Raw genomic sequence first — 57,671 nt, 5'->3', positions numbered from 1 at the left:
ACGCCCCGGTGGTGGGTGCAGTTCAGGTCGACGCCGACGGCGAGCTTGGAGGTGCCGCCGTGGAGCATGGAGCCGATGGAGCCGAGGGTCTCGGCGAGGACGGCCGAGGCGCCGCCGTGGAGGAGTCCGTAGGGCTGGGTATTGCCCTCGACGGGCATCGTGCCCACGACGCGGTCAGGGGACGCCTCGACGATGGTGACGCCCATGCGCTCTCCGAGGTGTCCGGCGGAGAAGAGGGCGGGGAGGTCGGCGCCGAGTGCCGCGTACTCGTCGATGATCTCCTGGGGGAACGTGGGTGTGGTGTGCTCGCCCATGGGTCCGGCTCCGATCGTCTGCGCGGGTTCACTGCTGTGTGCACTGTTCTTATCAGACAGCTGAGCGGACGCTTAGTGGATGGCGGGGGCGAGCCCGGTCACCGAATGCGTCTCACCGGGTGTTCTCGAAGCGCACGACGACCGACTTGCTGGCGGGGGTGTTGCTGGTGTCGGCGGTGGCGTCGAGGGGGACCAGCACGTTCGTCTCGGGGTAGTAGGCGGCGGCGCAGCCCAGGGCGGTCGGGTAGTGCACGACGCGGAAGCCGGGTGCGCGCCGTTCGACGCCGTCCTTCCACTCGCTGACGAGGTCGGTGTAGCCGCCGTCGGTGAGGCCGAGGGCTTCGGCGTCCGCGGGGTTGACCATGACGATGCGGCGGCCGCCCTTGATGCCGCGGTAGCGGTCGTCGAGGCCGTAGATCGTGGTGTTGTACTGGTCGTGCGAGCGAAGGGTCTGCAGCAGCAGCCTGCCTTCGGGCAGTGCGGGGTGTTCGACGGGGGCGGCGGTGAAGTTGGCCTTGCCCGTGGCGGTGGGGAAGCGGCGCTCGTCGCGGGGGGCGTGCGGGAGCGTGAAGCCGCCGGGTACGGCGACCCGGGCGTTGAAGTCCTCGAAGCCGGGCACCACGCGGGAGATGCGGTCGCGGATCGTGCCGTAGTCCTTCTCGAACTCCTCCCAGCCGGTCGTGGACGCGGGGCCGAGGACGGCGCGGGCCAGCCGGGCGACGATCGCCGGTTCGGAGAGGAGGTGGGGGCTCGCGGGGGTGAGGTTGCCGCGGGAGGCGTGGACCATGCCCATGGAGTCCTCGACCGTCACGAACTGCCTGCCGCCGGCCTGGGCGTCCTTGTCGGTGCGTCCGAGGGTGGGCAGGATCAGGGCGCGGGTGCCGGTGACGGTGTGCGAGCGGTTGAGCTTGGTCGATACGTGGACGGTGAGGCGGGCGCGGCGCATGGCGGCTTCGGTGACGGTGGTGTCGGGGGTGGCCGCGACGAAGTTGCCGCCCATGGCGAAGAAGACCTTGGCGTCCCCGTCGCGCAGGGCCTCGATGGAGCGCACGACGTCGTAGCCGTGGTGGCGCGGCGAGGTGATTGCGAATTCCTTGTCGAGGGCGTCGAGGAACGCGGTCGTGGGCCGTTCGGAGATGCCCATGGTGCGGTCGCCCTGGACGTTGGAGTGGCCGCGTACGGGGCATACGCCGGCGCCGGGCCGTCCGATGTTGCCGCGCAGCAGGAGGAAGTTGACCACTTCGCGGATGGTGGGGACCGCGTGTTTGTGCTGGGTGAGGCCCATGGCCCAGCAGACGATGGTGCGTTTGGAGGCGAGGACCATGGCCAGGGCCTCTTCGATCGCGGTGCGGGTGAGCCCGGTGGCGGTGAGGGTCGCGTCCCAGTCGGCGGTGCGGGCGGCTTCCGCGAACTGTGCGTACCCGTGGGTGTGCTCGCGTACGAAGGTCTCGTCGACGGCGCCTTCGGTCTCCAGGATCAGTTTGTTGAGGAGGCGGAAGAGGGCCTGGTCGCCGCCGAGACGGATCTGGAGGAACAGGTCGGTGAGGGCGGCGCCCTTGATCATGCCGAGGGGGGTCTGGGGGTTCTTGAAGCGTTCCAGGCCGGCTTCGGGCAGCGGGTTCACCGAGATGATCTTCGCGCCCGCCGATTTGGCCTGCTCCAGGGCGGAGAGCATGCGCGGATGGTTTGTTCCCGGGTTCTGTCCGGCGACGATGATCAGGTCGGCGTGGTGGAGGTCCTCCAGGGAGACGCTGCCCTTGCCGACGCCGATCGTCTGGGTGAGTGCGGAGCCGGACGACTCGTGGCACATGTTCGAGCAGTCGGGGAGGTTGTTGGTGCCGAACTCCCGGGCGAAGAGCTGGAGCAGGAACGCCGCCTCGTTGCTGGTGCGGCCCGAGGTGTAGAACAGGGCTTCGTCGGGGGAGCCGAGTGCCCTGAGCTCCTCGGCGATGATCGCGAAGGCGTGTTCCCAGGGGACCGGCTGGTAGTGCTCGGCGCCCTCGGGCAGGTACATCGGCTGGGTGATGCGGCCCTGCTGCCCCAGCCAGTAGCCGCTGCGGGTGGCGAGGTCCGCGACCGGGTGGGCGGCGAAGAAGCCGGGGGTGACGCGGCGCAGGGTCGCCTCCTCGGCGACGGCCTTCGCCCCGTTCTCGCAGAACTCGGCGGTGTGGCGTTTGTCGCCCTCGGGCCAGGCGCAGCCGGGGCAGTCGAAGCCGTCCTTCTGGTTGACCTTGAGCAGGGTCTGCGCGGTGCGCCGCACGCCCATCTGCTGCTGGGCGGCGCGCAGGGTGTGGGCGACGGCCGGCAGTCCGGCCGCCGAGTGCTGGACCGCCTGGACCCGCGGCGCGTCCTGGACCGGGTCACCGGTCGGGGGCTTGGTGGCCATGGTGCTTCCCTTCGCGCCTGCGCGGGCCGCTGGCGAGCCCGCCCGGTTTCGCCTGTGGGTGTTCCTGCTCTCGATCCTGTCACGTGCCACCGACAGGACCGGGTGCGGCGGCGTGGGGCGCCGTTCCCGGTCCGGATTGTCGGTGGGCCGTGGCAGGATCGGTGCTGTGGCTGAGACGGCATCGAAGAAGACGGCAGACAACCGACCGCGCCTGCTCCTGATGGACGGGCACTCCCTGGCGTACCGGGCGTTCTTCGCGCTGCCCGCGGAGAATTTCACGACGGGGGCGGGACAGCCGACGAACGCCGTGTACGGCTTCGCGTCGATGCTGGCGAACACGCTGCGCGACGAGGCGCCCACGCACTTCGCGGTGGCGTTCGACGTGTCCCGCAAGACCTGGCGTGCTCAGGAGTTCCCGGAGTACAAGGCGAACCGCTCCAAGACGCCCGACGAGTTCAAGGGGCAGGTGGAGCTGATCGGTGAGCTGCTGGACGCGATGCGGGCCGACCGGTTCGCGATCGACGGCTTCGAGGCGGACGACGTCATCGCGACGCTGGCCACGCAGGCCGAGGCGGCGGGTTTTGAGGTGCTGATCGTCACGGGTGACCGGGACTCGTTCCAGCTGATCTCGCAGAACGTGACCGTGCTGTACCCGACCAAGGGCGTCTCCGAGCTGACGCGGTTCACTCCGGCGAAGGTCGAGGAGAAGTACGGGCTCACGCCTCAGCAGTATCCGGACTTCGCCGCGCTGCGCGGTGACCCGTCGGACAACCTGCCGGGCATCCCGGGTGTGGGGGAGAAGACGGCCGCGAAGTGGATCAACCAGTTCGGTTCGTTCGACGAGCTGGTGGCGCGGGCCGATGAGGTCAAGGGCAAGGCGGGTCAGAACTTCCGCGATCACCTGGACGCGGTGAAGCTGAACCGCCGGCTGACCGAGATGGTCCGTGACGTGGCGCTGCCGAAGACTCCGCAGGATCTGGAGCGCGCCGCGTACGACCGTACGGCGGTGACCGGGGTGCTGGACGTGCTGGAGATCCGCAACCCGAGCCTGCGCGAGCGGCTGCTCGCCGTGGACCCGGGGGCCGTGGAGGACGAGGGTCCGGCGCCCGCCGCGGGTGTCGAGCTGGACGGCGCGGTGCTGGGCGCGGGAGCGGTGGCCCCCTGGCTGGAGGCCCACGGCGGGCAGCCGCTCGGGGTGGCCACGGTGGACACCTGGTTCCTGGGCACGGGCACCGTCACGGAGATCGCGCTCGCCGCCGCGGACGGGGCCGCCGCCTGGATCGACCCGACGCAGCTGGACGAGGCCGACGAGCGGGCGTTCGCCGCCTGGGTCGCCGACCCGGCGCGGCCGAAGGTCATGCACAACGCGAAGAGCGCCATGCGGGTCTTCCCGGACCAGGGCTGGCACATCGAGGGTGTCGCCATGGACACCGCGCTCGCCGCCTATCTGGTCAAGCCGGGCCGCCGCTCCTTCGCGCTGGACGCGCTGGCCGTGGAGTACCTCGGCCGTGAGCTGGCTCCCGCCGCCGCTGGGGACGGGCAGCTGGCGTTCGGCGCGGACGACCAGGCCGAGGCCGACGCCCTGATGGCGCAGGCCCGCGCGATCCTCGACCTCGGTGACGCGTTCACGGCGCGGCTCAAGGAGGTCGGCGCCCTGGAGCTGCTGCACGACATGGAGCTGCCCACCTCGATCCTCCTGGCCCGGCTGGAGCGGCACGGCATCGCCGCCGACCGGGCGCACCTGGAAGGCATGGAGCAGCAGTTCGCCGGGGCCGTGCAGCAGGCGGTGAAGGAGGCGCACGCCGCGGTGGGCCGCGAGTTCAACCTCGGATCGCCCAAGCAGCTCCAGGAGGTCCTCTTCGCCGAGCTGGGCCTGCCCAGGACGAAGAAGACCAAGACCGGTTACACCACGGACGCCGACGCGCTGGCCTGGCTGGCGGCGCAGACCGAGCACGAACTGCCGGTGATCATGCTGCGCCACCGGGAGCAGGCGAAGCTCAGGGTCACGGTCGAGGGCCTGGTCAAGACGATCGGGGGGGACGGCCGGATCCACACCACGTACAACCAGACCGTCGCGGCGACCGGACGGCTGTCCTCCACCGACCCGAACCTCCAGAACATCCCGGTCCGTACCGACGAGGGCCGGGCGATCCGCCGCGGCTTCGTCGTCGGCGAGGGCTTCGAGTCGCTGATGACGGCCGACTACAGTCAGATCGAACTGCGGGTGATGGCCCACCTGTCCGAGGACGCGGGTCTGATCGAGGCGTTCACCTCGGGCGAGGACCTGCACACCACGGTCGCCTCCCAGGTCTTCGGTGTCGACAAGTCCGCCGTCGACCCCGAGATGCGCCGCAAGATCAAGGCCATGTCGTACGGCCTGGCCTACGGGCTCTCCGCGTTCGGGCTCTCCCAGCAGCTGAACATCGAGGCCGGTGAGGCACGCGGTCTGATGGACACCTACTTCGAGCGCTTCGGTGGAGTCCGCGACTATCTGCACCGTGTCGTCGAGGAGGCCCGCGCCACCGGGTACACGGAGACGGTCTTCGGGCGCCGCCGTTACCTCCCCGACCTCAACAGCGACAACCGCCAGCGCCGTGAGACGGCTGAGCGGATGGCGCTCAACGCCCCCATCCAGGGCACGGCGGCCGACATCGTCAAGGTCGCGATGCTCCAGGTGGACCGGGCCCTGAGCGAGGCGAAGCTGGAGACGCGGATGCTGCTCCAGGTCCATGACGAAATCGTCCTGGAGATCGCCGAGGGCGAGCGGGAGCGGGTCGAGCAGATCCTGCGCCACGAGATGTCGACGGCGGTCGAGCTCCGTGCCCCGCTGGACGTCTCGGTCGGTGTGGGCCCGGACTGGGAGTCCGCCGCCCACTGACGCTGAAACGCCGTGCGGCGCCCCGGCGGACGGCAGCCGGGGGCCGTGCGCATGCTCCCCGTGGAGGGGTCAGCGAGATCCTCCGGGACGGGAGCGTTCCGCGGGAGCGGGCCCCGCCTCCGCCGGGCGGCGCTGGCGCCCGGCGCTCCGGAGCCGTATCCACGCCCCGTACAGCACGAGTCCCGCCGCCAGCCCGGCACCGGCGCCGAAGCACGCGGTCGGGACGATGTCCAGGGGCGTGGAGATGTGCCCGAAGTAGGCGTACCAGCGTGCGCAGCGGTGGATGACGCCCAGGAGCACACAGACCGTCAGCAGCGCACCGGCCCACCACCGCTCCCGCCGGGCGAGTACCGGCACGGCCCGCGGCGCGGGGGCCGCTCCGGCACGCCGCAGCGCCGACACCGTGAACCAGGCGAGCACCGTCAGCGCCACCGCCGAACTGCCGTACTGCGCGAACTGGTAGCCGGGCAGGCCGGCCACGGTGCCGTTGAGCGCCGGGACGAGTTCGGTCCCCCAGCGGTCGTGGTGGGTGAACGCGTCCCAGAGCACGTGGGTGGCCGCCCCGATGGCCGCGGAGAGTGCGAACCGGAGGGCTTCCAGCGGTCTCGGCCGGCCCGGCTGCCGGGGCTGTCCCCGCAGGAGCGCGTACACCCGGCCCTGCCGGCGGGCCGGCAGCAGCGCCACCAAGGGCTCACGCAGCAGCAGCCACAGGGCGACCAGCAGTGCGGCGATCAGTACGTCCACGGTGAGCACGCCCCCTACGGTGTGCGTCACTTGGCCGAACTCCATCGCCCCGGGGATCGCGGTGTCCGCGTAGTAGGTCATATCGGGAGCGAACGAACCGGCCACGAGGGCGCAGGGGATGAGCGGACCGCGTCCGGCGCCCGTCCTGCGGATTCCCGGCAGCACAGCGGCAGCATGACTGAGCGTGAACGGCATGAGGGCAAGTATGGGCGAGCCCGCGAAACGCCCCTGTACCCCGGCCGGGTCATGCCGTACAACTTGCTGACGGGAACGTGAAAATACAGTAAGAACCGGTCAACACGCGGTGTCAGGGCGGCAGGAGTTGTCGTAGGGTCGCGAGAGTTCTCGCGCTGGGGAGCGCGGTCAGCCGTCGACGGGGAGGGAACAGAACGTATGGCAGCGCAATTCGGCCGCCGGCTGCGCAGGGGGGCCACCACCACCGCGGTGGCCGCGGCTGCCGTGGCAGCCCTCACCGCCTCTCAGGGACCCGGTGCGCCACTGGCCGAAGAAGGGGGAGGCGGAGACCAGAAGACGGCCGGTTCCGCGTCCTCCGGTGACAGCGCGGCCACGGGCAACTCGCCCTATCACACGGACCTGCCGCCCCTGACCAAGCCCGACAAGCCCGGCGCCTCGGTGAACCTGCCGGTGGTCACCGGCACCGCGGAAGCCGGCATACCGGCCTCGATCCTGGCCGCGTACAAGAGGGCGGAGCAGTCCGTCGCGGGCAGTGACGCCGCCTGCCGTCTGCCGTGGCAGCTCCTCGCCGCGATCGGCAAGGTCGAGTCGGGCCAGGCCCGCGGCGGCCGTGTCGACGCGAACGGCACCACGTACTCCCCGATCCTCGGACCCGCGCTCAACGGCCAGGGTTTCGCCCTGATCAGGGACACCGACGGCGGGGCGTTCGACGGCGACGCCACCCACGACCGCGCGGTCGGCCCGATGCAGTTCATCCCCTCCACGTGGGCGACCTGGGGGCAGGACGGCAACGGTGACGGCCGTGAGGACCCCAACAACATCTACGACGCGACGCTCGCGGCCGGGCTCTACCTCTGCGCCGGTCCCCGTGACCTGGCGGTCGGAGCCGACCTCGACCGGGCGGTGCTGAGCTACAACCACTCGCGGGAGTACCTGCGGACGGTGCGCTCCTGGTTCGACTACTACAACCGCGGCACCCACGTGGTTCCGGACGGTACGGGCGTCCTGCCGGCCGGGCCCCGCGGCGGCAACGGCTCCGGTGGCGGCACGGCGAGCCCCACCCCGACGCCCACCCCGCCCGCGACGGCCGGCCCCGGCGGCGGCAAGAGCCCCGGCCCCAGGCCGCCGAAGCCGCCGGCCACGACGCCGCCGCCCACCACCCCGCCGGCCACGCGGCCACCGACTGCGCCCACCACGCCGCCCACCACTCCGCCGCCTACGACGACACCGCCCACCACGCCCAGCCCCACGCCGCCGCCGACGCTCGGCAGCCTGGAGAACGCGGGCACCGGCCCGCTCACCGCCACCGCGGGCCAGGCGTTCGGCGAGCGCGTCACCGTGCGGGCGAGGAACACCCTCGGCGCCCCGCTCGCCAAGGCGTCCGTGACCTTCTCCATCACCGGTGACACCGACACGCGCTTCTCCGGCGGGCTGACCACCATCACCCTGCGCACCGCCGCCGACGGCACGGTCACCTCCCCGCAGCTGCGGGCGGGCGAGCGGACCGGTGCGTTCAAGGTGACGGCGGTGGCGGGCACCACCGCCAACCCGCGCACGCTCACCTTCGGCGCCACCGTCACCGCCCGCCAGGCCGACGCCCTCACCAGGACCGGGGAAGCGCCCGTGACGGCCGCCGCCGGGGCGCGGTTCGACACCGTCCAGGTCAAGGCCACCCACAGGGGTGCCGCGGTCGTGGGCGTCGCCGTCACCGCCACGATGATCACCGGCCCCGAGCAGCCGGCCGAGAACGGCAAGGGCCCGTACTTCAAGGGTGCGGACGGTGCGCCCGTACGCACGCTCACGGGACTCACGACCGGTGCGGACGGTCTCCTGACGGTGCCCGAGTTCCACGCCGACAGCACGCCGGGCACGTACACGCTGCGTCTCACCGCGCAGGGCGGCGCCACGCTCGACATCGTGCTGACGGTGTCCGCCTGACCGCCACGCCCACGCGGCACACGACCGCCCCCGGCCCCATGCGGGCCGGGGGCAGTCGTGTGCGCCCTCTTCGGCCCGGGTCCGGTTATCCCCGTCTGAGCCGCGCCGAGGTGAAACGGGTCGCCTCGACCGTGGCCGGGTCCTCGGGCCAGGGATGCTTCGGGTAACGGCCGCGCAGCTCCGCCCGCACCGCTTTGTAGCCCTCCCGCCAGAACGACGCCAGATCCGCCGTCACCGCCGCCGGCCGCCCGGCGGGGGAGAGCAGGTGGAACAGCACGGGCACTCCGGCCACCCGGGGCGTCTCCCGCAGCCCGAAGAGCTCCTGGAGCTTCACCGCGAGTACGGGCTGCGCCCCGCCGTACTCGACCCGGATACGGGACCCGCTCGGCACCTCGATGCGCTCCGGCGCCAGCTCGTCGAGCCGGGCCGCCTCGCCCGTCGCCCACGGCAGCAGCCGGCGCACCGCCTGAACGGCGTCGATCCGCGCCAGGTCCGCACGGCGCCGCGCCCGCGACAGCTCGGGCTCCAGCCACTCCGCGGCGCGTGCCAGCAGGGCCTCGTCCGACACGTCGGGCCACGGCGCCCCCAGCTCCCGGTGGAGAAAAGCGAGGCGCGCCCGCAGCTGCTCACCGTCCCGGCTCCACCGCAGCAGCCCCGTGCCCTCACGCCGCAGCCCCTCCAGCAGCGCCCCGCGCACCAGCTCGGGCTTCGGCTGCCGCAGCGCGCGAACCGACAGCTCGACGGCGCCCAGTCGCTCCACGGACCGGGCCACCACATCGCCGTCCACCCAGCGCACCTCCTCACCGGCGAACCGCAGATGCCCGGCGGCCAGCCGCGCGGTGTCCTCGTCGACGACGGCGGCCAGCCGCACCCGTGCGGACGCCGCGTGCGCGGGCCGGTCCGCGACCGCGACGGCGAGCCAGGGCGCGCTGCGCAGCCGCGAGCCGTTCCCGAGCTCGGCCCCCGTCCCCGACACCATCAGGAACGCCCCCTCGCCCCGCGCCCGCGCCACCCGCTCCGGGAACGCCAGAGCCGCGACAAGACCGGCCGCCGCGTCATCGGACCCGGCCGGACCGGACGGCCCCGCCCCCAGCGAGGACGACAGCCGGCGCACCTCCTGCCGCCAGCGCGCCGCGTATCCGTCCTGCCCCCGCCGTGCGGTGCGCAGCGCCGCCGCCAGATCGTCCCCGTACTCCCGGGGCGGCTCCTCGCTGAGCAGGGCCACCACCTCGGCGGCCCGCCGGCCGCCCACCTCGGCGGCGCCGTCCAGCAGGGCCCGCGCCAGCCGGGGATGCACGCCGAGCCGGGACATGCGTACGCCCCGCTCGGTCACCCGCCCCGCCGCGTCCACGGCGCCCACCGCCGTCAGCACCTCCCGGGCCGCGCCCATCGCGCCGGCCGGCGGCGGATCGAGCAGCGCGAGCCCCGAGGCGTCCGGATCGCCCCAGCACGCCACCTGCAACGCGAACGCCGCGAGGTCGGCGACCTTGATCTCCGGCGCCGGGAAGCGCGCGAGCCGCCCGTCCTCCGCCTGCTCCCAGCACCGGTACACCGCGCCCGGGGCCTCGCGCCCGGCCCGCCCCGCCCGCTGCCGTCCGGCGGCCTGCGAGGCGCGTACGGTCGTCAGCGCGCTCAGCCCCCGCGCGTGGTCGGTACGGGGCTCCCGGGCGAGGCCCGAGTCGACGACGACCCGGACCCCCGGCACGGTCAGTGAGGACTCCGCGACCGAGGTGGTGAGCACCACCCGCCTGCCGCCGGACGAACCGGCCAGCACCGCGTCCTGGACGGCGGCCGGAGCCCGCCCGTGGACCTGGAGCACCTCGGCGGCCACGCCGCTCAGCTGCCCGGCGACCCGCCCGATCTCCCCGACCCCCGGCAGGAAGCACAGCACGTCCCCCTCGCGTTCCGCGAGCGCCCGGCGCACCACGGACGCGACATGCGTCAGCAGGGCGGGGTCCACCCTCAGTCCGTGCGGCGGTCTCACCGGCCGGGAAGGCGGCGCCCACACGACCTCCACCGGATGGGAGACCCCCTGCGCCTCGACGACCGGGGCGTCGCCCAGCAGCCGCGCCCACCCCTGTGCGTCGGTCGTGGCCGACGCGGCCAGCAGCCGCAGGTCCGGGCGGAGCGCGGCCCGTACGTCGAGGAGGAAGGCGGCGACGGTGTCCGCGTCCAGGTGCCGTTCGTGGCACTCGTCGATGATCACCACGTCCGTCCCGGCGAGCTCCTGGTCACGCTGTAGCCGCTGGAGGAGCACCCCGGTGGTGACGACCTCCACCACCGTGTCGCGGCCCACCACGCGCTCCCCGCGGACCGTGAAGCCGACGCGGCCGCCCGGCTGCTCCCCGAGCAGCCAGGCCATCCGCCGCGCGGCCGCCCGCGCCGCGATCCGCCGGGGTTCGGCGACGACGACCCGCCGCACCGGTCCGGGACCCGTCAGTCCGGCCAGGACCAGCGGTACCAGGGTCGTCTTGCCGGTGCCGGGCGGTGCGCACAGCACGGCGACGCCCCGCTCGTCGAGCGCCCGCTCCAGGGCGGGCACAGCGGTACGTACGGGCAACTGGTCCAGCGCGTCGGTACGGATCACGCCCCCAGTCTCGTACGCCGCACCGGCAGGGCGGTACGCCCGGAGGCGCCCGGTGCCGCTACGGCGTACGGGACCGGGGCGTCACTCCCGTTCGCAGACGAAGATCGCCGTCCCGGGGATGAGGTTTCCGCGCAGCGGTGACCAGCCGCCCCACTCCTGGTCGTTCCACGAGGGCCACTCCGGCTCGACGAGATCGACGAGCCGGAAGCCGCCCGCCACCACGTCCCGCACCCGGTCGCCGAGCGTCCTGTGGTGCTCGACGTAGACGGCGTCGCCCTCCTCGTCCTGCTCCACGTAGGGGACGCGGTCGAAGTAGGAGGCGGCGACCGAGAGTCCCTCGGGGCCGGGCTCGTCGGGGAACGCCCACCGGATGGGGTGGGTCACCGAGAACACCCACCGGCCGCCGGGCCGCAGCACCCTGCGCACCTCCCGGAACACCCGCACGGGATCGGCGACGAACGGCACCGCTCCGTAGGCCGAGCAGGCCAGGTCGAAGGAGCCGTCCCGGAACGGCAGGCTCCCCGCGTCCGCCTCGACCAGCGGGAGGCCGTCACCGATGCGCAGCGCGTGCTGGAGCTGGCGGTGGGAGAGGTCCAGGGCGACCGGGCGGGCCCCCTGGGCGGCCAGCCAGCGGGAGCACTGGGCGGCGCCCGCGCCGATCTCCAGGACGTCCAGGCCGTTCAGTGCGGCGGCGGGTCCCAGAAGAGCCGCGTCGGCCTCGTCGAGCCCCTCCGGTCCCCAGACGAAGCGGTCGTCGCCGAGGAAGGCCCCGTGGTCGTTCTGGTAGTCGTCCGCGTTCCGGTCCCACCAGCCGCGACTTGCCCGGCTGCTTTCCGGTTCTCCGGCGTTCCGGCGCGTGGCCACCGGTTCGGTCCCGTTGATCTCTTGGCTCATCGTGCCCGTCGTTGTAGTTTGCCTTCACCCGCCGCACGCGGTGTCCACCTGTGGAGACCCGTGGGGACGGACGCGTGCCCGAGACACGTCATCGTGGCCGACGTGGCCCCGGAGCACATGAGTTGTGCCGGAAATGGGCTGTTGCGCCTTGGGTGTGCGCCTTCGCGCATTGACCCTGTCCGGCTGCCCCCGTATGCTACAAGTTGCGCTGCGAGCCTGCGCGCCTCAGACCTAGCAGGCCGCGCTCGCGTCTGTTGTATGCCCCCTCGGTTGTCGAGGCGCCGTCCGCAAGGGCCGGCCGCCTTCCAGGCTGTCCGGCTTCTGCAGAGGCGATACGGGCTCTCGGCGTAGCAGTACCTACGACTCACTGTCCGTACCGGAGCCCTTTCCCACATGACGAGCAGCACCGAGACCACCGCCACCACTCCGCAGGTTGCGGTCAACGACATCGGCGACGCGGACGCGTTCCTCGCGGCGATCGACGAGACGATCAAGTACTTCAACGACGGCGACATCGTTGACGGCATCATCGTCAAGGTTGACCGGGACGAGGTTCTCCTCGACATCGGTTACAAGACCGAAGGCGTCATTCCGAGCCGCGAGCTGTCGATCAAGCACGACGTCGACCCGAACGAGGTCGTCAAGGTCGGCGACGAGATCGAGGCCCTGGTTCTCCAGAAGGAGGACAAGGAAGGCCGCCTGATCCTCTCGAAGAAGCGCGCTCAGTACGAGCGTGCCTGGGGCACCATCGAGAAGATCAAGGAAGAAGACGGCATCGTCACCGGTACCGTCATCGAGGTCGTCAAGGGTGGTCTCATCCTCGACATCGGCCTCCGTGGCTTCCTGCCGGCCTCCCTCGTCGAGATGCGTCGAGTCCGCGACCTCCAGCCCTACGTGGGCAAGGAGCTCGAGGCCAAGATCATCGAGCTGGACAAGAACCGCAACAACGTGGTCCTGTCCCGCCGTGCCTGGCTGGAGCAGACGCAGTCCGAGGTCCGCCAGACGTTCCTCACGACCCTGCAGAAGGGTCAGGTCCGCTCCGGCGTCGTCTCCTCGATCGTCAACTTCGGTGCCTTCGTGGACCTGGGTGGCGTCGACGGTCTCGTGCACGTCTCCGAGCTGTCCTGGAAGCACATCGACCACCCGTCCGAGGTTGTCGAGGTCGGCCAGGAAGTCACCGTCGAGGTCCTCGACGTCGACATGGACCGCGAGCGCGTCTCCCTGTCGCTCAAGGCGACGCAGGAAGACCCGTGGCAGCAGTTCGCCCGGACGCACCAGATCGGTCAGGTCGTCCCGGGTAAGGTCACGAAGCTCGTTCCGTTCGGTGCGTTCGTGCGCGTCGACGAGGGCATCGAGGGTCTGGTCCACATCTCCGAGCTGGCCGAGCGCCACGTGGAGATCCCGGAGCAGGTCGTCCAGGTCAACGACGAGATCTTCGTCAAGGTCATCGACATCGACCTGGAGCGCCGCCGCATCAGCCTCTCGCTGAAGCAGGCCAACGAGTCCTTCGGTGGCGACCCGGCCTCGGTCGAGTTCGACCCGACGCTGTACGGCATGGCCGCGTCCTACGACGACCAGGGCAACTACATCTACCCCGAGGGCTTCGACCCCGAGACCAACGACTGGCTCGAGGGCTTCGAGTCTCAGCGCGAGGTGTGGGAGACCCAGTACGCCGAGGCGCAGCAGCGCTTCGAGCAGCACCAGGCGCAGGTCATCAAGTCCCGCGAGGCCGACGAGGCCGCTGCTGCCGAGGGCGCTGCCGCCCCGGCCGGCAGCGCTCCGGCTGCCTCGGGCGGCAGCGGTGGCGGCGGCTCGTACTCCTCGGAGTCCGATGACAACTCCGGCGCCCTGGCGTCGGACGAGGCACTGGCCGCGCTGCGCGAGAAGCTGGCGGGCGGCCAGAGCTGACGCTCTGACCCCGGTCGCTCATCGGCTGCGGTAGCCGGCGAGCACCGAGTGAGGCCCGTCCCCTACGGGGGGCGGGCCTCACTTCTGTCTCCGGGGGCGGTGTGAGCGGTTACGGCGTGACGGCGATGTTCGTCAGCCCCTTGCCGCCGGTCACGGTGTTGCTGCTGTACACGGTGGTCCGGCAGCTCGACGAGCTGTTGGTGACGTTGACGGCGAGCTGGTCGGCGCCGTAGGCACCCGAGAGGTCGGAGACGTTGCCGCGGAAGACGGTGCCGCATCCCCAGCCGCTCCGCTGGGTGTGGGTCTCGTAGCCGTTGTTGGTCGTACGGGAGCCCTTGTTGCCCTCGACCAGGACGTCGTTGCCCTTCACGTCCACCCAGGAGTCGTCGTAGTTGGCGCCGGTCAGGCCGCTGCCCTCGAAGGTGTTGCCGATGATCCTGGCCCCGGTGGTGCCTTCCTTGATGTCGATGTTCTCGCCGCCGACCCCGGGGCCGATCACGTTGCCGAGTATCTGGACGTGGTCGCTCCGGTCGGTGAGGTCGCCGGCCGTGCCGACGTAGACGCCCTCGCCCATCCCCCGGCCGTCGTGCCCCGTGTCGTGGATGTGTGAGTTCCGCAGGATGCCGTCCCGGCTGGACCTGCGGAAGTGGACGCCCTCCATGTCCAGGTCGTGCACGGTCACCGAGTCGATGACGACGCTGTTGGCCGCGTCGGTCACGATCCCCTTCTGCCCGCCCGTGACGGTGACGCCCTGGACGGTCCAGTAGGAGGCGCCGTTGAGGTGCAGCCCGTACCCTCCGCCCGCCGTGAGGACCGCCCTGCTGGAGCCGGTGAGGGTGATCCGGGCGCTGGACGTGCCCGGGGTGACCGCCTTGAAGTTGCCGGTGTACGTGCCGTCGGCGAGCCGGATCGTGTCGCCGGGGGCGGCGGCGAGGAGCGCGGACTTGAGCTGGGCGGTCGTGGCCACGTCGATGACGGCGGCCTCCGCCGGGGCCGCGGTGGCCAGGGCGAGACCACCTGCGGCGACGGCGCCGGCCAGCAGGGCGGTGAGAGAGGAGCGGGTGCGCATGGGGGGTGCCTTCCCGTGGGGGATGCCGGATGTCCTCGTACATGAACATGGGGTTCCGGGCTGAACGTTCTGCCCAGGGACGGTAAGGAGAAGGTGTGGGCATGTCAAGGTCTGGACCAATGTCCCGCCGGTACGGAACGCGGTGCGAAAGAGGCGAGCCCTGGGAGGAGTTGACGGGCCGTGAGGCGCCCGTGCCGGGACCGCGTACGGACCGGCCGGATACCCCGGGGGACGGTCATCCGGGAATCGGCCACCCGAACGGGGAGGCCGGGCCGGGAATGCCGGTGCCCCCACGGGCGTTCTTCCTGGGGAACACGAGGAGGAGCGGTAACCGTGCTTGATCCGCAGAGCTTGTATGAATGGGAACCGAAGGGCCTGGCTGTCGTCGACATGGCGCTCGCCCAGGAGTCGGCCGGGCTGGTCATGCTCTACCACTTCGACGGATACATCGACGCGGGTGAGACCGGCGAACAGATCGTCGACGGCCTGCTCGAAACGCTGCCCCACCAGATAGTGGCGCGCTTCGACCACGACCGGCTCGTCGACTACCGCGCGCGCCGGCCGCTGCTGACGTTCCGCCGCGACCGCTGGGCGGCGTTCGAGGTCCCGACACTGGACGTCCGCGTCGTCCAGGACGCCACCGGAGCGCCATTCCTCCTGCTGTCAGGGCCCGAGCCCGACGTGGAGTGGGAGCGGTTCGCCGTCGCCGTGGAGCAGATCGTCGAGCGGCTCGGTGTGCGCCTCGCGGTCAACTTCCACGGTATTCCGATGGGCGTCCCGCACACCCGCCCGGTCGGCATCACGCCGCACGGCAACCGTACCGACCTGATGCCCGGCCACCGAAGCCCGTTCGACGAGGCGCAGGTACCCGGCTCGGCGGAGGCGCTCGTCGAGTACCGCCTGATGGAGTCGGGACACGACGTACTGGGCGTCGCCGCCCACGTACCGCACTACGTGGCCCGCTCCTCCTACCCCGACGCCGCGCTCACCGCACTGGAAGCGATCACCGGCGCGACCGGCCTGGTCCTGCCGAGCGTCGCCCACACCCTGCGTACGGAGGCCCACCGCACGCAGACCGAGATCGACCGGCAGATCGGTCAGGGCGATGAGGAGCTCGTCACCCTGGTGGAGGGCCTTGAGCACCAGTACGACGCGATCGCGGGCGCCGAGACCCGGGGAAATCTCGTGGCGGAGCCCGTCGACCTGCCGTCCGCTGACGAGATCGGCCTCGAGTTCGAGCGGTTCCTCGCCGAGCGGGAAGGCGATGCCTGAGCGGTCATGACGGTCCGGCAGGCCGGCCGCTAGGCTGCCGTTCATGCTGAAAGTGGGCCTGACCGGCGGTATCGGCGCCGGCAAGAGTGAGGTGTCGCGGCGGCTCGCCGGCCTCGGCGCCGTACTGATCGACGCCGACAGGATCGCGCGCGAGGTCGTCGAGCCCGGGACCCCCGGGCTCGTGGCCGTCGTGGAGGCTTTCGGCCCCGGAATCCTGAGGGCCGACGGCACCCTGGACCGGCCGGCGCTCGGCGCTGTCGTCTTCGCCGACCCCGACCGGCTCGCCACGCTCAACGCGATCGTCCACCCGCTGGTCGGCGCGCGCTCGGCCGTGCTGGAGCGCGCCGCGGGCCCCGGTTCCGTCGTCGTTCACGATGTCCCGCTCCTCACGGAGAACGGCCTGGCGCCCGGGTACGACCTGGTGGTCCTGGTGGACGCCACGCCCGCGACCCAGATGGACCGTCTCGTACGGCTGCGCGGGATGACCGAGTCCGACGCCCGCGCCCGGATGGCCGCTCAGGCGACGCGGGAGCAGCGAAGGGCCGTGGCTGACCTGGTCATCGACAACGACGGGCCGCTGGAGGCGCTGGAACCGCAGGTGCGCGCGGTCTGGGCGGAGCTGGTGGAGCGGGCGGCGGCGGGCTGAGTCAGGGCGTGGCCACGGCGCCGTCGCGGCAGCCCTTTACCACGGGGCCGCACGGAATACGGCGACGCTGCCGTACGTTGGAGACCGGCGAGCGAGGGGAAGGATGCGACCGTGCCCGAGACCAACCCGGAAACCCATGTCATCGACTTCCGTGCGGCCGAGCAGCTGCTGGCGGCACGAGACCCGCGGGGCGCGGTCAAATTGCTCGACTCGGTGATAGCCGCCCACCCCGAAAACACGGCGGCCCGCCTGCTGCGGGCCAGGGCCTTCTTCGCCGCGGCGCAACTGCGCCCCGCCGAGCTGGAGTTCGAGCTGGTGCTGGAGCGCGAACCGGACAACGCCTTCGCGCATTTCGCGCTGGCTCGCACGTTCCAGCGCGCCGGCCGCCCCGAGCAGGCCACCCGTCACTTCAGGCTGGCCGCCGCGCTCGACCCCAACCCGGAATACCTGCGGGCCGCGCGCTTCGACGACCGGCCCTGACGGCTACCGGTCTCGTGGGCGCGCGGAGCTGCTGACGGCCGCCGCTGAACCGGTACGCGCCTCTCACCGGCCGAAGCCGTCGCGTCCGTCCTGACCGGCCTCGTACGGCGGGACATCGCGGCCGGGCTGGTAGCGCGGCCCCTGCCGGATGCGGCGGACGACGACAGCGGCGTCCGTGAGGGCCAGCACCACCAGAGCGCCGCAGGCCGCGGCCCATCCGGGGCGGCCGGTCAACGAGAAGGCGATCAGGCCGAAGACCGCCCAGGTCAGGCCACAAAGGGCGAGGACGAGTCGCAGCCGGAGGGGGCTGCGGGCCGTCACGGGTTCGCTGCCAGTGCGCATACGCATCGCCTCACCTCCCAGGATGAACCCTTTGTCCGCTGCGGGGAAGCGCGGCCCAGGAGTTCCCGCTGCGGTGAGCGGGTTTGACTCAGTGGACGACGGTGAAGCTGCGCCAGGGCTCGGTGCGGGGCGCGGTGAAGTCGGTCAGCCTGGTCGCCAGGTACGTCGTGTCACGCCCGGTGCAGTCGCGGCTCCGGTGGAGCACCACGTCGACCAGAGTGCCGTTGTGGACCTCGTGGGCTCCTGGGGGCAGCCGGTGGCAGCCCCGCACGCTCGGGCTGTCCAGGGAGATCTCGGCGTGCCGCTCGGTGGTGTACGTGACCGGGCCGACGGCTGTGCGCCCCATACCGGAACAGCCCGAGACGGTGAGGGCGAGGAGCACTGCTCCGGCTGCGCCGCCGAGACGGCGTCGGCGGTGGTGGTCGGGCACGGTCACGGACATGGGCGGGTCCTCGTCTGCTCGTCCGGCGCATCTTCACGTCACGGGGACATGCTGGCGCTGGCCACCCTGCCCGCTTCCCGCCGGTCCGGCACCCGGGGGCGGCCGGGCGGGCGAGAGCGGTGCGCGCCCGGGTCGCCACCGGGAGCGCGCCCCGGAGCGGCTCGGTGAGAAGCCCCGCCCGCCCGGGAGGCCCCAGCCGCCGCACCTGTGCCGACGCCGTCCGACGCCGGGCGCCCCACCCCGCACTGACGGGATCGCCCTCGCTCTGACCTGCCGAAACGGTGGGACGAGGCCCGTTGTCGGACCCCCCGCCTAGACTCGCAGGACATACGGAGTCAGTCGCGGATCGAGTCGGGAAGGGGGTGTCGGAGTGCGGGATGCACAGGAGGAGCGGAACCGGTGGAGCGCGCGGGTCGCCCAGGACGAGCCGAGCGCCGCCGCCGACCGCCTGCTGCGCCGCGCCGCCGTCTTCCTCCCCGCCTCCTCGCCCAGAGACGGCCGGATCGCCTTCTGGGACCCGGACGGGCGGGGAGGCCCCGCCGCCGAGGACGTCGACGGCCTCTCCCACACGACCGCCGAGCTCACCGTCGTGCAGCGGCAGGGCGCGGAAGGCGTCCGCCGGCACACCGTGCGGGCGGTGCTCCTGCCGCTGGCCGAGGCGGTTCCCCTGCTCGTACGCGCCCGGTACCTCGCATCCGCCCATCCCGCCACCCGCTGCTGGGGGGCCGCCGCGCTGCACGCGCTGAACCTGGTGGCGCGCGGCAGGCTCCTGCCCGGACTGACGGCCGGGGACCACGACGCCTGGCGCGCGGGGCCGAGGGACGCCGAGGACGTGGCCCATCTCAGGGCCGTCGCCGCCGCCATGCCGCCCGAAGGCCACGCGGTGCCGCTGACGGACCGTACGCCGCTCCAGCTCCCGGAGCCCACGGCCCTGCTCGGCGCCTTTCTCGACGCGGTCGCCGACACGCTCCCGCGCACCCCGGCCGCCGCCTACGCGATGGGGGCACCCTTCGCCGCCCGCGAGGCTCAGCACCTGCCCGGTGCGCGGGCCTGGGCCGTCGAGGTGGCGGCGGGGCTGGACGCGGGGGTGCGGGTCTCGCTCCGCCTCGACCTGTCGGCGTACGACCTGTTCGACACAGCCGCCACGGCCGACACAGCCGCCACCGCCGACACTGCCGACGCCTCCACCCTGGAGGCGGCGGCCGGGGAGAGCGGGGGAGCGGGCGGTCGCGCACCCGCCGCGCGTCATGCCGCCGCCGCTGTCACGCAGGTCCACAGCCTGGCCGACCCGACGTACGTCATCGACGCGGCGGCCCTGTGGCACGGCGGCGGAGGAGACGCGTTCGGTCCCCGCGCCAGGGTCGACGCGGTGCTGGCACTGCGCCGCGCCGCCCGTGTATGGCCACCCCTGGAACGGCTCCTCGACCAGCCGGTCCCCGACGTCCTCGCCCTCACCGAGGACGAGCTCCACGAGCTGCTGAGCGACGCGGGGGCGCGGCTGGCGGGTGCCGGCGTCACCGTCCACTGGCCACGCGAGCTGGCCCGCTCGCTCACCGCGGCCGCCGTCGTCCGCACCGCTCCGGGCTCGGCCACCGACGGCACCTCGTTCTTCGACGCCGAGCAGCTGTTCGCGTTCAACTGGCAGCTGTCACTGGGCGGCGAACCGCTCACCGAGGCCGAGATGGACACCCTGGCCGAGGCACACCGGCCCGTGGTGAGGCTGCGCGACCAGTGGGTCGTGGTCGATCCCGCGCTCGTACGCAAGGCACGCAAGCGCGAGCTCGGTCTGCTGGACCCGGTGGACGCTCTGGCCGTCGCCCTCACCGGCAGCGCCGAGGTCGACGGGGAGCAGGTCGAAGCGGTGCCGGTCGGCGCCCTCGCCGCGCTCCGCGCGCGCATCCTCTCCGACGACGCCACCATCGCGCCGCCGCCCGGCCTGGACGCCACCCTGCGCGACTACCAGCTGCGCGGGCTCGCCTGGCTGGACCGGATGACCTCACTCGGGCTGGGCGGCTGCCTCGCCGACGACATGGGGCTGGGCAAGACGATCACCGTCATCGCGCTCCACCTGCACCGCGCCCACCCCGCGCCCACCCTGGTCATCTGCCCGGCCTCCCTCCTCGGCAACTGGCACCGGGAGATCAACCGCTTCGCGCCCGGCGTCCCCGTCCGCCGCTTCCACGGCACCGACCGTACCCTCGCCGAGCCCGACGACGGCTTCGTCCTCACGACCTACGGCACGATGCGCTCCAGCGCCCCCCAGCTCGCCCAACACCCCTGGGGGCTGGTCGTCGCGGACGAGGCCCAGCACGTCAAGAATCCGCACTCCTCCACGGCGAGGGCGCTGCGCACCATCGCGGCCCCCGCCCGCGTCGCCCTCACCGGCACTCCCGTGGAGAACAACCTCTCGGAGCTGTGGGCCCTGCTCGACTGGACGACCCCCGGACTGCTCGGCCCCCTCAAGGCGTTCCGCGCCCGGCACGCCCGGATCGTCGAGAACACCGGGACGGCGGCGGGACTGGGCAACGAGGAAGCGGTCGAGCGGCTCTCCCGGCTCGTCCGGCCCTTCCTCCTGCGCCGCAAGAAGTCCGACCCGGGCATCGCTCCCGAGCTGCCGCCCAAGACCGAGACCGACCACCCCGTCTTCCTCACCCGGGAACAGGTCACGCTCTACGAGGCCGCCGTACGCGAGACGATGGCTCTCATCGAGGCGTCCGAGGGCATCGCCCGCCGCGGCCTGATCATGAAGCTGCTGTCCGCGCTCAAGCAGATCTGCAATCACCCCGCGCAGTACCTCAAGGAGGAGCCGACCAGGCTCACCGGCCGCTCGGGCAAGCTCGCCCTGCTCGACGAACTCCTCGACACGATCCTGTCCGAGGACGGCTCCGTCCTGATCTTCACCCAGTACGTGACGATGGCCCGCCTGCTCTCCGCGCACCTGGCCTCCCGGGCCATCCCCTCCCAACTGCTGCACGGCGGCACGCCTGTGCCCGAGCGGGAGCGGATGGTGGACCGCTTCCAGGCCGCCGAGGTGCCCGTCTTCCTGCTCTCCCTCAAGGCCGCCGGCACCGGACTGAACCTCACCCGGGCCGCCCACGTCATCCACTACGACCGCTGGTGGAACCCGGCCGTCGAGGAACAGGCCACCGACCGCGCGTACCGCATCGGGCAGACCCAGCCGGTGCAGGTCCACCGGCTGATCGCGGAGGGCACGGTCGAGGACCGGATCGGCGAACTGCTGGAGTCCAAGCGAGCCCTGGCCGACGCGGTCCTCGGCACCGGGGAGAGCGCCCTGACCGAGCTCAGCGACCGCGACCTGGCCGACCTCGTCTCCCTCCGGAGGCCCGCATGAGCACGAGCCCCCGCCCGGCCGGCCGCCCCGGCCTCTCCCCGGACCCCCGCTCCGCGCCCCGTGCCGGTTCGGCGCCCCGCTCCCGCCCGGGCCCCGACGACCTGCGGCGCACCTTCGACGCGGTGCCGCCCCGTACCCGCGAGGACGACGGGCCGTTCGCCGCCAGCTGGTGGGGCCGCGCCTGGGTGGACGCCCTGGAGACCCTGTCGATGGACGAGGGCCGGCTCATCCGTGGCCGTACGTACGCGGACGGCGGGCATGTCGCCGCGATCACCGTCACCCCCGGCCGGGTCATCGCCTACGTCCACGGCAGCCGCCCCCGCCCGTACCGCGCGGAACTGCGCCTGCGCACCTTCTCCGACACCGACTGGGACACCTTCCTCGACGCCGTCGCCGCCAGACCCGGGCACCTCTCCGCGCTCCTCGGGAAGGAGATGCCGCACTCCCTGGTGGAGACGGCGGGGGAGACCGGCGTCCGGCTGCTGCCCACCGCCGGCGATCTAGACCCGGACTGCTCCTGTCCCGACCGGGGCTGGCCGTGCAAGCACGTGGCAGCCCTCTGCTTCCAGACGGCGCGGCTCCTGGACACCGATCCGTTCGTCCTGCTGCTGATGCGCGGCAGGGGCGAGCGGGAGCTCCTCGACGAGCTGGGCCGCCGCAACGCCGAACACTCCGCCCGTGAACGGCCCGGGGCGCCCCCGACCCCCTCGGTACGGGCCCGGGAGGCCGTGGCCGAGCGCTATCTGCCGCCCCTGCCCGCACCCCTCCCGGTCCCGCCCCACCCCGGCCAGCCCCCGTCGTACCCCGGCCTTCCCGGCGCGCGCGACCCGCTCTCGCTCGACCACCTCGCCACCGACGCGGCGGCTCGCGCCCACGCGCTGCTCACCACGGGCGCCGACCCTCTCGCGGGCCTCACCACCTGGCAGGACGCCGTGCGGCTCGCCGCTGCCCGCCCCACCGCCGGACTCACCGCCACCACCCGGTCCCTCTACCGTGAGCTGGCCTACGCGACCGGGCGCACGACCACCGACCTGGCCCGCGCCGTGGCCGCCTGGCGGCAGGGCGGCGCCGAGGGCCTGGCCGTCCTGGAGACCCCCTGGGACCCGCCGGCCGGCCCCTTCGACCGGGCCCGCCCGGCTCTCGCGGCGGCCGACCTCCCGCGCTTCCAGCCCTGGCGCAACCACCTCACGCACCCGCAGGGCACCCTTCAGCTCCGCTTCGGCCACGACGGCCGCTGGTACGGCTACGAGTCCGACCCGGGTGAGGACGACTGGTGGCCCCGCGCCGTCCCGGACAGCGACCCGGTGGGCGCGCTCACGGCGCTGCTCGGCGGCTGACCGCTCTCACTGGCGGTAGCCGCTCAGGAAGCGGCCGATGCGGCTGATCGCCGCGTCGAGGTCGTCGACGTGCGGCAGGGTCAGGATGCGGAAGTGGTCCGGGCGCGGCCAGTTGAAGCCGGTGCCCTGCACCACCTGGATCTTCTCGCGCAGCAGCAGGTCCAGGACGAACCTCTCGTCGTCGACGAGGGGATGGACCTTGGGGTCGATGCGGGGGAACGCGTAGAGCGCGCCCTTCGGTTTGACGCAGGAGACGCCGGGAATCTCGTTCAGCTTCTCCCAGGCCCGGTTGCGCTGCTCGTACAGCCGGCCTCCCGGTGCGACGAGCTCCCGGATCGACTGCCGGCCGCCGAGCGCGGCCTGGATGGCGTACTGGGCGGGCGCGTTGGGGCACAGCCGCATCGAGGCGAGCGTGGTCAGCCCCTCCAGATAGCTCCGGGCGTGCTGCTGCGGCCCCGACACCACCAGCCAGCCCGAGCGGAAGCCCGCGACCCGGTAGGTCTTCGACAGTCCGCTGAACGTGAGGCAGACGAGGTCGGGGGCGAGGGCCGCCGCACAGTGGTGCTCGGCGTCGTCGTAGAGGATCTGGTCGTAGATCTCGTCGGCGAACACCATGAGTCCGTGCGTGCGGGCCAGGCCGAGGATTCCTTCGAGGACCTCGCGGGGGTAGACGGCGCCGGTGGGGTTGTTCGGGTTGATGATGACGACGGCCCTGGTCCGGTCGGTGATCTTCGCCGCCATGTCGGCGAGGTCCGGGTTCCAGTCCGCGCCCTCGTCGCAGACGTAGTGCACCGCCTTGCCGCCCGCGAGCGTGGTCACCGCCGTCCACAGCGGATAGTCGGGGCTCGGGACCAGGACCTCGTCGCCGTTCTCCAGGAGCGCCTGCACGGCCATGGAGATCAGCTCGGACACACCGTTGCCGAGGAAGATGTCGTCGACGCCGACGTCGGTCAGCCCCATCGCCTGGTAGCGCTGGGCCACCGCCCGCCGCGCCGACAGGATGCCGCGCGAGTCGGTGTAGCCGTGTGCGCGCGGGAGCATCCGGATCATGTCCTGGACGATCTCCTCGGGCGCCTCGAAGCCGAAGAGCGCCGGATTGCCCGTGTTCAGGCGGAGCACGCTGTGTCCCGCCTCCTCCAAGGCGTCGGCGTGCTCGATGACCGGACCGCGGATCTCGTAACAGACCTCGTTGAGCTTGCTGGACTGCCGGAACTCCATGTGGTGCCCTCCCCGACGCGAATGCGATACTTGGTTTTACCAAGTGGGAGCTTGGAAAGTCCAACAACATGTCTAGACTGCGTCGCATGCCACGTCAGCAACAGCCGGCAGCGCGCCCGGCCCGCCGCCGGAGTTACGACCAGTTCTGCGCCACCGCGCGCGCCCTCGACTCCGTCGGCGACCGGTGGACCCTGCTGATCGTCCGTGAACTCCTGGGCGGCCCGCGCCGGTACACGGATCTGCACGCCGATCTGCCCGGGGTCAGCACGGACGTCCTGGCGTCCCGGCTCAAGGACATGGAGCAGAACGGTCTGGCCGTGCGCCGCCGGCTGCCGCCGCCGGCCCCCGCTTCGGTGTACGAGCTGACGGAGCGCGGTCACGGGCTTCTGCCGGTCCTCACCGCCCTCTCGGGGTGGGGGGCGCACGCGCTGGAGGAGCGCCGTCCGACCGACGCCGTGCGCGCGCACTGGTTCGCCCTGCCGCTGCTGCGCGCCCTGGGCGCTCTGACCCACGAGGGCGTGGTCGAAGTGACGCTGGACGAGGGGGAGTTCCATGTGCGCACCGGCGGAGGTGAGCCGGTGGGCGGGGTGTACGGCTACGGCCCCGCCGAGCGGCCCGATGTCCGGCTCACCCTGGACGCCGGCCTCTGTCTGGAGCTGGGCCGGGGCGAGGTGACCCTGGCCGAGGCGGTCGAGGACGGGCGGGTCCAGGTGTCGGGCGACGGCCCGCTCGCCGCCGAAATCCGCGCTGAATGACTCTGTCCCCAACGTATCCCGCCACTCAACTCCCGCGTAACGTCGGCGTTTCGGCCAAGAGGGAGCACAGGGGCGCACATGGGGAAGCGTGGGGGCGTACGCAGGGCCGTGCTCGTCGGTGCGTGTGTGGTGGCGCTCGGCTTCGTGCCGACCGCCGCGACCGCGACACCGGGGAGCGGAGTGACCGGTACCGTCGTGGCCAAGGGCACGTCGGCGGGCAGGCTGAAGGTGGTGAGCCCGAAGGGGCGCGCCGATGTGACGTTCCGGACGATCACGATCCAGCCGGGCGGCTCCACCGGCTGGCACACCCACGCCGGCCAGCTGCTGGCCGTGGTCCAGGCGGGAACGCTGACCCGCACGCTGAGCGACTGCTCGGTCGAGGTCACGCCCGCCGGCACGTCGTTCGTCGAGCCGTCCGGGGCCGGACACCGGCACATAGGCCGCAACACCGGGAGCGAACCGGTCGTGCTGTGGGTGGCCTACCTGCTCCCCGAGGGCCGCGCGCTCTCCGAGGACGCCGGGGCGGTGGACTGCGACTGAGACCGGACGGCCGTGCGGCGGCCGGGGGATGATGGAGCGGTGCGACTCGAACCGATCACCTGGGACCGGCTGGCCGAAGCCCTCACCGTGCGCGCGGACGCGCTGAAGCCCGCCGACGGCGGGCCGTGGCTCAGGATCGGCGTCGACGGAGCCCCGGCCGCCCGCACCGGTGAACTCGCCGAGCGGCTCGCGGTCGCGCTGAGAGGCCGGGGCCGCTCGGTGCTCACGATCTCCACCAGCGGTTTCCTGCGCCCGGCGAGCCTGCGGTACGAGTACGGCAAGGAGGACCCCGACTCGTACTTCGACGGCTGGTTCGACACGGGAGCGCTGTGGCGCGAGGTGTTCACGCCGCTGGAGGCGGGCGGCAGCGGGCGGGTGCTGCCCGACCTGTGGGACCCGGTGAGGGACCGCGCCACGAGGAGCCCGTACCACCTCCTTCCGGAGGGCGGGGTGGTCGTGGTGGACGGCCCGTTCCTGCTCGGGCACTGGTTCCCCTTCGACCTGAGCGTCCATGTGCGGCTCTCGCCGGGTGCGCTGCGCCGCCGCACGGAGGAGAGCGGGCTGTGGACCCTGCCCGCTTTCGCGCGGTACGAGGAGGAGGTGACGCCCGCCGACCGTGCGGACGTGGTCGTACGGGCGGACGACCCGCTCCACCCGGCGTGGTCCCGGCCGGAGGGCTGCTAGACCGCCGGACGCCCGCCGACGACCGTGACGGCTTCGGCGCCTGCCCGGCAGGCCGCGGCGGCGGCCTCCGTTTCGTCCGCCCCGGCGAGACGGGCCGCGAGGAAACCGCCGGTGAAGGCGTCGCCCGCACCGGTGGAGTCGACCGGCTCACGGACCGGCACCGCGGCGACGCGTGCGGTCACCGCTCCCGCGACGGCCAGCAGGGCGCCCCGGTCGCCGAGCGTGACCACGGCCAGAGGAGCGTGCCGGCTCAGCTTCGCCGCCGCGTCGGCCGGTTCCGGCAGAGCCGTCAGCAGGCACGCCTCGTCCTCGTTCGGCAGCAGCACGTCCACTCCCCGCACGGCGGCCAGGAAACGGCCGACGCCGAGCCGGGCGAGGAAACCGGCGGAGGCGGGGTCCACGCTCACCGGGATGCCCCGCTGCCGCGCCTCCCGCAGGGCGAGCAGGGCGGTGGCCCGGCTCGTCGGCGCGAACAGGAGATAGCCGGAGAGGTGGAGGTGGCCGACGCCGTCGAGCAGCGCAGGCGACCAGTCGGCAGGAGACAGCCGCAGCCCCGCGCCGCTGTCGGTGAGGAAGGTGCGCTCTCCACCGCCGTCCACGAGCGCGACCACGGTGGCGGTCCCCACCTCGTCGTCCACGGCCAGTTCGGCCCGCACCCCGGCGCGCAGCAGGCTCTCCCGGTGCCAGGCCGCCGCGTCCGCGCCCGCCCGCGCGAGCAGACGCACCTCACGGCAGCCCGAACGCACCGCCCAGCACGCGACGTTGGCACCGGCACCGCCGGGCAGTGTGCTGATCCGCGCCGCCGTGTCCGTCCCCCGGACCGGCGCCGGGCCGTGCCGCACCACCACGTCCGTGACCACGTCCCCGACGACGAGAAGGCCGCCGCTCACCGTGCCGCCCTCGCGATCCGGGCGGCCAGAACCACGTTCCCGCGCACGGCGGCCACGTTGGCCTCCAGGGAGGCGCCCTCGGTGTGCCGCGTCAGATGGTCGAGCAGGAAGGGCGTGACGGCCTGTCCCGCGATGCCGTGCTCCCGGCACGCGGCGAGCGCGTCGGCCAGCACCCGGTCGTGGACGGCAGGGTCCAACTGGTCCTCCTCGGGCACGGGGTTGGCGACGATCAGCGCCGCCTCCGGTGGTCCGAGCGCCTCCCGGGCCCGCATCACCTCCGCCACCTCCTCGGCGGTGCGCACCGTCCAGTCGACGGGCTCGCCGGAACTGCTGAGGTAGAAGCCGGGGAAGTGCGCGGTGCCGAAACCGAGCACGCCGACCCCGAGTGTCTCCAGGCGTTGGAGCGTGGCCGGAACGTCCAGGACCGACTTCACCCCGGCACACACCACCGTGATGCCGGTACGCGCGAGGAGCCGCAGATCCGCCGACTCGTCCTGGGTGTCGGCCCACTCCCGGTGCACGCCGCCGAGTCCTCCGGTCGCGAACACCCGCAGCCCCGCCCGGGCGGCCAGGAAGGCGGTGGCGGACACCGTCGTCGCCCCGCTCGCGCCCGTCGCCAGCGCGGGCGCGAGGTCCCGGTGCCCCAGCTTCCGCATCGACGGTTCGCCGGCGACCCGTTCCAACCGGGCCCGGTCCAGGCCGATATGGGCCCGCCCGTCCAGGACGGCGATCGTCGCGGGGACGGCGCCGGAGGAGCGTACGAGCTCCTCCAGTTCCAGGGCCACCCGCAGGTTACGGGGGCGCGGAAGGCCGTGCGCGATGATCGTCGATTCCAGGGCGACGACTGGACGCCGGGCCGCGACGGCGTCCAGGACCTCCGTGGAGAGCACCGGTTCGTAACGCCGGGCGCGGTCCTGGGGCGGGTGCTCCGGTGTGTTGAGTGGCATGCCCCATCCCTGTCGCGCGGGGGACGGCCGCAAACCACGGCAGGAGCTCAGGGCTGCCCTGAGAGACCGCTCGCCAAAGTGACCGGCCATGACGGCACCTGACCGGGCTCCCGCATCCTTCGCCGTGCATATCCCGGACGCCGTAGCCAAGCGCGGTCAGGGGCGGACGTCCGGGGTTTCCGCGGCGACGGACGCCCCGCCCGCCGGCCCGGTCGCAGCACTGTCCGGCGCTCCGTCCGCCGCGGCGGACGGCCCGGTGAAGACCCTCCGCAGGGCGAGCGCGGCCAGCGGCAGCAGCAGGCAGGCGCCGGTCACGTTCAGCCAGCTGTAGCTCCAGTGGGCCACGATCACTCCGGCGACCGCGCCGCCGATGCCCGCCGCGGAGTTCATGGTCAGGTCCGACAGCCCTTGCACCGCGGCGCGGGCGGGCTGCGGTACGGAGTCGGTGAGCAGCGCGGAGCCGGCCACCAGACCGGCCGACCAGCCGAGCCCGAGCAGGAAGAGACCGGCCGCCGTCCGGCTGTGGCCGGCACCCGCCGTGCCGGCCAGCAGCGCGGCACATGACAGCAGGCCGACCGCCAGGCCGATGACGGACAGCCGGCCGAACCGGTCGGCCAGCCAGCCCATCACGGGCGAGAACGCGTACATGCCCGCGATGTGCCCGCTGATCACCAGGCCGATCAGCTGGAGGTCCGCACCGTGGTGGCCGAGGTGGACGGGGGTCATCACCATGATCGAGACCATGGCCGTGTGGGACACCGCAACGGTCACCAGCGCGAGCCGGGCCATCGGAGAGGCGCGTACCGCGGCGAGGCCCGCGCGCAGCGAGCGGTTCGCCGCGGTCTGGCTGCCCGCGGGGGCCATCGCCCGCGCGGTGAGCAGCGGGTCGGGGCGCAGCAGCACCGCGACGACGAGCCCCGTGAGCAGGAAGACCGCCGCCGCCCACACGAACGGGCCGGCTGTCTCCGGTACGGCGGTGCCGTGGAACGCCCGGCCCGCGGGCGCCGCGATGTTGGGGCCGAGGACCGAGCCGATCGTGGTGGCCCAGATGACGGTGGAGATCGCCCGGCCGCGCCGGTCCGGCTCCGCCAGGTCGGCGGCGGCGAACCTGGCCTGGAGACCGGCGGAGGAACCGGCCCCGAAACCGGCCATTCCGAGCAGCAGCGGGAAGTTGTCGACGACGGTGGCGAGCACCACGAGGCTCGCGCCGACCGCACCGATCAGGTAGGCGAGTACGAGGCCGGGGCGGCGTCCCCGGGAGGCCATCAGCGCGGCGAGCGGCAGAGACAGCAGTGCCGTGCCGGCCACCGAGGCGGTGGGGGCGAGGCCGGACAGGGCCTCGGACCCGCTCACCTCCGTCGCGAGGACCGGGGCCAGGGCGATGCCGATGGGCACGCCGAGGCCGCCGAGTATCTGACTGGCGATCAGGACGGCTGACGTCCGGCGCTGCAGGGCGGGCAGATCGGCGACCGTGACGGGGGACGCGGGGAGGGCCTTGTTCACCGGCGCAGTCTGGCAGCTCGCACACGGGTGCGAAACCGGTTTCGGGTGCCCCGGTCCCGGTCCGCCGGCCGTCCCTCAGAACAGCGGCTGGGGCAGGACGCCTTCGAGCGCGAGCAACTGCCGCTTGGTCTCCAGCCCGCCGCCGAAGCCACCGAGCCCTCCGCCGCTCTCCACGACCCGGTGGCACGGCACCACCACCGGCAGCGGGTTGGAACCCATGGCCACCCCCACGGCCTGGGCGGCCCCCGGCTGCCCCACCCGTCCCGCCAGCTCCCCGTATCCGACGACGGACCCGTAGGGCACTCCGGACGCGAGCTCCCGCAGCACCTCGCGGTTGAAGCCGGACGTCAGCGACCAGTCCAGCTCCAGCGCGAACGCCCGCAGCTCACCCGCGAAGTACGCCGCGAACTGGCGTATCGGCTCGGTCAGCCTGGCGGAACCGGGCGGGGCCTGCACGGGCACCGAACCGAGCCGCGCCCCCAGCGCCCCGAGCGCCTTCTCCCGCACCGCCGGACGGGCGTGGAAGACCACGCTCACCAGCCCCGTGCCGGTCGCGACAAGCAGCAGCGGTCCGATGTCGCTCGCAACTGCGGACCACTGCACATCCCGCTCGGTACTCCTCATGCCGACCACCGTACGGCCGGGCACTGACAACGCCGGCCGGCCGGTCCGTCCGCCGGTCCGCCCGCCGCGTCAGCGGGTGGCGTCCCGCACCACGTCGGGATGGTTGGTGATGATGCCGTCGACGCCGTAACCGGCGACCCTGGCAGCGGTCGCCGCGTCGTTGACCGTCCAGGTGTTCACCTGGAGCGGCTTGCCGTGCGCGCCCTTGACGCTCTGCACGGCGGCCACGTAGTCGGCGCTGAGCGTGGCGTGGGGCGGGTTGATCTGGTCGGTGAACGCCCCGTACGACGGCAGATCCGCCACGGCCGGGGTCCCCAGGAAGCCGGTGACGACGTCCGGGCGCTGTGCGTGCACCCGCTTGACGCTCTCCGCGCCGAAGCTCTGGATGATCAGCTTGTGCTTGACGTGGTGGCGGTCGAGCCAGCCCGCGCCGCGCAGGACGCGAAGGGTGTCCTGCTCGATGCCCGGGTAGGTCTCCGGGGCCTTGATCTCCAGGAGGAGACTCTGGTGGTTGCGCTCGACCCGGTGCAGATACTGCTCCAGCGTCGGGACCCGGGCCCCGGCGTACGCCGCCCCGAACCAGCTGCCCGCGTCCAGCCGCGCCACCTCCGCGGCCGTGAAGTCCTTGACCGCCCAGGGCGCGCGGCCGGGGAAGAGCTCCTCGGCGTCGGTGGTCCGCTTGAGGGTCGTGTCGTGCATGACGACCAGGACGCCGTCCCGCGTGCGCTGCACGTCGTTCTCGACCCAGTCGATGTCCAGATCGTCCGCCGCGTCGATGGCGGCCAGCGTGTTCTCCGGGCGTACGCGGAGGCGCCCCGGTGCGCGAAGACGACCGGGGCGTCGTGCGTCCCGGCGGCGGCCTGCGTCTGGGCGGCGGGCATCAGCAGGGCGCTGCCGCCGAGCAGAGCGGCGACAGTCGTCGAGAGGGTTACGGTGCGTACGGACACGGGTTCTCCTCGCGGTCAGGGGTGCGGACACTTCGAGCGTGGCAGCCGACCACCAACGGAGAGCAGGGCGGCGATGGCCACGACGTGAACGGAAGCTTCGGTACCGGATCGCGGGCGGCATTCCGTGCCGATACCATGCGATTCCTATGTTTGCCTGGCGCCCCCGTCCTTTCGGGGCACCCCGGACCCGGGCTTCCGCGAAGGGCTGACGAGCATGCAGGGCACAGTCGACGGATTCAGCTACGGGCTGGTCACCCCGGTCGTGGCGTTCCTCATGGCGTGCCTCGGCGCCGCCCTGGGGCTGCGGTGTACGACCCGGTCGTTGCGGAGCGAGCGCTCCTTCAGGGCGGGCTGGCTGGCGCTGGGTGCCACCTCCATAGGCTCCGGCATATGGACGATGCACTTCGTCGCGATGACGGGCTTCACCGTCCGGGAGGCCCCGGTCGGCTACGACAAGCCCCTCACCTTCGCGAGTCTGGCCCTGGCGGTGGTGATGGTCGGCATCGGCATCTTCATTGTCGGGTACCGCGGAGCGACCCGCATGGCACTGATCACCGGCGGCATCATCATGGGCCTCGGGATCGCGTCCATGCACTACCTCGGCATGGCCGGAATGCGGTTCCAGGGCCAGTTCGCGTACGACACGGTCACGGTCGCCCTCTCCGTCGTCATCGCCGTGGTCGCCGCGACGGCGGCGCTCTGGGCGGCCGTCTCCGTCCACGGCTTCCTGCCCGGTCTCGGCGCGAGCGTGGTGATGGGCGTCGCGGTGAGCGGCATGCACTACACGGGCATGGCCGCGCTCAGCGTGCACCTCCACCCCGCGGCGGGTACCGGTTCGGCGCCGGGCGGCGACGAACCCACCTCGCTGCTCGTCCCGATGCTCCTCGGCCCGTTCTGCTTCCTGCTGCTCGCCGGGGTGATCGTGATGTTCGATCCCCGGGTGGTCATGGGCGCCGCCCCCGGCCGGGCCGCCCCCGGGACGGGCCGGCAGCCCGCCGTCACCGTTCAGCGCGGGCATGCGCGGACGTCCTGCCGCGCACCCGCGCGACGGGCCTCCCAGCCGCCGTGGAACCGGTGATCCGGCCCCGTTGTCAGTGGCGGGTCGTACGGTGGTTGCATGCGGCCCGTTTCGAAGATCGAACGTTCGGTGGCGCCTTTCGAGGTCGTCAGTCCCTACCAGCCCAGCGGCGACCAGCCCGCGGCCATCGCGGATCTGGAGCGGCGTATCCGCGCGGGTGAGAAGGACGTCGTCCTGCTCGGCGCGACCGGCACCGGCAAGTCGGCGACCACCGCCTGGATGATCGAGAAGCTGCAGCGCCCCACCCTGGTGATGGCGCCCAACAAGACGCTCGCGGCCCAGCTCGCCAACGAGTTCCGCGAGCTCCTGCCCAACAACGCCGTCGAGTACTTCGTCTCGTACTACGACTACTACCAGCCCGAGGCGTACGTACCGCAGTCGGACACCTACATCGAGAAGGACTCCTCGATCAACGAGGAGGTCGAGCGGTTGCGCCACTCCGCGACGAACTCGCTGCTCACCCGGCGCGACGTCGTCGTGGTGGCGTCCGTCTCCTGCATCTACGGCCTCGGCACCCCCCAGGAGTACGTGGACCGGATGGTCCAGCTCAAGGTCGGCGACGAGATCGACCGCGACCAGCTGCTGCGCCGTTTCGTCGAGATCCAGTACACCCGCAACGACCTGGCGTTCACCCGCGGCACCTTCCGGGTGCGGGGCGACACCATCGAGATCTTCCCGGTCTACGAGGAGCTCGCCGTACGCATCGAGATGTTCGGTGACGAGATCGAGGCGCTCTCCACCCTCCACCCGCTGACCGGCGAGGTCATCAGCGAGGACCGGTCCCTCCACGTCTTCCCCGCCAGCCACTACGTCGCGGGCCCGGAGCGCATGGAGAAGGCGGTGACGGGCATCGAGCGGGAGCTGGAGCAGCGCCTCGCCGAGCTGGACAAGCAGGGCAAGATGCTGGAGGCCCAGCGGCTGCGGATGCGCACCACGTACGACATCGAGATGCTCCGCCAGATCGGCACCTGTTCCGGCGTGGAGAACTACTCGATGCACTTCGACGACCGCGCGCCCGGCACCGCCCCGAACACCCTCCTCGACTACTTCCCCGAGGACTTCCTCCTGGTGCTCGACGAGTCGCACGTCACGGTGCCCCAGATCGGCGCGATGTACGAGGGCGACGCCTCCCGCAAGCGGACCCTCGTGGACCACGGCTTCCGGCTGCCCTCCGCTCTCGACAACCGTCCGCTGAAATGGGAGGAGTTCCTCGGCCGGATCGACCAGACGGTCTACCTCTCCGCCACCCCCGGCAAGTACGAGCTCTCGCGCGGCGACGGGTTCGTGGAGCAGATCATCCGCCCGACCGGCCTCATCGACCCGGAGATCGTCGTCAAGCCCACCGAGGGCCAGATCGACGACCTGGTGCACGAGATCCGCGAGCGCACCGAGCGGGACGAGCGGGTCCTGGTCACCACCCTCACCAAGAAGATGTCCGAGGACCTCACCGACTACTTCCTGGAGCTCGGCATCCAGGTCCGCTACCTCCACAGCGACGTCGACACCCTGCGCCGCATCGAGCTGCTGCGCGAGCTGCGCTCCGGTGAGTACGACGTCCTGGTCGGGATCAACCTCCTGCGCGAGGGACTCGACCTGCCCGAGGTGTCGCTCGTCGCCATCCTCGACGCCGACAAGCAGGGCTTCCTGCGCTCCAGCACCTCGCTGATCCAGACCATCGGGCGTGCGGCGCGCAACGTGTCGGGGCAGGTCCACATGTACGCGGACAAGATCACCCCGGCCATGGCGCAGGCCATCGACGAGACCAACCGCCGCCGCGAGAAGCAGGTCGCCTACAACACCGAGCGCGGTATCGACCCCCAGCCGCTGCGCAAGAAGATCAACGACATCGTCGCGACCATCGCCCGCGAGGAGATCGACACGGAACAGCTCCTCGGCTCCGGCTACCGCCAGGCGAAGGGCGCCAAGACACCCGTCCCCGCACTCGGCGGCAAGGCGGCCAAGGGCGCCAAGGCGGGCAGGGCCAAGCCGGAGGGAGCGGTCGTCACCGACCGGCCCGCGACGGAACTCGCCGGCATCATCGAGGAGATGACCGACCGGATGAGGGCTGCCGCCGCTGATCTCCAGTTCGAGGTGGCCGCACGGCTGCGCGACGAGGTGGGCGAGCTGAAGAAGGAGCTGCGACAGATGAGGGAGGCGGGGCTCGCCTGACAGCGGGGCCCTCGCTGTGTTGCAGGACCGACACAAAAGCCTCCGGCCCCTCCTGTGCTGTCGGTGCCACTGCGTAGGGTGCGAGGCAACCGCGCCCACGGGTGGTCGCGGGGACACTCTGAGAGGGGACAGCGCGTGGTGGACGTATCCAAGGGCAATGCGCCCGGGGCCCTGGCGTCAATCTGACCAAGGGGCAGGCCATCAGCCTGGAGAAGCGCGGCGGGGGAGTCCTCACCGCGGTGCGGATGGGGCTCGGCTGGCAGGCGGCTCCGCGCCGCGGCCTGTTCGGCTCGCGGACCCGGGAGATCGACCTCGACGCCTCGGCGGTGCTGTTCGCCGACAAGCAGCCGGTCGACGTCGTGTTCTTCCGCCACCTGGTCAGCGACGACGGTTCGGTCAAGCACACCGGTGACAACCTCGTGGGCGGCGCCGGCTCGGGCGGGGACGACGAGGCCATCCTCGTGGACCTCCAGCGCGTCCCGGTCCACATCGACCAGATCGTCTTCACGGTGAACTCGTTCACCGGCCAGACGTTCCAGGAGGTGCAGAACGCCTTCTGCCGCATCGTCGACGAGACCAACGGCCAGGAGCTCGCGCGCTACACGCTCGACGGCGGGGGGCAGTACACCGCCCAGATCATGGCGAAGGTGCACCGCGCGGGAAGCGGGTGGCAGATGACCGCTCTCGGGAACCCGGCCAACGGCCGCACCTTCCAGGATCTGATGCCCTCGATCCTGCCGCACCTGTAGGCATCGCAGGACCGGCACACATCGGTACGAGCAGCTCCCGGAGGCATCCGCCGCCGGGAGCTGCCCCTCATACCGGCCGCGCGAGGCAGCAGCACCACGCGACGCACGGCGGCACGGCACGTACGGCAACGACGCATCGTCGAGGGGACAGGGCAATGACGGCCGAGCTGGTCCGGGGGCAGAACCACACCTTGCCCCAGACCCGTCTGGAGATCCGGGTGTCGGCGGGCTCACCCGTCGTGGCCGGTGCCACCCTCCAAGACGAACAGGGCACGGTGCGGGGGGCCGAGTGGATCGCCCACCCCGGATCGCCCCAGCTGCCCGGCCTTGAGGTGTCCAGGCAGGCCGCGGCCGATCACCGGCTCGCCGTCGACCTGGACGCGCTGCCCGGCTCGGTGCACCGCGTCACCGTGCTGCTGGCCCTTCCCACCGGGTCGGGCGGTCCGCTGAGGTTCGGCTCCGTCGCCGCGCCCTTCGTCGCGGTCACCGGGCTCGACGGCACCGAGATCGCCACGTTCACCCTCACCGGCCTGGACGCCGAGTCCGCCGTCACCGCCCTTGAGCTCTACCGCCGCCAGGGCGTCTGGAAGGTCCGCGCCGTCGGCCAGGGGTACGCGGCCGGGCTCGCCGAGATGCTCGCCGACCAGGGAGTGGCACGGGCGGCCGAGCTGGCGGCCTCCATCCAGGAGACGGTGACCGGCGGCCTGGCCCGCTCGGTGGCGCCGCCGCCCCGCACACCCGAAGGCGACCGCGTCCGCCACGGAGTGGGCCCCGCGCCGTCCCCGGACGGTGGGCAGCATCCCGCCGCGCCCGTCCTCCCGGAGCCGCTGTCCGGTCCGCCCGTCGCCGGCCCCGCCCCGGCGCCCCCGGCGGGCGGCCCCATCGACTACGCCCACCCGCGCAGGACCACCGCGCCTCCTGCGCCCCCTCCCGCCGCGCCGTCCGCCCCGCCCGGCTCACCGGCGCCGCCGGTGGCCGGTGACGCCACCGGCTGGTCCATGGACGAGCGCCTCTACAACCAGATCTGGGGCATGTTCGAGGATCTGGCCCGTGCCACCGCCGCGTACCGCAGCGCGGTCGGCTTCGCGGAGTCCCGTATGGACCAGGAGCTCGACCGCGCCCTCTCCGACCCCCGCAACCGGATCGGCGGCGCGGGCGACCGGGCTCGCGGGACCGCCCGCGCCGAGCGCGACGAACTGACGTCCAGGGCCCGTGAGGCCCTCGACCGGGACCTCGCCCAGCTCGCCGCCGAGGCCGCCGTCGTCGAACCCGCGCTCCCCGCCGCGTACGCCGGCTGGGCCGACCCCGTCTGGCACGCCTACCAGGTCCCCATGGAGATGCCCATGGCCCTGCGCGTCGGCGACCTCCACCTGCCGGAGGCCACCGAGCTGCGCATCCCCCTGCTCGTACGGCTGCCCCTGGAGCGCGGTATCTGGGTCGACAGCGGACGTACCGCCTCCGAGGCGGCGTCGACGGAATCCGGCCGGCTGCGCGCTCGCGCCATGGAGACAGCCGTGCTGCACGCGGCCCGCATGCTCGCCGTCCACCCCGCCGGCCAGTTCTCCGTGCACGTCATCGACCCGGCGGGCTCCGGCGCCGCGGCGCTTGCGCCCCTGGTGCGGCCGGGGGTCCTGGCCGGGGCGCCCGCCGCCGGCCCCGGGGGAGTGGCCTCGGTCCTCGACCACCTGACACGGCGCGTCGACCTGGTGCAGATGGCCGTCCGGGCGGGCGCCGCCGACTCGCTCCCGCCGGACCTGGACACCGGTGAGCAGCTGCTGATCGTGAACGACTTCCCGTACGGCTTCGACGACCGGGCCGTCACCCAGCTGCGCTATCTCGCCGACGAGGGCCCCTCGGTCGGTGTCCACCTGCTGATGGTGGCGGACCGGGCGGATGCCTCCGCGTACGGTCCGGTGCTCGACCCGCTGTGGCGCTCGCTCCTGCGGATCACCCCCGTCGCCGACGACCACCTCGCTGATCCCTGGGTCGGTCACGCGTGGACGTACGAACCGCCGGCCCTGCCCCCGGGCAGCCGGGTGCTGGATCAGGTGCTCGCCAGGGTCGCGGAGGCACGCCGGACCGGGGGCCGCTGACCGGGGCGCGGGACCAGTCCGCGCGCACCCCGCCTGACCTGCTGCCTAGGGACGTCTTTACCCTTTTCTTTACCTTCTCTTGGGATTTCCTGTACTGTTCTTTGCACGGAGGGGAGTACTCCCATACGCGACGTTCCCGTCAGTACGGACTGTGACCGGTCCCGGGGCGCCGGCCGGCCGCGCACCCCGCGCGTTCCGGTGGAAGAGACCTCCGGCAGCGACGACGCTGATCAGTAGCCGTAGCGAACTGCCGGAGGCGCAGTGGACGTTTCATGGACCCTTTGGGCACTGACCATTTTCGGTCTGAGTGCTTTGATCGCAGTCGACTTCTTCATCGGGCGCAAGCCCCATGACGTGTCGACCAAGGAAGCCGGGATCTGGACGGTCGTCTGGATCGCGCTGGCCGTGCTCTTCGGGCTCGGCCTGCTCGTGTTCGGCGAGAGCCAGGCATCGGGCGAGTTCTTCGCCGGATTCATCACCGAGAAGTCGCTGAGTGTCGACAACCTCTTCGTCTTCGTCCTGATCATGGCGAAGTTCTCGGTGCCCTCGCACCTCCAGCAGCGCGTGCTGCTCATCGGTGTACTGATCGCCCTGGTCCTGCGGGCGATATTCATCGCCGCCGGTGCCGCGGTCATCGAGAACTTCTCGTGGGTCTTCTACATCTTCGGCGCGTTCCTCATCTACACCGCCTGGAAGCTCATCCAGGAGGCGCGGGCCGGCGAGGAGGACGAGGAGTTCGAGGAGAACCGGCTGCTCAAGTCCGTCGAGCGACGCTTCGGCGTGGCCGACAGGTACCACGGCACCAAGCTCTTCATCCAGGTGAACGGCAAGCGTGTCCTGACCCCGCTGATGGTGGTCATGCTCGCCATCGGCACCACCGACGTGCTGTTCGCGCTGGACTCCATCCCCGCGATCTTCGGTCTGACCCAGGACCCGTACATCGTCTTCACCGCCAACGCCTTCGCCCTGATGGGTCTGCGCCAGCTGTACTTCCTCATCGGCGGTCTGCTGAAGAAGCTGGTCCACCTCAGCTACGGGCTGTCGGTGATCCTCGGCTTCATCGGGGTCAAGCTCGTGCTGCACGCGCTCCACGAGTCCGGGCTGCACGTCCCCGAGATCTCCATCCCGTTCTCGCTGACCTTCATCTGCGGCGTCCTGGTGATCACCACGATCACCAGCCTGATCGCCAACAAGAAGCAGACGGCGGCGGAAGAGGCCGAGCAGTCGTCCACGACGGCCGGGTCCGCCGGCGAGGACACCAAGAGCATCGACGCCTGAACCAGGTGAGAACCGGCACCGGCCGGGGTGAGCGGATCGTTCCGCCCACCCCGGCCGGTGTGGTGTTCAGGGCCGGGAAACGCTCACCAGCCGCGCTCACGCCACTGCGGCAAATGGGGCCGCTCGTCCCCCAGCGTGGTGTCGTGCCCATGGCCCGGGTAGACCCAGGTCTCGTCCGGCAGCGGCGCGAAGAGCTTCGTCTCCACATCGTGCAGCAGGCTCGCGAAAGCCTCGGGGTCCTTGTCGGTGTTGCCGATCCCGCCGGGGAAGAGGCAGTCCCCGGTGAACAGGTGCGGGGCCCCGTGCGGGTCGTCGTAGACCAGTGCGATGGAGCCCGGAGTGTGTCCGGCCAGGTGCCGGGCGGTCAGCGTGACGCGGCCCACCCGGATCGTGTCGTCGTCCTCGACGAGTACGTCGGTCGGGACAGGGATGCCCTCGGCGTCGTACCGCCCCGCGTAGGTGCGGGCCCCGGTGGCCCCCACGACCTCGGCCAGCGCCTGCCAGTGGTCGCCGTGCCGGTGCGTGGTGACGACGGACGCGATGCCGTCGTCACCGATCAGCCGCAGCAGGGTCCCGGCCTCGGCGGCCGCGTCGATCAGGAGCTGCTCACCGGTGGCCCGGCAGCGCAGCAGATAGGCGTTGTTGTTCGTCGGTCCGACCGCGACCTTGGAGATCATCAGGTCGGTCAACTCGTGTACGTCCGCAGGTCCGCCGACTTTGACTGCTCCGCTGTACGTCATACGGCTGAGCCTATAGCGGGGGCAGTACGGGAAGAGGGCCTCCTTCCACGATCAGCGCGGAGCCGTCACGGCGCCCGCAGAGCCAGCCGAGGACCTCGGCAGCCGTGCCCCGGACCGTGACCGGCCCGCCGGCCGCGCCGCCGCCCGTGGTCCACGTCCGCCCCTCGGCGACCACGGTCGTCGCCACGACACCGGGGTGGCCGGTGAACCGCTGCGCCAGGAAGCCGGTCTCCCGCGTCACGAAGTCCTCCGCCAGGTCCTCCAGCTCGTAGCCTGTCCCCAGGTCGACGTGGTGCAGCTCCACCTCGATGAGGCGGCGGAAGGGGATGCGCGACGCGGAGTCCGTCACACCGTTGCGCAGGGTGACGGTACGGGCCCAGTCGGCGGTGCCGGCCGCCGCCTGGAGGAAACCGGCCGCGCTGCCGCGCAGGTCGGCGAGGTGTTCGTCCAGCGGGCGGGAAGCATCGCGGGCGATGTCCTGGTCCCGGGTTTCGCTGCTCGCGTACATCGGGCGTCCGCGGAGAACGTTTACGAGCGCGTCGGCGTTACGTGAAAGGTGGGCCAGTACATGGCCCCGGCTCCATCCGGGCAGCCGTGACGGCTCGGCGAGTGAACGGTCGTCCAGTTCGCCCGCTGCGCTGAGCAGTCGATCGGTCGCCTCGCGTACAGCTCCCAGGTCGCGCACATGATCAATCATGCGGCCGAGCCTAGCTCCGCCACCCGATCGGGTGAAGGAGTCAGAGCACGTCCGTAAATCGAATGTGCGTGCTATACGCTCGGAGTCGAAAGCCTTCTCCACCGCTGTGGCGCCCCCCATACCCTGGGAGAGGGGCTCAGTTCCCCCGCTTCCCTCAAGAAAGGTGCGGACCGGCGTGGCCGACCGTCTCATCGTCCGTGGCGCGCGCGAGCACAACCTCAAGAACGTCTCGCTCGACCTCCCCCGCGACTCCCTCATCGTCTTCACCGGGCTCTCCGGGTCGGGCAAGTCGTCCCTCGCGTTCGACACGATCTTCGCCGAGGGCCAGCGACGCTACGTGGAGTCGCTCTCCTCGTACGCCCGGCAGTTCCTCGGCCAGATGGACAAGCCGGACGTCGACTTCATCGAGGGCCTCTCGCCCGCAGTCTCCATCGACCAGAAGTCGACCTCGCGCAACCCGCGCTCGACGGTCGGCACCATCACCGAGGTCTACGACTACCTGAGGCTGCTGTTCGCCCGGATCGGCAAGCCGCACTGTCCCGAGTGCGCCCGCCCCATCTCGCGCCAGTCCCCGCAGGCCATCGTCGACCGGGTGCTCGGCCTGCCCGAGGGCAGCCGCTTCCAGGTGCTGTCGCCGCTGGTGCGCGAGCGCAAGGGCGAGTTCGTCGACCTCTTCTCCGACCTGCAGACCAAGGGCTACAGCCGGGCCAGGGTCGACGGGGAGACCATCCAGCTCTCCGAGCCGCCCACGCTGAAGAAGCAGGAGAAGCACACCATCGAGGTGGTCATCGACCGCCTCACGGTCAAGGACAGCGCCAAGCGCCGCCTGACCGACTCGGTGGAGACCGCGCTCGGCCTCTCCGGCGGCATGGTCGTGCTCGACTTCGTCGACCTCTCCGAGGACGACCCCGAGCGTGAGCGGATGTTCTCCGAACACCTCTACTGCCCCTACGACGACCTCTCCTTCGAGGAGCTCGAGCCCCGCTCCTTCTCCTTCAACTCGCCCTTCGGCGCCTGCCCCGACTGCACGGGTATCGGTACGCGCATGGAGGTCGACCCGGAGCTGATCGTCCCGGACCAGGACAAGTCCCTCGACGAGGGCGCGATCCACCCCTGGTCGCACGGCCACACCAAGGAGTACTTCGGGCGGCAGATCGGCGCACTCGCCGAAGCCCTGGGATTCCGTACGGACATGCCCTGGGCCGGGCTGCCCCAGCGGGCCAGGAAGGCCCTGCTCCACGGCCACAAGATCCAGACCGAGGTGCGCTACCGCAACCGGTACGGGCGCGAGCGCGCCTACACCACCCCCTCCTTCGAGGGGGCCGTGCAGTTCGTCAAGCGCCGCCACTCCGAGGCCGAGAGCGATTCCAGCCGGGAGCGCTTCGAGGGCTACATGCGCGAGGTGCCCTGCCCCACCTGTGCGGGCACCCGGCTCAAGCCGCTGGTCCTCGCGGTGACGGTGATGGAGAAGTCCATCGCCGAGGTCGCCGCGATGTCGATCAGTGAGTGCGCCGACTTCCTCGGCCGCCTCAGGCTGAACGCCCGCGACAAGAAGATCGCGGAGCGGGTGCTCAAGGAGGTCAACGAGCGGCTGAAGTTCCTCGTGGACGTCGGCCTGGACTACCTCTCGCTCAACCGCGCCGCGGGCACCCTGTCCGGTGGCGAGGCGCAGCGTATCCGGCTGGCGACCCAGATCGGCTCCGGTCTGGTGGGCGTCCTGTACGTGCTGGACGAGCCGTCCATCGGGCTGCACCAGCGGGACAACCACCGTCTGATCGAGACCCTCGTCCGGCTCCGCGACATGGGCAACACGCTCATCGTCGTCGAGCACGACGAGGACACCATCAAGGTCGCCGACTGGGTCGTCGACATCGGCCCGGGTGCCGGTGAGCACGGCGGCAAGGTCGTCCACTCCGGCTCGCTCAAGGACCTGCTGGCCAACGAGGAGTCGATCACCGGCCAGTACCTCGCAGGCAAGCGCGCCATCCCGATGCCCGACGTCCGGCGCCCGGTCGACCCGGGGCGGCAGCTGACGGTGCACGGTGCCCGGGAGAACAACCTCCAGGACATCGACGTCTCCTTCCCCCTCGGTGTCCTCACCGCGGTCACAGGGGTCTCCGGATCGGGGAAGTCGACCCTGGTCAACGACATCCTCTACACGCACCTGGCCCGCGAGCTGAACGGCGCCAAGTCGGTGCCCGGGCGGCACACCCGCGTCGAGGGGACGACCTCGTCGACAAGGTGGTGCACGTCGACCAGTCGCCGATCGGCCGTACGCCGCGTTCCAACCCCGCCACGTACACCGGTGTCTTCGACCACGTCCGCAGGCTCTTCGCCGAGACCATGGAGGCGAAGGTGCGCGGCTATCTGCCGGGGCGCTTCTCCTTCAACGTCAAGGGCGGCCGCTGCGAGAACTGCTCCGGTGACGGCACGATCAAGATCGAGATGAACTTCCTGCCGGACGTGTACGTCCCGTGTGAGGTCTGCCACGGGGCGCGCTACAACCGGGAGACCCTGGAAGTGCATTACAAGGGCAAGTCCATCGCCGAGGTGCTGGACATGCCCATCGAGGAAGGTCTGGAGTTCTTCGAGGCCGTCCCCACGATCGCCCGTCATCTGCGCACGCTCAACGAGGTGGGCCTCGGATACGTCAGGCTCGGGCAGTCCGCGCCGACGCTCTCCGGTGGTGAGGCGCAGCGGGTGAAGCTGGCGAGCGAGCTCCAGAAGCGCTCCACGGGCCGCACGGTCTACGTGCTGGACGAGCCGACCACGGGTCTGCACTTCGAGGACATCAGCAAGTTGATCACGGTCCTCTCGGGTCTGGTCGACAAGGGCAACACGGTGATCGTCATCGAGCACAACCTGGATGTCGTCAAGACCGCGGACTGGGTCGTCGACATGGGTCCCGAAGGGGGCAACGGAGGCGGTCTGGTCGTCGCCGAGGGCACTCCCGAGCAGATCGCGTCGGTGCCGGCCAGCCACACCGGGAAGTTCCTCCAGAGCATTCTCGGAGCGGACCGGATCAGCGCGGCCGCCGTCCCGACAGCCGCCAGGTCCACCCGGAAGAAGACCGTGGCCAGGACGGCGGCGCAGCCCGTCGCGAAGAAGGCCGCGGCCAAGAAGGCGGCCGTGAAGAAGCCCGCCGCGAAGAAGACGGCTCGCTCCACGAAGGCGTGAGCGCGGGCCGGCCGGGACAGCGGGAGCCGCTGTCCCGGCCGGCCCGCGCGCGGAGCGGCCGTAGCCCGGGCGAGGGTGCCGCCCCGGGCTCGGAGCCTTCCCCTCGGAGCCTTCCCCTCCGACTCGCTCCCCCCGCCGGAACCGGCCCGGTCGAAGGGCTCCCGTTGTCCGCCGGTATGGTCGGTTCTGTCGCTGCCGCCTCCGGCTCCCGGCCCCTCGGGTGCGCCAGGCGGCTCCCCGCCCTCACTCCGTGGAGACCGCATGCCCGGCCTGCCCGCCGCCCGCCGAACCGTGCTGAAGGGCGCCGCTCTCGCCGGTGCCACCGGGCTGGGAGTGGCCGCCTGTTCGACCGAGTCCAAGCTGGGCCACGCCAAGGAGCCCACGCCCACGGCGCCGGTCGCGCTCGGCGCCGCGGACGACGTCCCGGTCGGCGGAGCCAGGCTCTACCGGGAGCAGCGGCTCGTCGTGAGCTGCCCGGCCGAGGGCCGGTACAGGGCGTTCAGCGCACAGTGCACCCACGGGGGCTGTGTCCTGGAGAAGGTCGAGGGCACCGAGGGCCACTGCCCCTGCCACGGCAGCCGCTTCGACACCACGACCGGCAAGGTGGTGCGGGGTCCGGCCACCGTCCCGCTGCCCGCCGTCCCGGTGCGGATCGAGGGCGGACAGCTCGTCGCGGGCCCCGACGCCTGACGGCGCCGCACGACCCCGGGCCCCGATGACCCCAGGCGCGCAGGACCGCCGGCCCGGACGGCCTGTCCCTCGGCGAGCCGCGCTGTCACTGCCCGCAAGTAGGGTGTGAGACATGGCAGACCCCTCCAGCTACCGCCCCAAGCCGGGACAGATCCCCGACTCCCCGGGGTCTACAAGTTCCGCGACGAGCACCGCAGGGTGATCTACGTCGGGAAGGCCAAGAACCTGCGCCAGCGCGTGGCCAACTACTTCCAGGACCTGGCCAATCTGCATCCGCGCACCCGCACGATGGTCACCACGGCCGCCTCCGTGGAGTGGACCGTCGTCTCCACGGAGGTCGAGGCGCTCCAGCTCGAATACTCCTGGATCAAGGAGTTCGACCCCCGGTTCAACGTCAAGTACCGCGACGACAAGAGCTATCCGTACCTCGCGGTCACCCTCAACGAGGACTTCCCCCGCGTCCAGGTGATGCGGGGCGCCAAGAGGAAGGGCGTGCGCTACTTCGGGCCGTACGGGCACGCGTGGGCGATCCGCGAGACCGTCGACCTGATGCTCCGCGTCTTCCCCGTGCGCACGTGCTCCGCGGGCGTCTTCAAGAACGCGGAGAGGACCGGCCGCCCCTGCCTCCTCGGCTACATCGGCAAGTGCTCCGCGCCCTGCGTCGGCCGGGTCAGCCCCGATGAGCACCGCGAGCTCGCCGAGGACTTCTGCGACTTCATGACAGGCCGGACCGGTACCTACATCCGCCGCCTGGAGAAGGACATGACGCGGGCGGCGGAGGAGATGGAGTACGAGCGGGCGGCGAGGCTCCGCGACGACGTGGAGGCCCTCCGCAGGGCCATGGAGAAGAGCGCCGTGGTCCTCGCGGACGCGACGGACGCCGACCTGATCGCCGTCGCCGAGGACGAGCTGGAAGCGGCCGTCCAGATCTTCCACGTACGCGGCGGCCGGGTCCGCGGCCAGCGCGGCTGGGTCACCGACAAGGTCGAGGCGGTCGACACCGCGGGCCTCGTCGAGCACGCGCTCCAGCAGTTGTACGGGGAGGAGACGGGGGACTCCGTGCCCAAGGAGGTCCTGGTCCCCGCCCTCCCCGAGGACGCCGAAGCCGTGGCCCAGTGGCTCGCCGGCCGCCGGGGCTCGCAGGTCAGCCTGCGCATCCCGCAGCGGGGCGACAAGAAGGACCTGATGGCCACGGTCCAGCGCAACGCCCTGCAGGCCCTCGGGCTGCACAAGACCAAACGGGCCTCCGACCTGACGACCCGCTCCCGTGCGCTGGAGGAGATCTCCGAGGCGCTCGGGCTCGGCACGGCCCCTCTGCGCATCGAGTGCTACGACATCTCGCACCTCCAGGGTGACGACGTGGTGGCGTCCATGGTGGTCTTCGAGGACGGTCTCGCCCGCAAGAGCGAGTACCGCCGCTTCCAGATCAAGGGCTTCGAGGGCCAGGACGACGTGCGCTCCATGCACGAGGTCATCGGCCGCCGCTTCAAGCGGTACCTCCAGGACAAGGAGCGGACGGGCGAGTGGGAGGAGACCCCCGCACCGACCGGCCCCGTTCCCGCGCTCACGGGAGCCGTGGCCCCGGGCGGCGGCGGGAGCGAACCCCGGGAGGACGACGGCCGGCCCAAGCGGTTCGCGTACCCCCCGCAGCTCGTCGTGGTCGACGGCGGACAGCCCCAGGTGGCCGCCGCGAAGCGCGCCCTGGACGAGCTGGGCATCGACGACATCGCGGTCTGCGGCCTCGCCAAGCGCCTCGAAGAGGTGTGGCTGCCCGATGACGACGACCCGGTGGTCATGCCGCGCTCCAGCGAAGGGCTCTACCTTCTCCAGCGGATTCGCGACGAGGCCCACCGTTTCGCCATCACCTACCAGCGCGCGAAACGCGCCAAGCGCATCCGCAGCAGCCCGCTGGACGAGGTCGCGGGCCTCGGCGACACCCGCAAGCAGGCCCTGATCAAGCATTTCGGCTCCGTGAAGAAGCTGCGGCAGGCGACAATCGAGGAGATCTGCGAGGTCCCGGGGATAGGACGCAGGACGGCGGAATCAGTGGCCGTCGCTCTCGCCACGACCGCCCCGGCCGCGCCCGCCGTGAACACGGCGACAGGAGAGATCATTGAAGACGACGACGGGGGCACGTCATGACTGAGAACACGAACGACCGCACGCACGGAACCGAACCCGGGCACCACAGCACCGACCGAGCAGACGGAGCAGCACACGTGAGTACGGGCACCACGAACGAGGCGGACGCGGCCACCGCGCCGGCCATCCCCGAACTGGTGATCATCTCCGGAATGTCCGGCGCCGGGAGGAGCACCGCAGCCAAGTGCCTGGAGGACCTCGGCTGGTTCGTCGTCGACAACCTGCCGCCCGCGCTGATCCCCACGATGGTGGAGCTCGGCGCCCGGTCGCAGGGCAACGTGGCCAGGATCGCCGTCGTCGTCGACGTGCGGGGCCGCCGCTTCTTCGACAACCTCCGGGAGTCCCTCGCGGACCTGGAGGCCAAGCACGTCACCCGGCGGATCGTGTTCCTGGAGTCCTCGGACGACGCCCTCGTGCGCCGCTTCGAGTCGGTCCGCCGCCCGCACCCCCTCCAGGGCGACGGCCGGATCGTCGACGGCATCGAGGCCGAGCGCGATCTGCTGCGCGAGCTGCGCGGCGACGCCGACCTGGTGATCGACACCTCCAGCCTCAACGTGCACGAGCTGCGCGCCAAGATGGACGCCCAGTTCGCCGGTGACGAGAAGCCGGAGCTGCGGGCCACGGTGATGTCGTTCGGCTACAAGTACGGCCTTCCGGTCGACGCCGACCTGGTGGTGGACTGCCGCTTCCTGCCGAACCCGCACTGGGTGCCGGAGCTGCGTCCCTTCACCGGTCTCAACGCGGAGGTGTCCGCGTACGTCTTCGACCAGCCGGGCGCCAAGGAGTTCCTCAACCAGTACACGGAGCTGCTCCAGCTCATCGCCACCGGGTACCGCCGCGAGGGCAAGCGCTATGTGACCGTCGCCGTGGGGTGCACGGGCGGTAAGCACCGTTCCGTGGCGATGTCCGAGAAGCTGGCCGCCCGGCTGGCCACCGAAGGCATCGAGACCGTCCTCGTCCACAGGGACATGGGGCGCGAGTGACCAGTCGCAATATGCGTCTGCGGCGGTTGAGCAGAGCGACATCCGCGCTGTCCGGACGCAAGCGCGGCGCCCAGCCCAAGGTCGTCGCCCTGGGGGGCGGCATGGGGCTGTCGGCCTCGCTGACGGCGCTGCGCCGGATCACCGGTGATCTCACCGCCGTGGTCACCGTCGCCGACGACGGGGGGTCCAGCGGCCGGCTCCGTGAGGAGCTGGGCGTGCTGCCCCGGGCGACCTCCGCAAGGCGCTGGCCGCGCTCTGCGGGGACGACGAGTGGGGCCAGACCTGGGCCCAGGTCATCCAGCACCGTTTCGAGTCGAAGGGCGACCTGCACGAACACGCCGTCGGCAACCTGCTGATCGTCGCGCTCTGGGAGCAGCTCGGCGACCACGTGCAGGCGCTCGACCTCGTCGGCAGGCTCCTCGGCGCCCACGGCCGGGTGCTGCCGATGTCGGCCGTGCCGCTGGAGCTCCAGGCACTCGTCCGGGGACACGACCCGCAGCGCCCCGACGACGTCGTCACCGTGCGCGGGCAGGCGACGGTGGCGCTCACCCCGGGCGAGGTGCAGTCGGTGCACCTGGTCCCTTCCGGCCCGCCCGCCGTGCCGGAAGCGGTCGCCGCCGTCCTCGACGCGGACTGGGTGGTGCTCGGTCCCGGGTCCTGGTTCTCCTCGGTGATTCCGCACCTGCTCGTCCCGGAACTGCTCGACGCGCTGGTCGTCACGAAGGCCCGGAAGGTCCTTTCGCTGAACCTCGCGCCGCAACCCGGTGAAACAGATGGCTTCTCACCGCAGCGTCATTTGGAGGTTTTGGGGCGACACGCCCCTAAACTCGCCTTGGACGTGGTGTTGGCCGACGAGGCCGCCGTGCCTGACCGCGACTCCCTCGCCGACGCCGCACAGCGGCTCGGCGCCGCGGTCGAGCTGGCGCCGGTGGCTTCACCCGACGACGTTCCGATCCATGATCCGGAGCTGTTGGCCGCCGCGTACGACCGTATTTTCCGGATGCATGGAAGGATCGGCCCATGGCGATGACGCCAGCGGTGAAGGACGAAGTCTCTCGGCTTCCCGTGACCCGGACCTGTTGCAGGAAGGCAGAGGTCTCGGCGATTCTTCGGTTCGCGGGTGGGCTGCACCTGGTGAGCGGCCGGATCGTGATCGAGGCGGAGCTGGACACCGCGATGGCGGCGCGCCGGCTGAAGCGGGACATCCTCGAAATCTTCGGACACAGCTCGGAGCTGATCGTGATGGCACCGGGCGGGCTGCGGCGAGGCTCCCGCTACGTCGTACGGGTGGTGGCCGGCGGCGACCAGCTCGCCCGCCAGACCGGCCTGGTGGACGGCCGCGGCCGTCCCATCCGCGGGCTGCCCCCGCAGGTGGTCTCGGGGGCCACCTGCGACGCCGAGGCGGCCTGGCGCGGGGCCTTCCTCGCGCACGGTTCGCTCACCGAGCCCGGCCGCTCCTCCTCGCTGGAGGTGACCTGCCCGGGTCCCGAGGCGGCGCTCGCCCTGGTCGGCGCGGCCCGCAGGCTCTCCATCGGGGCGAAGGCCCGCGAGGTGCGCGGTGTGGACCGCGTCGTCGTCCGCGACGGCGACGCCATCGGCGCGCTCCTGACCAGGCTGGGCGCGCACGAGTCGGTGCTGGCCTGGGAGGAGCGCCGGATGCGGCGCGAGGTCCGTGCCACGGCGAACCGCCTCGCCAACTTCGACGACGCCAACCTGCGCCGTTCCGCACGGGCCGCGGTCGCCGCGGGCGCCCGGGTGGGGCGCGCGCTGGAGATCCTGGGCGAAGAGGTTCCTGAGCACCTCGCGGCGGCCGGGCGGCTGCGTATGGAGCACAAGCAGGCGTCGCTGGAGGAGCTCGGCGCGCTGGCCGAGCCGCCGCTGACCAAGGACGCCGTCGCCGGCCGGATCCGCCGCCTGCTGGCCATGGCCGACAAGCGGGCCCAGGACCTGGGTATCCCGGGCACGGAATCCACCCTGAGCGAGGAGCTGGCGGACGGGCTCGTCGGCTGACCGCCCCCGCCCCGCTCCGTGACATCCCGCCCGCACGTGCCGCTGCCGGCGCACCCCCGCAGGGTGCGCCGGCAGCGGCACGTGCGGGCGCACCACCTTTCCGGCGGCTGCGCCCGCCCGGCCCCGGCGAGCCGCCCGCAGCGCCCCGGGCCGCGGCGCGAATACCTCACGGTTCGGCCCGGCGCAAGCGTTCCCCGCCGGAAAGAGGCTGAGAACACAGCGCCGTCGGCCCTCATCGGCCGGCGCTCCGGAGGCCGTGCGCCGGTCACCGCGCAGGGCGGGCCCAGGAGCGGAGGGCCGTGCTCCTACTGGGGAGTACGGGCCTTCCGGCCTCGCCCGGCGGCTCTCGATGTCACTTCCCGGCGCCCGGAAGGGTAGGGTCGGAGGCGGTCGGGGACATCCCTATACAACTCGCCGGCGTCGAAAACCGGCGTACCTAACGAGGAGATCGGTTCGTGACGATCCGCGTAGGCATCAACGGCTTTGGCCGCATCGGACGTAACTACTTCCGCGCGCTGCTGGAGCAGGGTGCGGACATCGAGATCGTGGCTGTCAACGACCTGGGTGACACCGCGACCACGGCCCACCTGCTGAAGTACGACACCATTCTGGGTCGTCTCAAGGCAGAGGTGAGCCACACCGCCGACACCATCACCGTCGACGGTCACACCATCAAGGTGCTCTCGGAGCGCAACCCCGCCGACCTGCCCTGGGGTGAGCTGGGCGTCGACATCGTGATCGAGTCGACCGGCATCTTCACCAAGAAGGCCGACGCCGCGAAGCACATCGCCGGCGGCGCCAAGAAGGTCCTCATCTCGGCTCCGGCCAAGGACGAGGACATCACGATCGTGATGGGCGTCAACCAGGACAAGTACGACGCGGCCAACCACCACGTCATCTCCAACGCCTCCTGCACCACCAACTGCGTGGCGCCGATGGCCAAGGTTCTCGACGAGAACTTCGGCATCGTCAAGGGCCTGATGACGACGGTCCACGCGTACACGAACGACCAGCGGATCCTGGACTTCCCGCACTCGGACCTGCGCCGCGCCCGCGCCGCCGCCGAGAACATCATCCCGACCACGACCGGTGCCGCCAAGGCCACCGCTCTGGTCCTGCCGCAGCTCAAGGGCAAGCTCGACGGCATCGCGATGCGCGTCCCGGTCCCGACCGGTTCGGCCACCGACCTGGTCGTCGAGCTGTCCCGCGAGGTCACCAAGGACGAGGTCAACGCCGCCTTCAGGAAGGCGACCGACGACGGCGACCTGAAGGGCTTCCTCGCGTACACCGAGGACCCGATCGTGTCCTCGGACATCGTCGGTGACCCGGCGTCCTGCACCTTCGACTCGTCCATGACGATGGTGCAGGAAGGCAAGACGGTGAAGATCCTCGGCTGGTACGACAACGAGTGGGGCTACTCCAACCGTCTCGTCGACCTGACCGAGTTCGTCGGCGGCCAGCTCTGATCCTCGGAGTGGCAGGCAACTCGATGTGAGCATGGGGCTCGGACGGCGCAACGCGGCGCCGTTCGAGCCCCGTCGCATGCTCTCTCGTCCTTCCAAGGAGTATCCGGAAACAGATGAAGACGATCGACGAACTTCTCACCGAAGGGGTCGCGGGAAAGCGGGTATTCGTCCGCGCCGACCTCAACGTGCCGCTCGACGGCACCACGATCACCGACGACGGCCGCATCCGCGCCGTCGCCCCCACGGTCGCCAGACTGACCGGAGCCGGCGCGCGGGTCATCGTCGCCTCGCACCTCGGCCGCCCCAAGGGCGCGCCCGACCCGGCGTTCTCGCTCGCCCCGGCGGCGGCACGCCTCGGTGAGCTGCTCGGCACCGGGGTCGCGTTCGCGACCGACACGGTCGGCGACTCGGCCCGCGCCGTGGTCGCCGCCCTCACCGACGGCCAGGTGGCCGTGGTCGAGAACCTCCGCTTCAACGCCGGTGAGACCTCCAAGGACGACGCCGAGCGCGGCGCCTTCGCCGACCAGCTCGCGGAGCTCGCCGATCTCTACGTGGGCGACGGCTTCGGCGCGGTCCACCGCAAGCACGCCTCGGTCTTCGACCTCCCGGCACGGCTGCCGCACGCGGCGGGCGACCTCATCGCCACCGAGGTCGGCGTCCTGAAGAAGCTCACCGACGAGGTCGAGCGCCCCTACGCCGTCGTGCTCGGCGGCTCCAAGGTCTCCGACAAGCTCGGCGTCATCGACCACCTGCTGGAGCGGGCGGACCGCATCCTCATCGGCGGCGGCATGGCGTACACCTTCCTCAAGGCCCAGGGCCACGAGGTCGGCAGCTCCCTCCTGCAGGAGGACCAGATCCCGGCCGTGCTGAAGTACCTGCAGCGGGCCGAGGAGAAGGGCGTGGAGTTCGTCCTTCCCGTGGACGTCGTCGTCTCCGAGCAGTTCCCCGACCTGAAGACCAAGGCCCCAGCAACCCCACGACGGTGGCCGCCGACGCCATCCCGGCCGGGGCGATGGGCCTGGACAACGGTCCTGAGACCAACGCGCTGTACGCCGGGAAGCTCGCCGACGCGGCCACGGTCTTCTGGAACGGTCCCATGGGTGTCTTCGAGCACCCCGACTACGCCGAGGGCACCAGGGCGGTCGCCCAGGCCCTCGTCGACTCCCCGGGCTTCAGCGTCGTCGGCGGCGGGGACAGTGCCGCCGCCGTGCGCATCCTGGGCTTCGACGAGAATGCGTTCGGCCATATCTCGACCGGTGGCGGCGCCAGCCTCGAATACCTCGAGGGCAAGACGCTTCCCGGCCTCGCCGCACTGGAGGACTGACACTCAATGACTAACCGCACCCCGCTGATGGCGGGCAACTGGAAGATGAACCTCAACCACCTCGAGGCCATCGCCCACACCCAGAAGCTCGCCTTCGCCCTGGCCGACAAGGACTACGACGCCGTAGAGGTCGCCGTCCTGCCGCCCTTCACCGACCTGCGCTCCGTGCAGACCCTGGTGGACGGTGACAAGCTGAAGATCAAGTACGGCGCCCAGGACATCTCGGCACACGAATCCGGTGCCTACACCGGTGAGATCTCCGGCGCCATGCTCGCCAAGCTCAAGTGCGCGTACGTGGCCGTCGGCCACAGCGAGCGCCGCCAGTACCACGGCGAGAGCGACGAGATCTGCAACGCCAAGGTGAAGGCCGCGTACAAGCACGGCCTGACCCCGATCCTCTGCGTCGGCGAGGGCCTGGACATCCGCAAGGCCGGTGACCAGGTCTCCCACACCCTCGCGCAGCTCGACGGTGCCCTCAAAGACATCCCGGCCGAGCAGGCCGGGTCCATCGTGATCGCGTACGAGCCGGTCTGGGCCATCGGGACCGGCGAGGTCGCCACTCCCGAGGACGCCCAGGAGGTGTGCGGAGCGATCCGCGGCCGGCTGGCCGAGCTGTACTCGCAGGAGCTGGCCGACGCCGTCCGCATCCAGTACGGCGGCTCCGTGAAGTCCGGCAACGTGGCGGCCATCATGGCGCAGCCCGACGTCGACGGCGCGCTCGTCGGAGGCGCGGCACTCGACGCCGAGGAGTTCGTCAAGATCGTCCGCTTCCGCGACCAGTGAGTATGCGGTAGCGCCGATCCGTCGTACCCTAGCGGGGCCGAGGGGGGTACCCTCCGGCCCCCGTTGTCCGTATGCGCAGTCCAAGGGAATTCCGGAAAGTAGGGACCAGCCGTGATTATGGGGTTCTCGATCGCCCTGATCGTCTTCAGCCTGCTGCTGATGCTGCTGGTGCTGATGCACAAGGGAAAGGGCGGCGGCCTTTCCGACATGTTCGGCGGCGGTATGCAGTCGTCAGTCGGCGGCTCCTCGGTCGCCGAGCGCAACCTCGACCGCATCACCGTGGTGGTCGGTCTCGTGTGGTTCGCATGCATCGTCGTACTTGGTCTGCTGATGAAGCTGGACAACTGACCCGGCGTCCGCGATTCCCGGTGAGGGTGTAACTCCAATCACTGGACGCGCGTTGGGCCTTACGTAGACTGGGGCATCTTCGAGCACCATCACGCAGGGAGTTACGACCGTGGCAAGTGGCAACGCGATCCGGGGAAGCCGGGTCGGCGCGGGGCCGATGGGAGAGGCCGAGCGGGGCGAGTCCGCGCCGCGTCTGCGCATCTCCTTCTGGTGCTCGAACGGGCACGAGACGCAGCCCAGTTTCGCCCATGACGCGCAGGTACCGGAGACCTGGGACTGCCCGCGCTGCGGCTTCCCGGCCGGCCAGAACCGCGACAGCCCGCCCGCCCCGCCGCGCACCGAGCCGTACAAGACGCATCTCGCGTACGTACGCGAGCGGCGCAGCGACGCGGACGGCGAGGCCATTCTTGCCGAGGCGCTCGCGAAACTCCGCGGCGAGATCTAGTTGTTCACCGGCCGGTCACCCCCAGGGTGTCCGGCCGGACCGCTTTTCCCGTGCCGTGACCCACCCTCGCGCCGCACGCCTCCCCGATCAATTAGGTTGGAGGGGCAGTGGGGCATGCGCAGGCACGAGAAGAAGTGGGCTGATACCCGGGATGAACGCACCAAGCCGAACGAAGCTCAACCAGACGCCCGAATGGACGGCTCTCGGCAAGCACCGTGAGGAACTCGCCGGGACCCGTCTGCGGCAGCTGTTCGCCGACGCACCGGACCGCGGGACCGACCTCACCCTCCGGGTCGGCGACCTCCTCGTCGACTACTCCAAGAACCTGGTCACCGACGAGACGCTGCGGCTGCTGCGCGAGCTGGCCGCCGCCACCGGTGTCGCGGAGCTGCGGGACGCGATGTTCCGCGGCGAGAAGATCAACACGACCGAGGACCGCGCCGTCCTGCACACCGCGCTGCGCGCTCCGCGCGACGCCGTGATCGAGGTCGACGGCGAGAACGTCGTGCCCGCCGTGCACGCCGTCCTGGACAAGATGGCCGCCTTCTCCGACCGGGTCAGGTCGGGGGAGTGGACCGGCCACACCGGCAGGCGCATCAAGAACATCGTGAACATCGGCATCGGCGGTTCGGACCTCGGCCCCGCCATGGCGTACGAGGCACTGCGCTCCTTCACGGACCGCTCGCTCACCCTGCGCTTCGTGTCGAACGTCGACGGAGCCGACCTCCACGAGGCCCTCCAGGGGCTCGACCCGGCCGAGACGCTGTTCGTGATCGCCTCCAAGACGTTCACCACGATCGAGACCATCACCAACGCCACCTCGGCCCGCGACTGGCTGCTCACGGGAGTGGGGGCGGGTCAGGAAGCCGTCGCCAAGCACTTCGTGGCGCTGTCGACCAACGCCGGGAAGGTCGCCGACTTCGGCATCGACACGGCCAACATGTTCGAGTTCTGGGACTGGGTCGGCGGGCGGTACTCCTACGACTCGGCGATCGGTCTCTCCCTGATGATCGCCATCGGCCCGGACCGCTTCCGCGAGATGCTCGACGGCTTCCACCTCGTCGACGAGCACTTCCGCAACGCCCCGGCCGAGGAGAACGCCCCGCTGCTGCTCGGGCTGCTGGGCGTCTGGTACGGCGGGTTCTTCGACGCGCAGTCGCACGCCGTACTGCCCTACAGCCACTACCTGTCCAAGTTCACCGCCTACCTCCAGCAGCTGGACATGGAGTCCAACGGCAAGTCCGTGGACCGGGACGGCGACCCGGTGGAGTGGCAGACCGGCCCGGTCGTCTGGGGGACGCCCGGGACCAACGGGCAGCACGCGTACTACCAGTTGATCCACCAGGGCACCAAGGTCATCCCCGCCGACTTCATCGGCTTCGCCGAGCCGGTCGGTGACCTGCTGCCCGGACTCGTCCCGCAGCACGATCTGCTGATGGCCAACTTCTTCGCCCAGACCCAGGCGCTGGCCTTCGGCAAGACCCCTGACGAGGTCCGTGCGGAGGGTGTGCCCGAGGAGCTGGTGCCGCACAAGACGTTCCGCGGCAACCACCCGACGACCACGATCCTCGCCGACCGGCTGACTCCCTCGGTGCTCGGCCAGCTCATCGCGCTGTACGAGCACAAGGTCTTCGTCCAGGGCGCCGTCTGGAACATCGACTCGTTCGACCAGTGGGGCGTCGAGCTCGGCAAGGTCCTCGCCAAGAAGATCGAGCCGGTCCTGACCGAGGGCACGGGAGGGGAGCGGCTCGACAGCTCCACCGCCGCGCTCGTCGCCGCGTACCGCACCCTGCGGGGACGCTGAGCCGCGTGGTGACGGGGGAGGGGACGGTACGGCTGCGGGCGCCGCGCAACACGCTGGACCGCAGGGCCGTCGGCTGGTGGCGGGCCCAGGCGCTGTTGATGACCGCGGTACCCGTACTGGTGCTCGGCCTGATCGGCGCGCTGACCGGGCCCGCCCGGTTCTGGCTGCTGACGGCCGCGGCCGTCCTGGCGGTCACCGGCCTGGTCTGTGCCGTCCTCCTCCCCCTCTGGTGGTTCCGCACCCACCGCTGGGAGGTCACCGAAGAGGCGGTCTACGTCCGGACGGGGGTCTTCCGCCAGGAGTGGCGGATCGCGCCGATGTCCCGGATCCAGACCGTGGACACCGTGCGCGGCCCCCTGGAACAGCTCTGGAGGCTGGCCACGGTCACCGTCACCACCGCGTCCGCCAAGGGTGCGGTGCGGATCGAGGGCCTCGACCACGAGGTGGCGGCCGAGCTGGCCGAACGGCTGACCCGGATCACCCAGGACACCCCCGGGGACGCCACGTGAGCACCCCCGCCGACGACTGGCGCCGCCTGGACCGGCGTACGGTCCTGGTCACCGCGCTCGTCACGGCGGGGGTGCTGCTCGGCGCCGCGGTTCCGGTAGGTGTCGCCCTCGCGGGACGCCTGGGGACCGGCGGCGCCCTGGTCTGGGTGCCCGCCGCCGTCGTCGTGCTCACCGTGTCGTCGGCGGGGATCGACTACGTACGCTGGCGCCGCACCCGCTACCGCGTCGGTGCCGAACGGGTCTCCCTGCACACCGGCCTCCTGCTGGTGAAGGAGCGCTCGCTGGCCCGCGAACGCATCCGCGGCGTCGATCTGACGGCCCGGCCGCTCCAGCGCCTCCTGGGACTCGTCACGGTCCGGATCGGCACCGGCGAGCACGTCGGCGGCGACTCGACGCTGGAGCTCGACCCGGTGACACGCGCGGAGGGCGAACGGCTGCGCCGCCTGCTCCTGGAACGCGCGGCCACGGGTGCGGCGGGCAGCCACCGAGAGGGCGAACTGACCGCGCTGGACCTCCGGTGGATCAGATACGCCCCGGTCTCCTTCGTCGCCCCCATGCTGGGCGGCGCGGCGGCCGGGGCCGTGATGCAGGTCAGCGAGTGGGCCGGGGTCCAGAGGCGGGTGATCGCCTGGATCGGCGGCCTGTTCCGTGACACCCCGGTGCTGTGGACCGTGCTCGTCCTGGCCGCGGCAGCGGGGGTCGCCGGCGTCCTCGGGGCGCTCGGACTCTGGGTCGAGATGTGGTGGGGCTACCGGCTCGAACGTGAGACGGGCGGCACCCTGCGGGTCCGCCGCGGCCTGTTCACCTCGCGGTCGGTCTCCATCGAGGAACGGCGGCTGCGCGGCGTCGACCTCGTGGAGCCGCTGGGGGTACGGCTCATGGGCGCCGCCCGGCTGGACGCGATCGCGACGGGCCTGGCCGAGGACGACAAGGAGCGGCACGGCGCCCACCACACCCTGCTGCCGGCCGTACCCCGCGCGCTCGCCGACGCGGTCGCCGCCGACGTCCTGCGCGAGCGGGTGGCCCCCACGGGCGCCGCACTGACCGGCCATCCGCGCGCCGCCCGCCGCCGGCGGCTCGGCTGGGCGCTGTGGGCCGTGCTGGTCCCCGTGACGGTGATGGCGGCCCTGGGCGCCCTGCTGGCGCCCCTCCTGCTCTGGACCGCCCTGGCCTGCGCCGCGGTGTTCCTGCCCCTCGCCGTCCTCTTCGCCCTGGACGCCTACCGCGCCCTCGGACACGCCGTGGGCGGCGCGTACCTGGTGACCCGCTCCGGCACGGTCCGGCGCTCCACGGCCGCACTGGAACGGGCCGGAGTGATCGGCTGGACGGTGCGCCAGTCGTACTTCCAGCGGCGTGCCGGGCTGCTGAGCGTCACCGCCACCACGGCCGCGGGAGCGGGCGCGTACACGGCGTACGACACCGACGCCTCCGAGGGCCTGGAATTCGCCGCGCAGGCCGTCCCCGGCCTGCTGGAACCCTTCCTGGAGCGCGCCGGGGCGCCGGACATCCCCGTGCACCGCAGCTGACACCGCGCGCTGATCCACCAGGGATGACGGGACAGCCCTCAGGCGGGACCACGCGTCGTGTCGATGACGCAGAAACGATTGCCCTCCGTATCGGCGAGCACCACGAAATCCGGGTCCCGCGGGTAGAGCTCCCAGGCCACCCGGACCGCCCCGAGCCCGAGCAACCGCTCCACCTCGGTCTCCTGCTCGTCCGTGTAGAGGTCGAGGTGGACCCGGGGAACCTCCTGCACCGGTGACCTACTGCGCCCCAAAGCCAGACCGGCGCCGCTTCCCGAGGCCGGGACCAGGACCACCCAGTCGTCCGCCAGCGGTTCGCGCTCCACATAACCGAGCGCCGACTTCCAGAACGACGCCGCGCGCCTGACGTCCGACGCACCCATCACCACGGTTCCGATACGCATCATGGGCCGAGGGTGCCACGACGCAGGCCCGGTCCGCTCCGAGAGCTGACCGGGCCTGCGTACGGCCGTGCCGACGGTCTCTCAGGGAGAAGCCGTCGGGTAGAGCGCCCGCGGCAGCAGCGAGGCCGCCGCCGTGTCCAGCAGCCACAGGGTGCGGCCGCGCCCGTACGCCCCCGCCGCCGGGGCCTGGATCTCCCCGGCGCCTGACAGGGCGATGGCCGCGGCCTCGGCCTTGTCCTCGCCGGCGGCCAGCAGCCACACCTCGCGCGCCGCCCGGATGGCGGGCAGCGTGAGTGAGACGCGGGTCGGCGGCGGCTTGGGCGCTCCGTGCACCCCGACGACGGTGCGCTCGGTCTCCCGTACCGCG

The 57,671-nt window shown here is 71.7% G+C and carries 43 protein-coding genes and 5 pseudogenes (2 of these 48 only partly in view); 30 read left to right on the top strand and 18 right to left on the bottom strand.

The features are described 5' to 3' along the window. Positions 1 to 314, bottom strand: the 5' portion of a protein-coding gene (locus Sfulv_RS06120; protein ID WP_173312461.1) for a PaaI family thioesterase. 157 nt of this gene lie to the left of the window's left edge; 314 of the gene's 471 nt are visible here — the first part of the coding sequence; the start codon lies at positions 312 to 314; its stop codon lies beyond the left edge, outside the window. A gap of 112 nt (positions 315 to 426) precedes the next feature. Next, positions 427 to 2,700 (bottom strand): FdhF/YdeP family oxidoreductase, encoded by a 2,274-nt coding sequence (locus Sfulv_RS06115; RefSeq protein ID WP_173312458.1) that lies wholly within the window; start codon positions 2,698 to 2,700, stop codon positions 427 to 429. Between the two features lie 166 nt (positions 2,701 to 2,866). Between Sfulv_RS06115 and polA the strand changes: the two genes are divergently transcribed. Beyond that, positions 2,867 to 5,578 carry a DNA polymerase I gene (gene polA / locus Sfulv_RS06110; protein ID WP_173312455.1) on the top strand — a complete coding sequence of 904 codons (2,712 nt, stop codon included), beginning with the start codon at positions 2,867 to 2,869 and terminating at the stop codon, positions 5,576 to 5,578. Positions 5,579 to 5,647: 69 nt separating this feature from the next. Here polA and Sfulv_RS06105 read toward each other — a convergent pair whose 3' ends face one another. Beyond that, positions 5,648 to 6,517, bottom strand: coding sequence for a DUF4184 family protein (locus Sfulv_RS06105; RefSeq protein WP_173312452.1), 870 nt, complete (start codon positions 6,515 to 6,517; stop codon positions 5,648 to 5,650). Positions 6,518 to 6,715: 198 nt separating this feature from the next. Between Sfulv_RS06105 and Sfulv_RS06100 the strand changes: the two genes are divergently transcribed. Then, positions 6,716 to 8,455 carry a lytic transglycosylase domain-containing protein gene (locus Sfulv_RS06100; RefSeq protein WP_173312449.1) on the top strand — a complete coding sequence of 580 codons (1,740 nt, stop codon included), beginning with the start codon at positions 6,716 to 6,718 and terminating at the stop codon, positions 8,453 to 8,455. An 85-nt stretch (positions 8,456 to 8,540) separates the two neighbouring features. Here the strand turns inward: Sfulv_RS06100 and hrpB are convergent, their stop codons facing one another. Together hrpB and Sfulv_RS06090 are read right to left on the bottom strand one after the other, a co-directional pair. Continuing rightward, positions 8,541 to 11,042, bottom strand: a complete 2,502-nt coding sequence (gene hrpB, locus Sfulv_RS06095) for an ATP-dependent helicase HrpB (protein ID WP_173312446.1) — start codon at positions 11,040 to 11,042, stop codon at positions 8,541 to 8,543. An 81-nt stretch (positions 11,043 to 11,123) separates the two neighbouring features. Continuing rightward, positions 11,124 to 11,936, bottom strand: coding sequence for a class I SAM-dependent methyltransferase (locus Sfulv_RS06090; RefSeq protein ID WP_173312443.1), 813 nt, complete (start codon positions 11,934 to 11,936; stop codon positions 11,124 to 11,126). Positions 11,937 to 12,329: 393 nt separating this feature from the next. Between Sfulv_RS06090 and rpsA the strand changes: the two genes are divergently transcribed. Continuing rightward, the gene (gene rpsA, locus Sfulv_RS06085) at positions 12,330 to 13,844 is read left to right on the top strand and encodes a 30S ribosomal protein S1 (RefSeq protein WP_173312441.1); all 1,515 of its coding nucleotides are present in this window, start codon (positions 12,330 to 12,332) and stop codon (positions 13,842 to 13,844) included. A 109-nt stretch (positions 13,845 to 13,953) separates the two neighbouring features. Here the strand turns inward: rpsA and Sfulv_RS06080 are convergent, their stop codons facing one another. Next, on the bottom strand, positions 13,954 to 14,913 hold the full coding sequence (locus Sfulv_RS06080) for a right-handed parallel beta-helix repeat-containing protein (protein ID WP_173312438.1): 960 nt from the start codon (positions 14,911 to 14,913) through the stop codon (positions 13,954 to 13,956). A gap of 333 nt (positions 14,914 to 15,246) precedes the next feature. Here Sfulv_RS06080 and Sfulv_RS06075 point away from each other — a divergent pair, with 333 nt between their 5' ends. The 3 genes from Sfulv_RS06075 (at position 15,247) to Sfulv_RS06065 (ending at position 17,311) form a co-directional block, all read left to right on the top strand. Further along, on the top strand, positions 15,247 to 16,185 hold the full coding sequence (locus Sfulv_RS06075) for a PAC2 family protein (protein WP_173312435.1): 939 nt from the start codon (positions 15,247 to 15,249) through the stop codon (positions 16,183 to 16,185). A gap of 43 nt (positions 16,186 to 16,228) precedes the next feature. Further along, the gene (gene coaE / locus Sfulv_RS06070; protein ID WP_173312432.1) at positions 16,229 to 16,831 is read left to right on the top strand and encodes a dephospho-CoA kinase; all 603 of its coding nucleotides are present in this window, start codon (positions 16,229 to 16,231) and stop codon (positions 16,829 to 16,831) included. A gap of 111 nt (positions 16,832 to 16,942) precedes the next feature. Further along, positions 16,943 to 17,311, top strand: a complete 369-nt coding sequence (locus Sfulv_RS06065; protein WP_173312429.1) for a tetratricopeptide repeat protein — start codon at positions 16,943 to 16,945, stop codon at positions 17,309 to 17,311. Between the two features lie 63 nt (positions 17,312 to 17,374). Here Sfulv_RS06065 and Sfulv_RS06060 read toward each other — a convergent pair whose 3' ends face one another. Further along, positions 17,375 to 17,659 carry a DUF6343 family protein gene (locus tag Sfulv_RS06060; protein ID WP_173312426.1) on the bottom strand — a complete coding sequence of 95 codons (285 nt, stop codon included), beginning with the start codon at positions 17,657 to 17,659 and terminating at the stop codon, positions 17,375 to 17,377. Positions 17,660 to 17,741: 82 nt separating this feature from the next. Further along, positions 17,742 to 18,095: a hypothetical protein gene (locus tag Sfulv_RS06055; RefSeq protein WP_173312423.1), complete on the bottom strand. Its 354-nt coding sequence runs from the start codon at positions 18,093 to 18,095 to the stop codon at positions 17,742 to 17,744. 448 nt (positions 18,096 to 18,543) lie between these two features. Between Sfulv_RS06055 and Sfulv_RS06050 the strand changes: the two genes are divergently transcribed. Together Sfulv_RS06050 and Sfulv_RS06045 are read left to right on the top strand one after the other, a co-directional pair. Continuing rightward, the gene (locus Sfulv_RS06050; protein ID WP_218900671.1) at positions 18,544 to 21,447 is read left to right on the top strand and encodes an SCO1167/SCO6262 family helicase; all 2,904 of its coding nucleotides are present in this window, start codon (positions 18,544 to 18,546) and stop codon (positions 21,445 to 21,447) included. Further along, positions 21,444 to 22,784 (top strand): SWIM zinc finger family protein, encoded by a 1,341-nt coding sequence (locus Sfulv_RS06045; protein WP_173312417.1) that lies wholly within the window; start codon positions 21,444 to 21,446, stop codon positions 22,782 to 22,784. The genes Sfulv_RS06050 and Sfulv_RS06045 overlap by 4 nt, the downstream gene beginning before the upstream one ends. Before the next feature lie 6 nt (positions 22,785 to 22,790). On the opposite strand, the gene Sfulv_RS06040 is transcribed toward Sfulv_RS06045, so the two are convergent. After that, positions 22,791 to 24,002, bottom strand: coding sequence for a pyridoxal phosphate-dependent aminotransferase (locus Sfulv_RS06040; protein WP_173312414.1), 1,212 nt, complete (start codon positions 24,000 to 24,002; stop codon positions 22,791 to 22,793). Between the two features lie 86 nt (positions 24,003 to 24,088). On the opposite strand from Sfulv_RS06040, the gene Sfulv_RS06035 reads away from it, so the two are divergent. From Sfulv_RS06035 to Sfulv_RS06025, 3 genes are all read left to right on the top strand, one after another. Next, the gene (locus Sfulv_RS06035) at positions 24,089 to 24,757 is read left to right on the top strand and encodes a winged helix-turn-helix transcriptional regulator (protein ID WP_246353020.1); all 669 of its coding nucleotides are present in this window, start codon (positions 24,089 to 24,091) and stop codon (positions 24,755 to 24,757) included. Between the two features lie 78 nt (positions 24,758 to 24,835). Further along, positions 24,836 to 25,297, top strand: a complete 462-nt coding sequence (locus Sfulv_RS06030) for a cupin domain-containing protein (protein ID WP_173312408.1) — start codon at positions 24,836 to 24,838, stop codon at positions 25,295 to 25,297. 39 nt (positions 25,298 to 25,336) lie between these two features. Beyond that, positions 25,337 to 25,981: a nucleoside/nucleotide kinase family protein gene (locus tag Sfulv_RS06025; RefSeq protein WP_173312405.1), complete on the top strand. Its 645-nt coding sequence runs from the start codon at positions 25,337 to 25,339 to the stop codon at positions 25,979 to 25,981. Here the strand turns inward: Sfulv_RS06025 and Sfulv_RS06020 are convergent. The 5 genes and pseudogenes from Sfulv_RS06020 to Sfulv_RS06000 form a co-directional block, all read right to left on the bottom strand. Then, on the bottom strand, positions 25,978 to 26,871 hold the full coding sequence (locus Sfulv_RS06020) for a carbohydrate kinase family protein (protein ID WP_173312402.1): 894 nt from the start codon (positions 26,869 to 26,871) through the stop codon (positions 25,978 to 25,980). The two genes, Sfulv_RS06025 and Sfulv_RS06020, sit on opposite strands and share 4 nt — an antisense overlap. Beyond that, positions 26,868 to 27,818: a pseudouridine-5'-phosphate glycosidase gene (locus tag Sfulv_RS06015; RefSeq protein ID WP_173312398.1), complete on the bottom strand. Its 951-nt coding sequence runs from the start codon at positions 27,816 to 27,818 to the stop codon at positions 26,868 to 26,870. The genes Sfulv_RS06020 and Sfulv_RS06015 overlap by 4 nt, the downstream gene beginning before the upstream one ends. 156 nt (positions 27,819 to 27,974) lie before the next feature. Further along, the gene (locus tag Sfulv_RS06010; RefSeq protein WP_173312396.1) at positions 27,975 to 29,321 is read right to left on the bottom strand and encodes an MFS transporter; all 1,347 of its coding nucleotides are present in this window, start codon (positions 29,319 to 29,321) and stop codon (positions 27,975 to 27,977) included. Between the two features lie 75 nt (positions 29,322 to 29,396). Further along, a complete protein-coding gene (locus tag Sfulv_RS06005) occupies positions 29,397 to 29,945 on the bottom strand; it encodes a methylated-DNA--[protein]-cysteine S-methyltransferase (protein WP_173312393.1) in 549 nt (182 codons plus the stop codon). Between the two features lie 69 nt (positions 29,946 to 30,014). Beyond that, a pseudogene (locus tag Sfulv_RS06000) lies at positions 30,015 to 30,892 on the bottom strand (glycerophosphodiester phosphodiesterase). Between the two features lie 214 nt (positions 30,893 to 31,106). On the opposite strand from Sfulv_RS06000, the gene Sfulv_RS05995 reads away from it, so the two are divergent. The 5 genes from Sfulv_RS05995 (at position 31,107) to Sfulv_RS05975 (ending at position 38,259) form a co-directional block, all read left to right on the top strand. Then, on the top strand, positions 31,107 to 31,970 hold the full coding sequence (locus tag Sfulv_RS05995; RefSeq protein ID WP_173312391.1) for an MHYT domain-containing protein: 864 nt from the start codon (positions 31,107 to 31,109) through the stop codon (positions 31,968 to 31,970). Between the two features lie 39 nt (positions 31,971 to 32,009). After that, positions 32,010 to 34,139, top strand: a complete 2,130-nt coding sequence (gene uvrB, locus Sfulv_RS05990; RefSeq protein ID WP_173312388.1) for an excinuclease ABC subunit UvrB — start codon at positions 32,010 to 32,012, stop codon at positions 34,137 to 34,139. Between the two features lie 146 nt (positions 34,140 to 34,285). Next, positions 34,286 to 34,888, top strand: a complete 603-nt coding sequence (locus Sfulv_RS05985; protein ID WP_173317615.1) for a TerD family protein — start codon at positions 34,286 to 34,288, stop codon at positions 34,886 to 34,888. A 155-nt stretch (positions 34,889 to 35,043) separates the two neighbouring features. Further along, the gene (locus Sfulv_RS05980; RefSeq protein ID WP_173312385.1) at positions 35,044 to 36,981 is read left to right on the top strand and encodes a TerD family protein; all 1,938 of its coding nucleotides are present in this window, start codon (positions 35,044 to 35,046) and stop codon (positions 36,979 to 36,981) included. 261 nt (positions 36,982 to 37,242) lie between these two features. Continuing rightward, positions 37,243 to 38,259 (top strand): TerC family protein, encoded by a 1,017-nt coding sequence (locus Sfulv_RS05975; RefSeq protein WP_173312382.1) that lies wholly within the window; start codon positions 37,243 to 37,245, stop codon positions 38,257 to 38,259. Positions 38,260 to 38,342: 83 nt separating this feature from the next. Here Sfulv_RS05975 and Sfulv_RS05970 read toward each other — a convergent pair whose 3' ends face one another. Next, a complete protein-coding gene (locus tag Sfulv_RS05970) occupies positions 38,343 to 38,999 on the bottom strand; it encodes an MBL fold metallo-hydrolase (protein WP_173312379.1) in 657 nt (218 codons plus the stop codon). A 10-nt stretch (positions 39,000 to 39,009) separates the two neighbouring features. After that, the gene (locus Sfulv_RS05965; RefSeq protein ID WP_173312376.1) at positions 39,010 to 39,696 is read right to left on the bottom strand and encodes a maleylpyruvate isomerase family mycothiol-dependent enzyme; all 687 of its coding nucleotides are present in this window, start codon (positions 39,694 to 39,696) and stop codon (positions 39,010 to 39,012) included. Positions 39,697 to 39,871: 175 nt separating this feature from the next. Between Sfulv_RS05965 and uvrA the strand changes: the two are divergent. The 14 genes and pseudogenes from uvrA (at position 39,872) to Sfulv_RS05895 (ending at position 56,903) form a co-directional block, all read left to right on the top strand. Beyond that, positions 39,872 to 42,873: pseudogene (uvrA, locus tag Sfulv_RS05960) on the top strand (excinuclease ABC subunit UvrA). A 261-nt stretch (positions 42,874 to 43,134) separates the two neighbouring features. After that, on the top strand, positions 43,135 to 43,563 hold the full coding sequence (locus tag Sfulv_RS05955; RefSeq protein ID WP_173312373.1) for a Rieske (2Fe-2S) protein: 429 nt from the start codon (positions 43,135 to 43,137) through the stop codon (positions 43,561 to 43,563). A 112-nt stretch (positions 43,564 to 43,675) separates the two neighbouring features. Further along, positions 43,676 to 45,705: pseudogene (uvrC, locus tag Sfulv_RS05950) on the top strand (excinuclease ABC subunit UvrC). Further along, positions 45,702 to 46,688, top strand: coding sequence for an RNase adapter RapZ (gene rapZ, locus Sfulv_RS05945; protein WP_173312370.1), 987 nt, complete (start codon positions 45,702 to 45,704; stop codon positions 46,686 to 46,688). Before uvrC ends, rapZ begins: the two are co-directional and overlap by 4 nt. After that, positions 46,685 to 47,718: pseudogene (locus tag Sfulv_RS05940) on the top strand (gluconeogenesis factor YvcK family protein). Before rapZ ends, Sfulv_RS05940 begins: the two are co-directional and overlap by 4 nt. Then, the gene (gene whiA / locus Sfulv_RS05935; protein WP_173312367.1) at positions 47,709 to 48,698 is read left to right on the top strand and encodes a DNA-binding protein WhiA; all 990 of its coding nucleotides are present in this window, start codon (positions 47,709 to 47,711) and stop codon (positions 48,696 to 48,698) included. Before Sfulv_RS05940 ends, whiA begins: the two are co-directional and overlap by 10 nt. A 455-nt stretch (positions 48,699 to 49,153) precedes the next feature. Next, positions 49,154 to 50,164: a type I glyceraldehyde-3-phosphate dehydrogenase gene (gene gap, locus Sfulv_RS05930; RefSeq protein WP_173312364.1), complete on the top strand. Its 1,011-nt coding sequence runs from the start codon at positions 49,154 to 49,156 to the stop codon at positions 50,162 to 50,164. 113 nt (positions 50,165 to 50,277) lie between these two features. Continuing rightward, positions 50,278 to 51,488: pseudogene (locus Sfulv_RS05925) on the top strand (phosphoglycerate kinase). Positions 51,489 to 51,494: 6 nt separating this feature from the next. Further along, entirely contained in the window at positions 51,495 to 52,271 is a 777-nt protein-coding gene (gene tpiA / locus Sfulv_RS05920) for a triose-phosphate isomerase (RefSeq protein ID WP_173312361.1), read from the top strand. Positions 52,272 to 52,388: 117 nt separating this feature from the next. Beyond that, positions 52,389 to 52,619: a preprotein translocase subunit SecG gene (secG, locus tag Sfulv_RS05915; RefSeq protein ID WP_173317614.1), complete on the top strand. Its 231-nt coding sequence runs from the start codon at positions 52,389 to 52,391 to the stop codon at positions 52,617 to 52,619. 109 nt (positions 52,620 to 52,728) lie between these two features. Further along, on the top strand, positions 52,729 to 53,064 hold the full coding sequence (locus tag Sfulv_RS05910; protein ID WP_173312359.1) for an RNA polymerase-binding protein RbpA: 336 nt from the start codon (positions 52,729 to 52,731) through the stop codon (positions 53,062 to 53,064). A 151-nt stretch (positions 53,065 to 53,215) separates the two neighbouring features. Continuing rightward, entirely contained in the window at positions 53,216 to 54,868 is a 1,653-nt protein-coding gene (gene pgi / locus Sfulv_RS05905) for a glucose-6-phosphate isomerase (RefSeq protein WP_173312356.1), read from the top strand. Between the two features lie 5 nt (positions 54,869 to 54,873). Continuing rightward, a complete protein-coding gene (locus tag Sfulv_RS05900; RefSeq protein ID WP_173312353.1) occupies positions 54,874 to 55,377 on the top strand; it encodes a PH domain-containing protein in 504 nt (167 codons plus the stop codon). Further along, positions 55,374 to 56,903 (top strand): PH domain-containing protein, encoded by a 1,530-nt coding sequence (locus tag Sfulv_RS05895; protein WP_173312350.1) that lies wholly within the window; start codon positions 55,374 to 55,376, stop codon positions 56,901 to 56,903. The genes Sfulv_RS05900 and Sfulv_RS05895 overlap by 4 nt, the downstream gene beginning before the upstream one ends. Before the next feature lie 38 nt (positions 56,904 to 56,941). Here the strand turns inward: Sfulv_RS05895 and Sfulv_RS05890 are convergent, their stop codons facing one another. Together Sfulv_RS05890 and pgl are read right to left on the bottom strand one after the other, a co-directional pair. After that, positions 56,942 to 57,307, bottom strand: coding sequence for a VOC family protein (locus Sfulv_RS05890; protein WP_173312347.1), 366 nt, complete (start codon positions 57,305 to 57,307; stop codon positions 56,942 to 56,944). A gap of 78 nt (positions 57,308 to 57,385) precedes the next feature. After that, a protein-coding gene (gene pgl / locus Sfulv_RS05885; RefSeq protein ID WP_173312345.1) for a 6-phosphogluconolactonase crosses the window boundary here: on the bottom strand, positions 57,386 to 57,671 show its final stretch. Its footprint extends 497 nt past the window's final position; only the last 286 of its 783 coding nucleotides appear in the window; its start codon lies beyond the right edge, outside the window; the stop codon is at positions 57,386 to 57,388.

The sequence above is a fragment of the Streptomyces fulvorobeus genome (assembly GCF_013167895.1).
GTDB lineage: Bacteria > Actinomycetota > Actinomycetes > Streptomycetales > Streptomycetaceae > Streptomyces > Streptomyces fulvorobeus.
Note: the sequence above shows the minus strand (reverse complement) of the source record. Positions and strands in the feature narration are given on the sequence as shown.

Bases quoted from the DNA above. Each gene is read 5' to 3' on its own strand.
- Sfulv_RS06115 (WP_173312458.1), bottom strand. From the start codon at position 2,700: ATGGCCACCAAGCCCCCGACCGGTGACCCGGTCCAGGACGCGCCGCGG.
- Sfulv_RS06105 (WP_173312452.1), bottom strand. From the start codon at position 6,517: ATGCCGTTCACGCTCAGTCATGCTGCCGCTGTGCTGCCGGGAATCCGC.
- Sfulv_RS06100 (WP_173312449.1), top strand. From the start codon at position 6,716: ATGGCAGCGCAATTCGGCCGCCGGCTGCGCAGGGGGGCCACCACCACC.
- Sfulv_RS06090 (WP_173312443.1), bottom strand. From the start codon at position 11,936: ATGAGCCAAGAGATCAACGGGACCGAACCGGTGGCCACGCGCCGGAAC.
- rpsA (WP_173312441.1), top strand. From the start codon at position 12,330: ATGACGAGCAGCACCGAGACCACCGCCACCACTCCGCAGGTTGCGGTC.
- Sfulv_RS06080 (WP_173312438.1), bottom strand. From the start codon at position 14,913: ATGCGCACCCGCTCCTCTCTCACCGCCCTGCTGGCCGGCGCCGTCGCC.
- coaE (WP_173312432.1), top strand. From the start codon at position 16,229: ATGCTGAAAGTGGGCCTGACCGGCGGTATCGGCGCCGGCAAGAGTGAG.
- Sfulv_RS06060 (WP_173312426.1), bottom strand. From the start codon at position 17,659: ATGCGTATGCGCACTGGCAGCGAACCCGTGACGGCCCGCAGCCCCCTC.
- Sfulv_RS06055 (WP_173312423.1), bottom strand. From the start codon at position 18,095: ATGTCCGTGACCGTGCCCGACCACCACCGCCGACGCCGTCTCGGCGGC.
- Sfulv_RS06045 (WP_173312417.1), top strand. From the start codon at position 21,444: ATGAGCACGAGCCCCCGCCCGGCCGGCCGCCCCGGCCTCTCCCCGGAC.
- Sfulv_RS06040 (WP_173312414.1), bottom strand. From the start codon at position 24,002: ATGGAGTTCCGGCAGTCCAGCAAGCTCAACGAGGTCTGTTACGAGATC.
- Sfulv_RS06035 (WP_246353020.1), top strand. From the start codon at position 24,089: ATGCCACGTCAGCAACAGCCGGCAGCGCGCCCGGCCCGCCGCCGGAGT.
- Sfulv_RS06030 (WP_173312408.1), top strand. From the start codon at position 24,836: ATGGGGAAGCGTGGGGGCGTACGCAGGGCCGTGCTCGTCGGTGCGTGT.
- Sfulv_RS06015 (WP_173312398.1), bottom strand. From the start codon at position 27,818: ATGCCACTCAACACACCGGAGCACCCGCCCCAGGACCGCGCCCGGCGT.
- Sfulv_RS06005 (WP_173312393.1), bottom strand. From the start codon at position 29,945: ATGAGGAGTACCGAGCGGGATGTGCAGTGGTCCGCAGTTGCGAGCGAC.
- Sfulv_RS05995 (WP_173312391.1), top strand. From the start codon at position 31,107: ATGCAGGGCACAGTCGACGGATTCAGCTACGGGCTGGTCACCCCGGTC.
- uvrB (WP_173312388.1), top strand. From the start codon at position 32,010: ATGCGGCCCGTTTCGAAGATCGAACGTTCGGTGGCGCCTTTCGAGGTC.
- Sfulv_RS05980 (WP_173312385.1), top strand. From the start codon at position 35,044: ATGACGGCCGAGCTGGTCCGGGGGCAGAACCACACCTTGCCCCAGACC.
- Sfulv_RS05970 (WP_173312379.1), bottom strand. From the start codon at position 38,999: ATGACGTACAGCGGAGCAGTCAAAGTCGGCGGACCTGCGGACGTACAC.
- Sfulv_RS05965 (WP_173312376.1), bottom strand. From the start codon at position 39,696: ATGATTGATCATGTGCGCGACCTGGGAGCTGTACGCGAGGCGACCGAT.
- Sfulv_RS05955 (WP_173312373.1), top strand. From the start codon at position 43,135: ATGCCCGGCCTGCCCGCCGCCCGCCGAACCGTGCTGAAGGGCGCCGCT.
- rapZ (WP_173312370.1), top strand. From the start codon at position 45,702: ATGACTGAGAACACGAACGACCGCACGCACGGAACCGAACCCGGGCAC.
- whiA (WP_173312367.1), top strand. From the start codon at position 47,709: ATGGCGATGACGCCAGCGGTGAAGGACGAAGTCTCTCGGCTTCCCGTG.
- tpiA (WP_173312361.1), top strand. From the start codon at position 51,495: ATGACTAACCGCACCCCGCTGATGGCGGGCAACTGGAAGATGAACCTC.
- secG (WP_173317614.1), top strand. From the start codon at position 52,389: ATGGGGTTCTCGATCGCCCTGATCGTCTTCAGCCTGCTGCTGATGCTG.
- pgi (WP_173312356.1), top strand. From the start codon at position 53,216: ATGAACGCACCAAGCCGAACGAAGCTCAACCAGACGCCCGAATGGACG.
- Sfulv_RS05890 (WP_173312347.1), bottom strand. From the start codon at position 57,307: ATGATGCGTATCGGAACCGTGGTGATGGGTGCGTCGGACGTCAGGCGC.